The sequence below is a fragment of the Bifidobacterium sp. ESL0775 genome (genome assembly GCF_029395475.1).
GTDB lineage: Bacteria > Actinomycetota > Actinomycetes > Actinomycetales > Bifidobacteriaceae > Bifidobacterium.
In genome coordinates, this window is sequence record NZ_CP113917.1 from 1383262 (window position 1) to 1440932 (window position 57671).

The 57671-nt window shown below is 56.4% G+C and carries 53 protein-coding genes (2 of these 53 only partly in view); 16 read left to right on the top strand and 37 right to left on the bottom strand.

The window, feature by feature from the left end; genetic code table 11:
• The 3 genes in view from trpX to OZX73_RS05125 are tightly spaced (each overlapping or abutting the next) and all read left to right on the top strand, a layout consistent with a single transcriptional unit that may run on beyond the window.
• Positions 1–1082, top strand: partial view of a tryptophan ABC transporter substrate-binding protein gene (trpX, locus tag OZX73_RS05115; RefSeq protein WP_277148166.1) — the 3' portion only. It extends 7 nt beyond the left edge of the window; only the last 1082 of its 1089 coding nucleotides appear in the window; its start codon lies off the left edge, out of view; the stop codon is at positions 1080–1082.
• Positions 1079–2002 (top strand): ABC transporter permease, encoded by a 924-nt coding sequence (locus OZX73_RS05120; RefSeq protein ID WP_277148168.1) that lies wholly within the window; start codon positions 1079–1081, stop codon positions 2000–2002. Before trpX ends, OZX73_RS05120 begins: the two co-directional genes overlap by 4 nt.
• Positions 1999–2853, top strand: a complete 855-nt coding sequence (locus tag OZX73_RS05125) for an ATP-binding cassette domain-containing protein (RefSeq protein WP_277148170.1) — start codon at positions 1999–2001, stop codon at positions 2851–2853. Before OZX73_RS05120 ends, OZX73_RS05125 begins: the two co-directional genes overlap by 4 nt.
• A 125-nt stretch (positions 2854–2978) precedes the next feature.
• Here the strand turns inward: OZX73_RS05125 and rpsD are convergent, their stop codons facing one another.
• Positions 2979–3605, bottom strand: coding sequence for a 30S ribosomal protein S4 (gene rpsD / locus OZX73_RS05130; RefSeq protein WP_277144570.1), 627 nt, complete (start codon positions 3603–3605; stop codon positions 2979–2981).
• 264 nt (positions 3606–3869) lie between these two features.
• Positions 3870–6599, bottom strand: a complete 2730-nt coding sequence (locus OZX73_RS05135) for a UvrD-helicase domain-containing protein (protein ID WP_277148172.1) — start codon at positions 6597–6599, stop codon at positions 3870–3872.
• A 355-nt stretch (positions 6600–6954) separates the two neighbouring features.
• On the opposite strand from OZX73_RS05135, the gene OZX73_RS05140 reads away from it, so the two are divergent.
• Entirely contained in the window at positions 6955–7533 is a 579-nt protein-coding gene (locus tag OZX73_RS05140; RefSeq protein ID WP_277148174.1) for a xanthine phosphoribosyltransferase, read from the top strand.
• A 16-nt stretch (positions 7534–7549) separates the two neighbouring features.
• On the opposite strand, the gene OZX73_RS05145 is transcribed toward OZX73_RS05140, so the two are convergent.
• Positions 7550–7834, bottom strand: a complete 285-nt coding sequence (locus OZX73_RS05145) for a hypothetical protein (protein WP_277148176.1) — start codon at positions 7832–7834, stop codon at positions 7550–7552.
• A gap of 216 nt (positions 7835–8050) precedes the next feature.
• Between OZX73_RS05145 and OZX73_RS05150 the strand changes: the two genes are divergently transcribed.
• Positions 8051–9388, top strand: a complete 1338-nt coding sequence (locus OZX73_RS05150) for a nucleobase:cation symporter-2 family protein (RefSeq protein ID WP_277150935.1) — start codon at positions 8051–8053, stop codon at positions 9386–9388.
• 136 nt (positions 9389–9524) lie between these two features.
• Here OZX73_RS05150 and OZX73_RS05155 read toward each other — a convergent pair whose 3' ends face one another.
• Complete coding sequence (locus OZX73_RS05155; RefSeq protein ID WP_277148178.1) at positions 9525–10697, bottom strand: ArgE/DapE family deacylase; 1173 nt, start codon at positions 10695–10697, stop codon at positions 9525–9527.
• Between the two features lie 190 nt (positions 10698–10887).
• On the opposite strand from OZX73_RS05155, the gene OZX73_RS05160 reads away from it, so the two are divergent.
• Positions 10888–11232 carry a hypothetical protein gene (locus tag OZX73_RS05160; RefSeq protein ID WP_277148180.1) on the top strand — a complete coding sequence of 115 codons (345 nt, stop codon included), beginning with the start codon at positions 10888–10890 and terminating at the stop codon, positions 11230–11232.
• A gap of 136 nt (positions 11233–11368) precedes the next feature.
• Here the strand turns inward: OZX73_RS05160 and OZX73_RS05165 are convergent, their stop codons facing one another.
• From OZX73_RS05165 to OZX73_RS05185, 5 genes are all read right to left on the bottom strand, one after another.
• Positions 11369–12217 (bottom strand): aldo/keto reductase, encoded by an 849-nt coding sequence (locus tag OZX73_RS05165; protein WP_277148183.1) that lies wholly within the window; start codon positions 12215–12217, stop codon positions 11369–11371.
• A 38-nt stretch (positions 12218–12255) separates the two neighbouring features.
• Positions 12256–13455 carry an MFS transporter gene (locus tag OZX73_RS05170; RefSeq protein WP_277148184.1) on the bottom strand — a complete coding sequence of 400 codons (1200 nt, stop codon included), beginning with the start codon at positions 13453–13455 and terminating at the stop codon, positions 12256–12258.
• 129 nt (positions 13456–13584) lie between these two features.
• The gene (guaA, locus tag OZX73_RS05175; protein ID WP_277148186.1) at positions 13585–15147 is read right to left on the bottom strand and encodes a glutamine-hydrolyzing GMP synthase; all 1563 of its coding nucleotides are present in this window, start codon (positions 15145–15147) and stop codon (positions 13585–13587) included.
• A 63-nt stretch (positions 15148–15210) separates the two neighbouring features.
• Positions 15211–16308 (bottom strand): hypothetical protein, encoded by a 1098-nt coding sequence (locus tag OZX73_RS05180; RefSeq protein WP_277148188.1) that lies wholly within the window; start codon positions 16306–16308, stop codon positions 15211–15213.
• Positions 16305–17891: a DNA methyltransferase gene (locus OZX73_RS05185; RefSeq protein WP_277148190.1), complete on the bottom strand. Its 1587-nt coding sequence runs from the start codon at positions 17889–17891 to the stop codon at positions 16305–16307. The genes OZX73_RS05180 and OZX73_RS05185 overlap by 4 nt, the downstream gene beginning before the upstream one ends.
• Before the next feature lie 448 nt (positions 17892–18339).
• Here OZX73_RS05185 and OZX73_RS05190 point away from each other — a divergent pair, with 448 nt between their 5' ends.
• The 3 genes from OZX73_RS05190 (at position 18340) to OZX73_RS05200 (ending at position 24214) form a co-directional block, all read left to right on the top strand.
• The gene (locus OZX73_RS05190) at positions 18340–20820 is read left to right on the top strand and encodes a phosphoketolase (RefSeq protein WP_277148192.1); all 2481 of its coding nucleotides are present in this window, start codon (positions 18340–18342) and stop codon (positions 20818–20820) included.
• A 201-nt stretch (positions 20821–21021) separates the two neighbouring features.
• Positions 21022–22704 (top strand): phosphate acetyltransferase, encoded by a 1683-nt coding sequence (gene pta / locus OZX73_RS05195; protein ID WP_277148194.1) that lies wholly within the window; start codon positions 21022–21024, stop codon positions 22702–22704.
• A gap of 280 nt (positions 22705–22984) precedes the next feature.
• On the top strand, positions 22985–24214 hold the full coding sequence (locus OZX73_RS05200) for an acetate kinase (RefSeq protein ID WP_277148196.1): 1230 nt from the start codon (positions 22985–22987) through the stop codon (positions 24212–24214).
• Positions 24215–24436: 222 nt separating this feature from the next.
• On the opposite strand, the gene OZX73_RS05205 is transcribed toward OZX73_RS05200, so the two are convergent.
• Positions 24437–25798, bottom strand: coding sequence for a hypothetical protein (locus OZX73_RS05205; protein WP_277148198.1), 1362 nt, complete (start codon positions 25796–25798; stop codon positions 24437–24439).
• Positions 25799–26072: 274 nt separating this feature from the next.
• Complete coding sequence (locus OZX73_RS05210) at positions 26073–27614, bottom strand: 3-phosphoshikimate 1-carboxyvinyltransferase (protein ID WP_277148200.1); 1542 nt, start codon at positions 27612–27614, stop codon at positions 26073–26075.
• Positions 27615–27768: 154 nt separating this feature from the next.
• On the opposite strand from OZX73_RS05210, the gene OZX73_RS05215 reads away from it, so the two are divergent.
• Complete coding sequence (locus OZX73_RS05215) at positions 27769–28569, top strand: TipAS antibiotic-recognition domain-containing protein (RefSeq protein ID WP_277148202.1); 801 nt, start codon at positions 27769–27771, stop codon at positions 28567–28569.
• Positions 28570–28626: 57 nt separating this feature from the next.
• On the opposite strand, the gene yaaA is transcribed toward OZX73_RS05215, so the two are convergent.
• Positions 28627–29352: a peroxide stress protein YaaA gene (gene yaaA / locus OZX73_RS05220; protein WP_277148204.1), complete on the bottom strand. Its 726-nt coding sequence runs from the start codon at positions 29350–29352 to the stop codon at positions 28627–28629.
• A gap of 236 nt (positions 29353–29588) precedes the next feature.
• Here yaaA and OZX73_RS05225 point away from each other — a divergent pair, with 236 nt between their 5' ends.
• From OZX73_RS05225 to OZX73_RS05235, 3 genes are all read left to right on the top strand, one after another.
• Positions 29589–31043 carry a catalase gene (locus OZX73_RS05225; protein ID WP_277148206.1) on the top strand — a complete coding sequence of 485 codons (1455 nt, stop codon included), beginning with the start codon at positions 29589–29591 and terminating at the stop codon, positions 31041–31043.
• Between the two features lie 179 nt (positions 31044–31222).
• On the top strand, positions 31223–31765 hold the full coding sequence (locus OZX73_RS05230) for a TetR/AcrR family transcriptional regulator (protein WP_277148208.1): 543 nt from the start codon (positions 31223–31225) through the stop codon (positions 31763–31765).
• Between the two features lie 57 nt (positions 31766–31822).
• Positions 31823–32245: a hypothetical protein gene (locus tag OZX73_RS05235; protein WP_277148210.1), complete on the top strand. Its 423-nt coding sequence runs from the start codon at positions 31823–31825 to the stop codon at positions 32243–32245.
• Between the two features lie 32 nt (positions 32246–32277).
• Here OZX73_RS05235 and OZX73_RS05240 read toward each other — a convergent pair whose 3' ends face one another.
• The 4 genes from OZX73_RS05240 to OZX73_RS05255 form a co-directional block, all read right to left on the bottom strand.
• Positions 32278–32688, bottom strand: a complete 411-nt coding sequence (locus tag OZX73_RS05240; RefSeq protein WP_277148212.1) for a cupin domain-containing protein — start codon at positions 32686–32688, stop codon at positions 32278–32280.
• A gap of 126 nt (positions 32689–32814) precedes the next feature.
• Positions 32815–33678 carry an aldo/keto reductase gene (locus OZX73_RS05245; RefSeq protein ID WP_277148214.1) on the bottom strand — a complete coding sequence of 288 codons (864 nt, stop codon included), beginning with the start codon at positions 33676–33678 and terminating at the stop codon, positions 32815–32817.
• Positions 33679–33915: 237 nt separating this feature from the next.
• Positions 33916–34839, bottom strand: coding sequence for an alpha/beta hydrolase-fold protein (locus OZX73_RS05250; protein ID WP_277148216.1), 924 nt, complete (start codon positions 34837–34839; stop codon positions 33916–33918).
• Positions 34840–35044: 205 nt separating this feature from the next.
• A complete protein-coding gene (locus tag OZX73_RS05255; RefSeq protein ID WP_277148218.1) occupies positions 35045–35506 on the bottom strand; it encodes a YbhB/YbcL family Raf kinase inhibitor-like protein in 462 nt (153 codons plus the stop codon).
• 94 nt (positions 35507–35600) lie between these two features.
• Between OZX73_RS05255 and OZX73_RS05260 the strand changes: the two genes are divergently transcribed.
• Entirely contained in the window at positions 35601–36518 is a 918-nt protein-coding gene (locus OZX73_RS05260; RefSeq protein ID WP_277148220.1) for a type II CAAX endopeptidase family protein, read from the top strand.
• 391 nt (positions 36519–36909) lie between these two features.
• Here OZX73_RS05260 and OZX73_RS05265 read toward each other — a convergent pair whose 3' ends face one another.
• Positions 36910–38322 carry a hypothetical protein gene (locus tag OZX73_RS05265; protein ID WP_277148222.1) on the bottom strand — a complete coding sequence of 471 codons (1413 nt, stop codon included), beginning with the start codon at positions 38320–38322 and terminating at the stop codon, positions 36910–36912.
• Between the two features lie 1200 nt (positions 38323–39522).
• Between OZX73_RS05265 and OZX73_RS05270 the strand changes: the two genes are divergently transcribed.
• Complete coding sequence (locus tag OZX73_RS05270; protein ID WP_277148224.1) at positions 39523–40068, top strand: hypothetical protein; 546 nt, start codon at positions 39523–39525, stop codon at positions 40066–40068.
• A gap of 105 nt (positions 40069–40173) precedes the next feature.
• Here the strand turns inward: OZX73_RS05270 and OZX73_RS05275 are convergent, their stop codons facing one another.
• The 5 genes from OZX73_RS05275 to OZX73_RS05295 form a co-directional block, all read right to left on the bottom strand.
• Positions 40174–40659 (bottom strand): hypothetical protein, encoded by a 486-nt coding sequence (locus tag OZX73_RS05275; protein WP_277148226.1) that lies wholly within the window; start codon positions 40657–40659, stop codon positions 40174–40176.
• 504 nt (positions 40660–41163) lie between these two features.
• The gene (locus OZX73_RS05280; protein WP_277148228.1) at positions 41164–41544 is read right to left on the bottom strand and encodes a hypothetical protein; all 381 of its coding nucleotides are present in this window, start codon (positions 41542–41544) and stop codon (positions 41164–41166) included.
• Positions 41545–41844: 300 nt separating this feature from the next.
• Positions 41845–42207, bottom strand: a complete 363-nt coding sequence (locus OZX73_RS05285) for a phage holin (protein ID WP_277148230.1) — start codon at positions 42205–42207, stop codon at positions 41845–41847.
• A 13-nt stretch (positions 42208–42220) separates the two neighbouring features.
• Positions 42221–43513: a GH25 family lysozyme gene (locus OZX73_RS05290; protein WP_277148232.1), complete on the bottom strand. Its 1293-nt coding sequence runs from the start codon at positions 43511–43513 to the stop codon at positions 42221–42223.
• Positions 43514–43589: 76 nt separating this feature from the next.
• A complete protein-coding gene (locus tag OZX73_RS05295) occupies positions 43590–43889 on the bottom strand; it encodes a hypothetical protein (RefSeq protein ID WP_277148234.1) in 300 nt (99 codons plus the stop codon).
• Between the two features lie 164 nt (positions 43890–44053).
• Between OZX73_RS05295 and OZX73_RS05300 the strand changes: the two genes are divergently transcribed.
• Entirely contained in the window at positions 44054–44446 is a 393-nt protein-coding gene (locus tag OZX73_RS05300; protein WP_277148236.1) for a hypothetical protein, read from the top strand.
• A gap of 56 nt (positions 44447–44502) precedes the next feature.
• On the opposite strand, the gene OZX73_RS05305 is transcribed toward OZX73_RS05300, so the two are convergent.
• The 15 genes from OZX73_RS05305 to OZX73_RS05375 form a co-directional block, all read right to left on the bottom strand.
• On the bottom strand, positions 44503–46536 hold the full coding sequence (locus tag OZX73_RS05305) for an SGNH/GDSL hydrolase family protein (RefSeq protein WP_277148239.1): 2034 nt from the start codon (positions 46534–46536) through the stop codon (positions 44503–44505).
• 60 nt (positions 46537–46596) lie between these two features.
• On the bottom strand, positions 46597–46959 hold the full coding sequence (locus OZX73_RS05310) for a hypothetical protein (RefSeq protein ID WP_277148241.1): 363 nt from the start codon (positions 46957–46959) through the stop codon (positions 46597–46599).
• 51 nt (positions 46960–47010) lie between these two features.
• On the bottom strand, positions 47011–47583 hold the full coding sequence (locus OZX73_RS05315) for a hypothetical protein (protein WP_277148243.1): 573 nt from the start codon (positions 47581–47583) through the stop codon (positions 47011–47013).
• A gap of 3 nt (positions 47584–47586) precedes the next feature.
• Positions 47587–48735, bottom strand: coding sequence for a hypothetical protein (locus tag OZX73_RS05320; RefSeq protein WP_277148245.1), 1149 nt, complete (start codon positions 48733–48735; stop codon positions 47587–47589).
• A 3-nt stretch (positions 48736–48738) separates the two neighbouring features.
• On the bottom strand, positions 48739–49467 hold the full coding sequence (locus OZX73_RS05325) for a hypothetical protein (protein ID WP_277148247.1): 729 nt from the start codon (positions 49465–49467) through the stop codon (positions 48739–48741).
• A gap of 3 nt (positions 49468–49470) precedes the next feature.
• Positions 49471–51033, bottom strand: coding sequence for a hypothetical protein (locus OZX73_RS05330; RefSeq protein ID WP_277148249.1), 1563 nt, complete (start codon positions 51031–51033; stop codon positions 49471–49473).
• Positions 50937–53276, bottom strand: a complete 2340-nt coding sequence (locus OZX73_RS05335; RefSeq protein ID WP_277148251.1) for a hypothetical protein — start codon at positions 53274–53276, stop codon at positions 50937–50939. The genes OZX73_RS05330 and OZX73_RS05335 overlap by 97 nt, the downstream gene beginning before the upstream one ends.
• A gap of 12 nt (positions 53277–53288) precedes the next feature.
• On the bottom strand, positions 53289–53558 hold the full coding sequence (locus OZX73_RS05340) for a hypothetical protein (RefSeq protein WP_277148253.1): 270 nt from the start codon (positions 53556–53558) through the stop codon (positions 53289–53291).
• 41 nt (positions 53559–53599) lie between these two features.
• On the bottom strand, positions 53600–54007 hold the full coding sequence (locus OZX73_RS05345) for a hypothetical protein (RefSeq protein WP_277148255.1): 408 nt from the start codon (positions 54005–54007) through the stop codon (positions 53600–53602).
• Positions 54008–54103: 96 nt separating this feature from the next.
• Complete coding sequence (locus OZX73_RS05350) at positions 54104–54940, bottom strand: Ig-like domain-containing protein (RefSeq protein ID WP_277148257.1); 837 nt, start codon at positions 54938–54940, stop codon at positions 54104–54106.
• A gap of 10 nt (positions 54941–54950) precedes the next feature.
• Complete coding sequence (locus tag OZX73_RS05355; protein WP_277148259.1) at positions 54951–55388, bottom strand: hypothetical protein; 438 nt, start codon at positions 55386–55388, stop codon at positions 54951–54953.
• Positions 55385–55720 (bottom strand): HK97 gp10 family phage protein, encoded by a 336-nt coding sequence (locus OZX73_RS05360; protein ID WP_277148261.1) that lies wholly within the window; start codon positions 55718–55720, stop codon positions 55385–55387. Before OZX73_RS05360 ends, OZX73_RS05355 begins: the two co-directional genes overlap by 4 nt.
• A complete protein-coding gene (locus tag OZX73_RS05365) occupies positions 55720–56112 on the bottom strand; it encodes a hypothetical protein (RefSeq protein ID WP_277148263.1) in 393 nt (130 codons plus the stop codon). Before OZX73_RS05365 ends, OZX73_RS05360 begins: the two co-directional genes overlap by 1 nt.
• Positions 56109–56642: a hypothetical protein gene (locus tag OZX73_RS05370; RefSeq protein ID WP_277148265.1), complete on the bottom strand. Its 534-nt coding sequence runs from the start codon at positions 56640–56642 to the stop codon at positions 56109–56111. Before OZX73_RS05370 ends, OZX73_RS05365 begins: the two co-directional genes overlap by 4 nt.
• A 14-nt stretch (positions 56643–56656) precedes the next feature.
• Positions 56657–57671 carry the 3' portion of a phage major capsid protein gene (locus tag OZX73_RS05375; RefSeq protein ID WP_277148267.1) on the bottom strand. The gene runs 224 nt beyond the window's last position, so only the last 1015 of its 1239 coding nucleotides appear in the window; its start codon lies beyond the right edge, outside the window; the stop codon is at positions 56657–56659.

Sequence of the window (57671 nt, forward strand, 5' to 3'; positions counted from 1 at the left end):
ACGACAAACCACAGGCGGCACACGGCAAAGCGCTGACCGCGACCATCATCGTCATCGCCCTCATCCTCGTGGGTGGATTCACCTACGAACTGGGCAGACGCGCCGGCATCAAGGAAGCGACCGGCGGCAAGGCCACCAGCCAGACGGTGCAATCGTCGGCCGCCAAAGGCGGCATGAAACGCGTCGGCATCCTCCAATATGTCAGCCATCCGGCGCTCGACCAGATCCACAAAGGCGTGGTCGACGAGCTCAAAAAGGAAGGCTTCGTTGACGGCAAGAACATACAGATCCTCGACCAGAACGGACAGGCCGACCAAAGCAAGCTCGCCACGATGAGCGAGCAACTGGTCAACAAGAAATCCGATGTGTTGGTCGGCATCGCCACCCCCGCCGCACAGGCACTGGCCAACGCCACAAGCACCACCCCGATCGTGCTCGGCGCGGTCACCGATCCCGTCGCCGCAGGGTTGGTGAAGGACATGAAGGCCCCTGGAAAGAACATCACCGGCGTTTCCGACCAGCCGCCGGTCGCCGCGGAAATCAAGCTCGGCAAGCAGCTGATGCCACAGGCCAAGACGGTCGGCATGCTTTACTCCTCCACCGAGGACAATTCCAAGTCGCAGGTCGAGACCGCCACCAAGGCGGCCACGGAACTCGGGCTGCAGGTCAAGAAGTTCGCGGTGCCGTCCAGCAACGAGATCGCCCAGACCGTGCAGGTGATGAGCGACCAGTGCGACTTCATCTACACCCCGCTTGACAACACCATCGCCAACGCCATGCCCACCGTGACGCAGGAAGCCAACAAGAAGAAGCGGCCGGTGATCAATTCCGTAGACACGATGGTCAAGCAGGGCGGACTGGCCACCATCGGCGTCAACCAATACCAGCTGGGGATCCAGACCGGCAAGATGGCGGCGAACATCCTCAAAGGCAAGAGCAAGCCGGCCACCACCCCCGTCTACACCTTCACCACCGGCGACACGATCATCAACAAGGAGCAGGCGCAGCTGCTCGGCATCACCATCCCCGACGACCTGATGAAGAACGCGAAACTCGTCAGCACGGAGGTCGGCAAGCAATGATTATCTCATCGATCGGCCAGGGCATGCTCTGGAGCATGCTCGGCCTCGGCATCTTCATGACCTACCGTATTTTGGGCTTCCCCGATATGACGACGGAAGGCTCGTTCCCGCTGGGAGGTGCGGTGTGCGTCGCGGCGATCACCGCTGGCGTCAACCCGTTCCTCGCCACCCTGCTCGGCGTTCTGGCCGGCATGTGCGCGGGTCTGGTGACCGGTCTGCTCTATACGAAAGGCAAGATTCCCGTCGTGCTCGCCGGCATTCTGGTGATGTCCGCACTGAATTCCGTGATGCTCTTCGTCATGAAATCGCCGAACCTTTCGCTGCTGAACCTTCCGAAAATCCAGGACGTCTTTATTCCGCTGAACCTGCCGGAAAACTACGACACCGTTTTCATCGGGCTCCTGGCCGTGGCCATCGTCATCGGGCTGATGTCGCTGTTCTTCAACACCGAGTTCGGGCAGGCCTACATCGCCACCGGCGACAACGAATCGATGGCCAAATCGCTTGGCATTCACACCGAGCGTATGACAAACGTAGGCCTCATGCTTTCCAACGGGCTGATCGCGCTTTCCGGAGCGCTCATCTCACAGCATGACGGCTACGCCGACGTGAGCAAGGGCGTGGGCACCATCGTCATCGGCCTCTCCTCCATCATCATCGGCGAGGTCCTGTTCGGCGAGCTCTCCTTCTTCCAGCGCATGCTCGCCACCGTGGTCGGCAGCATCATCTACCAGCTGCTGATTCTGCTGGTCATTCGGCTCGGCTTCGACACCACGTATCTCAAGTTCTTCTCGGCCGTCGTGCTCTCGCTGTGCATGCTTATCCCGCAGTTCAAACGAGCGCTGCACCTGACCACAGGATTCGAAAAGTACTTCAAGAAGAACGACGTTGTGCAGGCCAGCGGAAAGGTGAAGGCATGAAGGACGAAACCATGAAAAAGCCAGATGAAACTGCATCCGCACCGACGGCCAGCACTGTCGAAATGAAGGAAGCGGGCAATCCGAAGGACATCCGCCTGGCGGTCGAGCACTGCTCTGTGGTCGTCGACAATGGAATGGATGACACTAAGGAGATTCTGAGCGACGCCAACCTCGCAGTGAAACCCGGCGATTTCATCACCGTGCTCGGCGGCAACGGCGCAGGCAAAAGCACCCTGTTCAATGTCATCGCCGGCGGCATCCATCCCACGAAAGGGCGCGTGCTGCTCAATGGTGAGGACGTCACCTCGACCACTCAGGAGACACGCGCGAAATACATTGCCCGCGTCTTCCAGGATCCGAAAATGGGAACGGCCCCACGTATGACGGTAGCGGAGAACCTGCTGCTGGCCACCCGACGTGGACAGCCTCGTCGCTTCAAAATGCGCGAGATGGCCGCCAACCACGACCGGTTTTACGAGTTGTGCAAGGGCATCGGAAACGGGCTTGAGGAGCATCTGAACACTCCCGCCGGCAACCTTTCCGGTGGCCAGCGTCAGGCGCTGAGTCTCATCATGGCGACCATCACCAAACCCGATCTGCTGCTGCTTGACGAGCACACGGCAGCCCTTGACCCGAAGACATCCAAACAGCTCATGGCCATCACTGCGAGCACCATCACCGAACAGCACCTGACCTGTCTGATGATCACGCACCGTCTCGATGATGCCCTCAAATACGGCAACCGGCTTATCGTGCTGCAAAAAGGCCAGATCGTCCGCGATCTGAACGCCGCGCAAAAGAAGAAACTGACGATGAGCGATTTGCTTGAGTTCTTCGAGGATGGGTTCTAAATACACGAAGCGTTTTCCGACAGGAATCAAACCGAAGAAAACATCCTCGACAACGCCAAGGGCCCTGTGAGCTTGAAACTCACAGGGCCCTTGCGGTATGTCCTAAAAGGAATGGGATTCAGAAATCAGCGAGCGTAGAACTCGACGACGTACTGAATGTTGACCTCGACCGGAATCTCTTTGGTTTCCGGCTTGCGGGTGAGAGTCGCCTTGAGCGAGGCGAGGTTGACGTCCAGGTATCCGGGGACGGCGGGCAGCACATCGCGGTGCACGCCCTCAGCGGCGATCTGGAAGGGAACCATGGTCTGGCTCTTCGGCTTGACCTGGATGGTCTGGCCGGGCTTGACGCGGTAGGACGGACGGTCCACCACGTTGCCGTCGACCATGATGTGACGGTGCACGACATACTGGCGTGCCTGGGCGGTCGTGCGGGCGAAGCCTGCGCGAAGCACCAGAGCGTCGAGACGGGTCTCGAGATCGACGAGCATTGCATCGCCGGTCTGGCCCTTGGTGTGGGTACCCTTTTCATAAGCTGCACGAAGCTGCTTCTCGGAGACGCCGTACTGGGCGCGCAGACGCTGCTTCTCGCGCAGACGAACCGCATAATCGGATTCGGTGCGGCGACGCGTGCGGCCATGCTCACCAGGAGCGTACGGACGCTTCTCGAAGATGCGCTGAGCCTTGGGGGTCAGTGCGATGCCGAGGGCACGCGAAAGGCGCACCTGACGGCGAGAACGCTGAATGTTGGTCATTGCATTGTTCCTTTGTATTCTGTCGTTATCTGAACGGAACGCGGAATCGCGAGAAACCGCGCTGAGCCGGGCCTCTCCAGTGCTTCATGGCGCCAAGTGCCAACGACCTTCATCACTTGCATGAGAAAGCCGCCGACCCACTGATGGGCTAAGACTCCAGATAATGCCCGCCTTATGGCAGACACAAAGTTTTATTGTACTCGCAGACCGTGGACGAAGCCAAGTGTTCCAGCCTATCGTTCACAACCATGGAAACTGGTTCATTCACAACTTTTCGATCGGGGCGACGCGGAGCATCAGGCGCTTGACGCCGTCAGAGCCGAAGTCGACGGTGATGATCGAGTTGCGGCCTTTGTCCTGGGTGTCGATGACCGTGCCCAGACCGTACTGGTCGTGGGTGATCTTGTCACCGATGCTGAAATCGGAGATATCGAGCTTGTTGTCCTTCTTGAGAGATGAGGCCGGAACCGAACGTGACGCGGATTTAGCAGTGGAGCGACGGGTAGTCACCTTGCCCCCGCGAGTATGGGAGCCGGAAGAGTACGAGGACGAACCATAGCCGGAGTGCGAGCCAAATGATGAGCCGCTGGAAGAACGCGAACCGTACCCTGAACGCGATGAAGAGCCGCGGTAGCTGGAACCCGCGCCGTATAAGGAATGGGAGCCTGAGCGCGAACCTTGCGACGAACCCGAGCGTGAGCCATACGATGAGCCATAACCGGAACGCGAACCATACGATGAGCCATAGCTGGAACGACCGGAACCGCGCGAACCACCGTATGAAGACGACCCCGAAGCTCCGAACGCTGAACCGGATGAGAAATCATCATCATCGTCCCAACCACCAAATTCGTCATCGAAGTCATTGTCTCCACCTGAGCTCCAGCCGGAATGCATGCGCTCGACACCAGCCTCGCGGCGCTTCCAGTCGATGAGCTCGTCGGGAATCTCGTCAAGGAACTGGCTAGGCATCATGTCGGCGGTCTGCCCCCACTGCGAGCGAACTGCCGCACGGGTGACGTAGAGCCGTTGCTTGGCGCGGGTAATGCCCACGTAGGCCAAACGCCGTTCCTCGCTCAACTCCTGCTCGTCCTCAAGCGAGCGCGAGTGCGGGAACGTGCCCTGCTCCATGCCGGTGAGGAACACGACCGGATACTCAAGGCCCTTGGCCGTATGCAAAGTCATCAGCGTGACCTTGCCTGTGTCCTCCCCCTCGCTGGGCAGCTGGTCGGAATCCGCGACCAACGCCGTGGTCTCGAGGAATCCGGCAAGAGTGGCGTCCGGTGTCTTCTGCTCGAACTCGGCGGCGACGGACTGCAACTGAGAAAGGTTCTCGACGCGCGACTCATCCTGCGGGTCGGTGGAACGCTGCAGTTCCTCAAGCAATCCGGATTTGCCAAGCACTTCCGCCACGATCTCGGAGGGTTTGGAGTCATGGTCGGCGGCGAACTGCATCAGCCCGCGCATCAGGTCGCGGAACTCTTCGAGCATCTTGCGGGTGCGTGTGGGCAAATCGGGGATTTCGTCCATGTGCTCGATGCCGCCCCAGAACGGTACGTTATGGGCCTCGGCATAACCGGCGACCATGGATTCGGCACGCGCTCCGAGCCCACGCTTGGGCGTGTTCATGATGCGGCGCATGTTGACGCTGTCGGCAGGGTTGGTGATGGCCTGCAGATAGGCGATGGCGTCCTTGACCTCTCGGCGCTCATAGAATTTCGTGCCGCCGACGAGCTGGTACGGGATGCCTGCGTTGATCAGCGCCTCCTCAAGCGCCCTTGACTGCGCGTTGGCGCGGTACATGATGGCCATGTCGGAATAGCGGTACCCGTTCTCGCTCCTGAGGTTGGCGATCTCATTGGCGATCCACGCGCCCTCTTGCTGGGCGTTATCGGCCGCATACCCCACAATCGGCTCCCCTTTGCCGAGCGAGGTCCAGAGCTTCTTGGGCTTGCGGCCGGTGTTCTTGGAGATGACGGCGTTGGCGGCGTCGAGGATGGTCTGCGTGGAGCGGTAGTTCTGCTCCAGCATGATGGTCAGGGCACCCGGGAAGTCCTTTTCGAAGTCCTGGATATTGCTGATATCGGCGCCACGGAAAGCATAGATGGACTGGTCGGAATCGCCCACGACGGTGACCCACGCCGGCCCCTCGCGGCCTGCGGTGGGCTGGTTCGGCACCTCGCCGCCACCCTGCTTGTCGTCGATGCCGGACAGCTCGCGCACCAGCTGGTACTGGGCGTGGTTGGTGTCCTGGTATTCGTCGACCAGGATGTAGCGGAACTTGTGGTGGTAATAATCCGCCACCTCGGGATGATCATGCAGCAATTCGACGGTGCGCACGATCAGATCGTCGAAATCGACCGCATTGGCCGCTGCGAGCCGGTATTGGTATTCAGCATAGACCACGGCGTAAAGCGCCTCTGCGTTGTCATAGCGTCCCAGCTGGTAGCCCTGCTGGCCCGGCGTGTAATCAGGTGCGTAGGTCTTGAGCAGTTCCTTCCAGCCAACGAGCTTGTTCTTGTAATCGGAAATCTGGCCGAGGATGGCCCGCGGCGTATAGCGTTTCAGATCGATGTTGAGGCTGGTGCCGATGAGCTTGATGAGCCTTTGGCTGTCGGCGGTGTCGTAGATGGAGAAGCCGGAATTGAGGCCGATGGCCTGGCCATCACGACGAAGGATACGCACGCAGGCGGAATGGAAGGTCGAGATCCACATACGTTCCGCCACTGGGCCAATCAAGGTCTCCAGGCGCTCCCGCATCTCGGCGGCCGCTTTGTTGGTGAAGGTGATGGCCAGGATCTGGCTTGGCCAGGCCCCGAATTGCGAAAGGATCCAGGCGACGCGCCTGGTGAGCACACGCGTCTTGCCCGACCCTGCACCCGCGCCGATGAGCAGCGCCGGCCCACGATACCGCACCGCCTTCGCCTGCTGCTCGTTGAGATCGCCGACCAGTTCCTCGGCGCTTCGTGCAATCAAATCCGGATCCTGTGCCACACCTGTTCCCTTCAAAAAGCCATCGTGCGGGCGCCCTCGTACAGGTCCACGCCCGTGCCATAGGTCTTTATTTCTATCACATCCAGTTGTCATCAAAACGATAATCGGACACTCCATTACTCGCCATTATTGCCGGACCGTTCATGGAAAATCTTGAAACCGCCGAGTCAATGGAAGAGCGATAACGTCATCGTGCGTGTCGTTTTTTCATAAAAATAATGAATATAAATCAAATTGATTGCTTTTTCTAGACATTCCTTATGAACGTCACCGCCCGAGATTATGCTCTTAGACCATATATACGCGTTGCAGGGGCATCGACGTAACGACCTACCGACGGAAACGAGAGGATGACATGAAGGAACTTGAAGACAGGATTCGTCGGGACGGAACCGTGAAGCCGGGCGACGTGCTCAAGGTCGATGCCTTTTTGAACCACCAGTGCGACGTCACGCTCTTCGATCACATGGGAGCGGAATGGGCTCGCATCTTCGCCGGCAAAAAAATCGACAAGATCCTCACCATCGAGGCCAGCGGCATCGGCATCGCCTGCATCGCGGCCCAGCACTTCAACAACGTCCCGGTCGTCTTCGCCAAGAAATCGCAATCCATCAACCTCGACGGCGACCAGTACTCCGCACGCGTCTATTCCTACACCAAGCAGAAGGAATTCCCGGTCATCGTCTCCAAGCGCTTCCTTACCCCCGGCGAACATGTTCTCCTGATCGACGACTTTCTCGCCAACGGCAAGGCCATGCACGGATTGATCGACATCTGCAACGAGGCGGGGGTCATTATCGAAGGTATCGGCATCGCCATCGAAAAGGGCTTCCAGCGCGGCGGCAAGGAACTGCGAGAGGCTGGCTACGATGTCGCCTCGCTCGCCGTCGTGAAGGCGATGGACGGCGAAAAAGGCACCATCGAATTCGCTTGAGTTCTTATATTCATTATTAATAATCGTTCAAACCAGAAGCGGCCAATCCGAAAATCTCTTCGGCGGCCGCTTTTGTTATCCGTCCGGATAGTTTTCCCGTTTCACATTCTCCATGACACTGTGCGAGTTCCAGAGCCGCAAACAATCGCAATATCCCCAGGCTGTTCATACCGTAACAAACCGGATCATCCCCGAGAAACACCCACAAAACCAAACTGCCCACTGCCGGGCGTACACTTTTGGCTGTCAGCACTATCTCAATTTCATCAGGAAAAGAGACCCTTTGAGCACTGATCAGCACGGCACCCAGAATGGGGCCGAACCATCGAACACCTTCCAATCGGATAATGAGGACAACGCCAAAAGCGAAACGGCGGCGACTTCACCCACCCAGCAGACTTCATCTGGCAAAAAGCCCGCTTCAGGCCTGGCCTCCCACCTGCCATGGCGAAAACGCGACGGCCATGACACCGCTGCAGATGAGGCAAAACAGCCAAAACCCAGCACCGAAGAGGCGCTGACCAGCCTCGATGGACAGATCTCGTTCTGGCGCGGCATCCCCTTCGGCCTGCAGCACGTCATGGCGATGTTCGTCGCCAACCTCGCCCCGATTTTCCTGGTGACCGCCGCCGCGCATCTGACGCCGGCGCAATCGGCGATGATCATCCAGAACGGCCTTTTGGTGGCCGGCCTCGGCACCTGCCTGCAGCTCTACCCGCTGTGGCGCGTCGGCAGCCGCCTGCCCATGGTCACCGGCATTTCCTTCACCTACGTCGCCGCAGCCACCGCCATCGTCGGCAAACAAGGCTACGGGGCGCTTGTCGGAGCCGTCATCGTCGGCGGCCTGCTTGAGCTGATTCTTGGTCTCACGGCGCAATTCTGGAAGAAATACGTGCCGCCGATCGTTTCGGCAATTGTGGTGACCTCAATCGGCTTCTCCCTGCTTTCCACCGGCGCTTCCTCGTTTGGCGGCGGCGCTGGAGCCAAGGACTTCGGCAGCTGGCAGAACCTGACGCTGGGCCTGATCTCGCTGGTCGCCTGCCTCGCCTTCCAGCTCCTGATGAAAGGCACCGTCAAACAGCTTTCCATCCTCTTCGGCCTGGTCGTCGGCTACATCGTCGCGATTTTCTTCGGCAAGGTTGATTTCTCCGGATTCCAGCACCTGCAGGTCGTGAGCATCCCGCATTTCATGCCGTTCGCCCCGACTTTCGACATCGGTTCCATTATTTCCTTCGCTCTGCTGTATGTCGTCTCGTCCGTTGAGGTCCTGGGCGACACCGCCGCGCTCTCGCAAGTCGGATTGAACCGTCTGCCCACCGACAAGGAGACTTCCGGAGCCATCGCCGGAGACGGCCTCATCTCCACCATTTCCGGTCTCTTTGGTTGCCTACCATTGACCTCCTTCGCACAGAACATCGGCCTGGTCGCGGTGACCAAGGTCGTCAACCGCAAGGTCATCCTCTCCGGCGGGCTGATTCTCATCCTCGCCAGCTTTGTGCCGGGCGTGGCACAGCTCTTCAACTCCATGCCTCAGGCCGTTCTCGGCGGTTGCACCATCATGATGTTCGGCAACATCATCCTCTCCGGCTTCCAGATGATCGCCGAGGCGGGCTTCAGCCAACGCAACACCACCATCGCGGCGCTATCCCTGACCATCGGCATCGGCTTCACACAAGTCGGCGGCATCTTCGCCCACTTCCCACAGCTCTTCCAGTCGATCTTCGCTACCAACTGCATCGCCGTCTCGTTCGTGGTCGCGGTGATTTTGAACGCCGTGCTCCCCAGCGAGGAACACTTCCTGGTCAACACGCGCACGAAGGCTGCTGACGCCGACACGAAAGATAGCAAAAACTAAAAAGAAACTACCGATAATAAACACCAATAAATGGCTTGGTCCCACCGAAATTCGTTAATTCGGTGGGACCAAGCCATTATGCGATTTCGATTTGTTCTAAAGACAACAAGCCAAACCGAGCATCATGCCCAATAAATCACTTGTCGATGCCCATGTACTCGTTGATGATGTCGTCGTAGATGCCGATGAAGTCGAAATACATCGCCTTCGGCAGGCTCTCGTTGACGCAATGCATCGTGTCGTTGCCCGGCCCGAACATCACGTAAGCCGTGTCCTTGGGGCTGTCGAGCAGCAGGACGCTGCCGTCGGTGCCGCCGGAGACGCCGAACATCGGGATCTCGGCGGGCTTGTCCTGCTCCTTCAGGTGACGCTCGCCCACGGACTTGGCGATGTCGGCGAGCTTGGCGTCCTTCGGGCCGATGACGGGGATGATATCCATGCCCACGGTGTAGGAGACGGTCGCCTTGTGGCTCTTGTTGAACTTGTCGATTTCCTCGTCGAGGATGCCCAGGATCTCCTTGTTGTCGAACTCGGGGATGATGCGGATGTTGATCTCGGCGCTGGCGGATTCGGGAATGGCGTTGACCTGCTGGCCGCCGCGGATGACGTCGATGTTGTAGACGGTGTCGCCGAGCACGGGGTTGCTCTTGCCTTCTGCCGCGCCCTTGATGCGCTTGGAGACGGTGTCGAGGAACTCGAGCAGGTTCTCGACGGCGTTGATGCCGCGCTCGGGGGTCGAGCTGTGGGCGGCCTTGCCCTTCACGTCGATGTTGATGTTGAGCTCACCCTTGGTGGCATAGACGATGTTATAGCCGGAAGGCTCGCCGACCAGCAACGCCTCAACGCCTTCCATATAGCCTTGGGCCTGCATGGCGGTGGCGCCCGGCATGCCGACCTCTTCGCCGGCGGTGACCAGGAAGCGCACGGTGCCGTGCATCTGATCCTCATGCTTCTTCAAGTCGAGCATGGCGAAGACCATGGCAGCCAATCCCGCCTTCATGTCGGTCACGCCGCGGCCGTAGATCAGATCGCCGTCTTCGGTGACCTTGAACGGGTCCGTCTTCCAGCCTTCCTGCTGGGCCGAGACGGTGTCCATGTGTCCGGTGATGCCGAGGATCGGCTCTCCATGGCCAAGTTCGGCGACCAGGTTGGCGCGGGTCGGGTCCTCCTCAAGCGGGATCACCTTGCAAGGCACACCGGCCTTATCGAAAATCGCCTTGATCTCATCGGCGACGACCTTCTCGTTGCCGTTCTCGGTGTGGAGTCCGACGAACTTGCGCAGCAGGTCCATGGCTTCGTTTTCATTCATATTGTTTCCTTTCACACAGCATGGTTGTTCCAACTCCATTAAATCACGCTTTCGTCATTGCCACGTTGCCAAATGGGAAATATCGTTCCATATCCGGACAAACGCGAGTTCCGTTTCCGCCCACTGTTGCGTCTCCATAGGTGTACACTTCATGAGTTGTTGTGTATTTCAAGGAAAAGCTGGTGAAGTCATGGAAATCGGATCGGTTGCCGAATGGGCCACAGCCGTCGCGGAGACCGCCGCGGTACTGGTCGCCTTGTTCCTCCCCTATTTCGAACGCCGCAGGGCGGACCGCAAAAGCACAAGGAACCTCAAGATCATGTTGCGGGGAATCGTGAGACGCGCGATAACGGACAACGATCCGAAATCCTTGGAGACGTTCCTCAATATCTCGACGTTCACGGACGCAGGCGAACGCGACAAGGAAACGTTGAATGTCGCCCAGCAGATCCTCGAGCTGTTTACGACGGAGAACACCGATGTCGAACGGCGCAATCGCGAGATCGAAGCCCTGCTCGACACCATACAGCCGTGATGCTTTCACCTCTGAATTTCAGGGCGATTAATTAGAAGACACATACAAGGCAGTCCAAACGGGCCGCGGCTTCATCAATGGACATTGAAGCCGCGGCCGTTCTGTTTCTCGGCCATGAATCATGACCGGAATAAGCTCAGCGCTGGCTAGGATTATGGCCATCTGGATTCGGGTCGTCGAAGCCATTCAGCTTGGTCATGTCCGCGTCGCTGATGGTGAAGTCGACTTGGGCGTTGGCTTCGATATGGGCCCGGCTTGTGGCCTTGGGCAGTGGCAAAATGCCGTTCTGCAGGCAGTAGCGAATCGCCAGCTGGGCGGTGGAGACGCCGTATTCCTCGGCCATCGTCTTGAGCTCGGGAGAGCCAAGCAGCCCGCCGGTGGCCAGCGGAGAATAAGCCTCGATCAAAAGGCCGTGGGATTGCGCGAACGTCCTGTTTCTGGGTTCGGTGGCGCCGATGTAATACTGAATCTGGTTGACGGCGGGCACGGTTTGCGAGTGGTCGAGGATGTTCTTCAAATCGTGGTCATCGAAATTCGACACACCGATCGCACGGACACGCCCGGTTGCGTATATCTTCTCCATCTCGCCCCATACGGCGAGATTCTCCTCATCCATGCGCATGTGTCCCGCATGGCTCCACGGCCAAGGCGCGTGAATCAGATAGAGGTCGAGCGTGTCAAGCCCGAGGTTTTCCATGGTCTGCTCGAAATGCGGCAACACCCAGTCGCTCTGCTTGACTTCAGCTGGAAGTTTCGAGGTCACGAAAATCTCATCGCGTGCGATCCCCGACTCGCGGATGGCGCGCCCGACGCTGCGCTCGTTGCCGTAGACGTAGGCGGTGTCGATGTGGCGGTAGCCCGCGTCCAGCGCCATCCGCACGGAATCGTAAGCCACCTCGCCGTCGGGAATCTGCCAAGTGCCGAATCCGATCTTGGGAATCTTCACGCCGTTGTTGAGCTTATAGGTATCGGTGAGAATCGTCATTGCTTCTGCCTTTCAGTTCGTCGTGAAACCGATGCTGTTCAGTCTAGCCCCTCGTAGATATCTCGATGACGGATGATGACGAGACCGGCGGCGAACATCGTGACGATGACGACGAGGACGAGCAGGATGATTGGGGTCCACGTATGAAGCAGACCGTTCAAAGCGCCCAGCGCGACCGGGCCGATGGCGGCGAAGAGGTAGCCGCCGGACTGTGCCATGCCCGACAGCCGGGCGGTGTCGGCTGCCGACGTGGTGCGCTTCTGGAAGAACACGATGCAGATGCTGAACGAGGCCGCTGTCGCCAGTCCCATCGAAATCGCGGATATGACATTGAGTGGCAGATTCGCGCCAGGAACGAGAACGCCCAGTATCCCCAATGCGAAGCCTCCCCCGGCGATGCCGTTGACGATTGCCAGCCCGTGCTTGCGCTCGGCGATCATCGGCACCGTCATCGTCAGCGGCATGCCACTGAGCTGGAAAAGCGTGGCGAGGTTGCCGGCGACCACGGCGCTGAAGCCGGCCGCCTGCCATATCGACGGCAGCCAGGTGAGCAACGAGTAATACAACATCGATTGCATGCCGAAATAGGCCAGGATTACCCATGCCAACGGCGAGCGCCACGGTGTCCTGTCGACAAGCGGACGAGCATCGGCTTTCGCCTCGATTTTGCTGTCGCCGGAAGACCTGGAGACCCAGATGAGCAGCCATGCAATCAGCGCGACTGGGCCCATGGTGGCGAACAATCCCATGCTGCCTTTGATGCCGATATGTGAGGCGATGACGCCTGAGGTGGCGGTGCCCAACGAGGCGACCAGCACCTGCGCGGTGGTGTAGAGCGTGGTCTTGCCGGCGATGCTTTTGGGGAATCGCTCTTTGATGACCGCGGGCAGGAGGACATTGCCACCGGCGATGCCAATGCCAAGCGCGGCCGTTCCGATCAGCAGCGCCCAGACCGACGGGATGATGCGGATATAGCTGCCGACGCTCAACACGGCAAGCGCCATCACCAGCACTTTCACGCTGCCATGCCGCGCCCCGAACCTGCCCATCAGAGGCGAGGCAAGCGCAAAAGCCAGAAGAGGAATGGTGGTCAGGATTCCCGCCAACGAGGTCGGCAGACCGATTTCGGCTTTGAGGTCCGGCAGGAGCGGCGGCATCATGGTGATCGGCATGCGGAGGTTCGCCCCGGCCAATACCAGCCCAAGAATAACCAACCATGTGCGTTTGCGCTTGCTCACGCTATTCCTTTCGATATCTTGCCGATACTTATTTTTATTCCTTACAAAACAAAAACAATAGTGCCCTTACGCCGAAACGCAGGGCACTGCTGTCAATGCTCATTGATTACGCGATGAGCGCGGCCAATGTCACTCCCACTCGATGGTGGCCGGCGGCTTGGAGGTGCAGTCGAGCACCACACGGTTGATGCCGCGGCATTCGTTGGTGATGCGCGTGGAGATCGTGGCGAGCACGTCGTAGGGCAGACGGTACCAATCGGCGGTCATCGCGTCATCGGAGGAGATCGGACGCAGCACGATCGGCGAGCCGTAGGTGCGTTCGTCGCCCTGCACGCCCACGGAATGGACGTTGGCCAGAAGCACCACCGGGCACTGCCAGATGTCGCGGTCGAGGCCAGCCTTGGTCATTTCCTCGCGGGCGATGGCGTCGGCCTCGCGCAGCAGGTCGAGACGTTCCTTGGTGACTTCTCCGATGATGCGGATGCCAAGACCCGGACCTGGGAACGGCTGACGCCAGACAATATTATCCGGCAGGCCGAGCTTGGTGCCGATGGCACGCACCTCGTCCTTGAAGAGGCTTCGCAACGGCTCGATGAGCTTGAACTTGACGTCCTTAGGCAGGCCGCCGACGTTATGGTGCGACTTGATGTTGGCCGCGCCGTCGCCGCCTCCGGATTCGACGACGTCCGGATAAAGCGTGCCCTGCACGAGGAACTTGACTTCCTTGCCGCGTGCGCCGGCCTCCTCAAGCACCTGCTTTTGGGCCTTTTCGAAGGTGCGGATAAACTTCTCTCCGATGATCTTACGCTTGCGTTCCGGCTCGGTGACGCCCTTCAGGGCCGTGAGGAACTCCTCGGAAGCATCGACTTCGATGAGGCGGATGCCAGTGGCCTTGACGAAATCATGGCGGACCTGTTCGGCCTCGCCCTTGCGCAGCATGCCGTGGTCGACGAAGACGCAGGTGAGCTGGTCGCCGATGGCCTTGTGCACCAAGGTCGCCGCGACGGCGGAATCCACACCACCCGAAAGCCCACAGATGACCTCGGCGTCGCCGACCTCCTCACGAATTTTCTTGACCTGCGTGTCGATGATGTTGTCGGCGTCCCAATCGCTGGGCAGACCAGCGCACTGGTGCAAGAACGTGGAGAACAATTCATTGCCGAGCGGGGTGTGCTTGACCTCTGGATGCCACTGCACGCCGTAAAGCTTGCGGGACTCATCCTCCATAGCCGCGACCGGCGCGCCTTCGGTGTGCGCGAGCACCTTGAAGCCTTTCGGCGCCTCCTCGACGGCGACACCATGGCTCATCCAAGTGGTCTGCTCCGCGGGAGAATCGGCAAGCACGCCCTCGGCGTCGTCGATCACCACTTCGGTCTTGCCGTATTCGCCGAGCGCGGCCTTGTCGACCTTGCCACCCAGTTCGTTGGCCATGACCTGGAAGCCGTAGCAGATGCCGAGCACCGGCACCCCGGCCTCAAAAATCTTCTTATCGATGTCGGGAGCGCCAGGCTCGTAAACGGAAGCAGGGCCACCGGAAAGGATGATGGCCTTCGGGTCCTTGGCCAGCATCTCGTCCACCGGCATGGAATGCGGCACCAATTCGGAATAGACATGCGCCTCGCGCACGCGCCGCGCGATCAGCTGGGCGTATTGCGCGCCGAAGTCAACGACAAGCACTGGACCTTTTGCCATGGATTCTCCCTACGAAATTTATGAAATTGATATTTTTACGATTATAACGAGATACTAAACCAATCAAACTGTAATGAAAAGTATCTCACACCTTGCAGTATATTGCTGATTTTGCCAATTGAAGTGAATAAGGTCCGGTCCATTCTCAATGCATTCTTCCAGCTTTTCATTTATACTTGTCTTCAACAAGTCCAAATTACGCTTAAGCTTCCATGATTCAAACATATTATTTGTATTGACGAGTATCAAATAAAATCGATTAGCAGCATCAAAACGTCTTTCTCCTTGATGTTCATATAACCACCGTTCTAGAGAAACTGAATCTTGCATTGCATCTTCGACAAAATGCCTCTTTTTAATATCAAGATTTTGAATGAAGTCCTGCGCATCTTCTGATCGCGTTCTTTCCCGTAAACAATTCTGCAGATATTCATTCAATCCCCTCTGAGGAATTCCATCGGGATTCACAGAAATGTGTTCTCTTCTACACTGCCTCTTTACTTGCGCTATCTCACTGCCTTCATGCAGCTTTCTGAAACAATCTTCTAGATATTGCTTTGGAAAATATGTGACTTTTAAGTCAAAAGGCACATCATTAATGAAGAAATCAATTTTTTGAATTCTGCCTACAGTAGGAGTGATATGTTCACTTTGTTTAAATATATCCTCAATAAGAATAGAACTCCAATGATTATACCAAGATGTCATGGTATAACCCCTCATACTTTCAAAAACCCTTCCTTCAACAGCTTCACAAATATCTCTATATCTTGGCAACTTGTCAACATAATTATGAACTATGTTTTTTTCCAAGCTATCAGCCTGTGAGCCTCCCCAATCTAAACTATGCAATTGTGAAAGTTCCGTTACCAATTCATCCTGAGTTAATTCCCTGTTCTCAAGTTCAAGAACATATTGTTGATTGATAAACTCTTTGATGTCATTCACGGTTATATCATCACTGTCAAAAACTTCATTAACTATTTCAGCCGTATGAAGAGTTGCGTCTAACCCAAAATTCTCTGCAAGAGGCCTTATTTGTTGTTGTTTTGAAACACTTCTGACATAATAAAATCGCTTAGCTTGTTCCGGATTTTGATTTATCACGTCAAAATCATTATTGTCAAATCTTTCACTTAACTGTTCATAAGTAGTGTTCATACCAATCTCCATTCGTTGACTTCGCTGTCATAATCAGCAATTTCTGATAATAACTTATCAAAAGACAATTCATCTACAGTTACTTCAGCTTTGAAAATTGTTTGAATGACAATTTGGATTATTCGGTTAGTCGATAATGAAGAAACGGATAAAGCTTCAGTAATAATTTTTCGGACAAAATTCTGTGTCTCTGTTTTAGATAGGGCTTTTACGTTTGGAACGACATCTCTCTTAACCAAGACGAATAACATATCTCCTTGAATAACCTTTTTCCTATTTAGTTGCCTGGGAGAAAAAGTTTTCTGCACGATAACATCAAGAGACTTTAACTGGAAACCGCAAGATATTACCGCGTTAACGATAGCCTCCCATTCAAAACCCGATAAAGAATTGAAAGTAAAAGCGAAGAAATGATCTGTTTTAAGCACACGATAAATTTCTTTACAAGCAGCAAAAATATCGTTCTTAAACCTTTCACAGTCATGTTCACGAGAGATTGCATTTGAAATAACAATCTCATCGTCATAATCCACCGGCATTTTTAGCCAAGAATTCCAAATGATACTTTGCTCGAAATATGGAACGGTATCCCCATAAGGAAAATCAGTAAATATAAAATCAACAGATCTGGAAGGAAAATTGATTAAATTTTTAGAATTCAGATTTGTTATTTTATATCTACCACGGTTATCTTTATCCGGGATTAACTGTAAAAACTGCTTTTTACCGTCCTTGATACGCTTTACACGGTTGAGGAAATAATGCCATACATTATTTTCTATATATGTTTTTCCCGTATAAAAACCTGTCATCCATGCCCCAGATGAAAGCTGGCCTCTACTTTTAATTGGAGGTACCAATCTCGAGGCATTAGCCAGATTCGCAGTGAAAGCAAAAAGTAACAAATCTTTTTCTGTGGAATCAGGCAAATTCAAAATCAACGCATGAAGTTTGGCATGGAAAAACAAAGAGCGTTTCGGAAATAAATCCTTAATCCTCATATTCTTTTTTGCCGAAATACGTGGATTTTCAAATAAATGATCATCGGGAAACCAATCTTTAATAACCATTGCTTGTTCCGCTTCGATTAAATCATTTTTTTCTTGTTCATTTAATGAAATAACTTGAGCCTTGCCTGAAGATGGTTTGACTTTAATCGATAAAGGAACATCATTATTATCTCGTAGAATCGAGATAATCTCTTTTACCTCACCATTCTTAATATATGTGTAATATTTTTTTATGTAAGGGTGTATTTGTTGACTGATTCTCTGTAGCATCAAATCAAAACGAGAAAAATCGACATCTTCGGAAAGAACATTCCTATTTATAAAGTTTGCCGCTGGATTCAAATCATTACTGATAACGTTTCTACCGGTGAGAACAGACTCTATTGCAACTCCACCATATCCTGCAAACGGATCAAAAACAAGATCCCCGGGATTGGTATATTTCAACAGAATTTCGCGAATATCACTTCCTGGCTTCTTCCCCCAATACTTATGCATTGCATATACTCGGCGGTCATCAAACAAATGATCAGCATCTAATATATCTGATGAAGCCTTGTTGTTTAGTAACACGACAATCCCTTATATTTAAAACTCAAAAATTTATAGTATATAAAATTATATTAAACTCTTGTCATTTAAATAATGACCCGATTTTATGCTTAAAGTGTGCAAAGCAACATCACAAAAAACAACACCACAAAAAACAACACGCCGCGTGAATTTTCTGTGAATCGAACATCGATAAGCGTTGGCAGCTCATGATTTTCGGCTCAATTCCAACGTTTATAAGTTGTTTTTTTACGTGCGGAAATCTCACATATTTTTTGTAGAATACACCATTACCTAACAAAAATATCCCAATTGTGCACATAGGTGCAAAAAAACGTCCAAAAGTCTGAGTCGGCACGTAAAGTGAACATCGATTGGGCACGAACCCTGAACATCAATAGTAGCAAGGGTTTGGGCCTGAAGAAAATAATCAATTGCACACAATGTGTACAGGAGTACAGGAGCATAAATGACTAGTCCTGTTATTGGCACCCCGTGGAAGAAGCTCGGCAAGCCGGTTTCTGATGAGGCTCTCGAAGGAGTCGACAAGTATTGGCGCACCGCCAACTATCTTTCCATCGGCCAGATTTATCTGCGTAGCAACCCTCTGATGAAGGAGCCCTTCACCCGCAAGGACGTCAAGTACCGTCTCGTGGGCCACTGGGGCACCACCCCGGGCCTGAACTTCCTGTTCGGCCACATCAACCGTCTCATCGCCGACCACCAGCAGAACACCGTGTTCATCATGGGTCCCGGCCACGGCGGCCCTGCAGGCACCTCGCAGTCCTATCTCGACGGCACCTACACCGAGTATTATCCGAACATCACCAAGGATGAGAACGGACTGCAGAAGTTCTTCCGCCAGTTCTCCTATCCGGGTGGCATCCCCTCCCACTACGCTCCGGAGACCCCGGGCTCCATTCATGAGGGCGGCGAGCTCGGCTACGCGCTGAGCCACGCTTATGGCGCCATCATGAACAACCCGAGCCTCTTCGTGCCCGCGGTGGTCGGTGATGGCGAGGCCGAGACCGGCCCGCTCGCGACCAGCTGGCAGTCCAACAAGCTCGTCAACCCGCGCACCGATGGCATCGTGCTGCCGATCCTGCACCTGAACGGCTACAAGATCGCCAACCCGTCCATTCTTTCCCGTATCCCCGATGAGGAGCTCCACGAGTTCTTCGAGGGCATGGGCTATGAGCCTTACGAGTTCGTCGCTGGCTTCGACGATGAGGACCACATGTCCATCCACCGCCGCTTCGCCGACATGCTCGAAGAGGTCTTCGACAAGATCTGCGACATCAAGGCCAAGGCTCAGACCGACGACATGGATCGCCCGACCTACCCGATGATCATCTTCCGCACGCCGAAGGGCTGGACCTGCCCGAAGTACATCGACGGCAAGAAGACCGAAGGCTCCTGGCGCGCCCACCAGGTGCCGCTGGCCAGCGCCCGCGACACCGAGGCCCACTTCCAGGTCCTCAAGGGCTGGATGGAATCCTACAAGCCGGAAGAGCTCTTCGACGAGAAGGGCGCCATCCGTCCCGAAGTCACCGCGTTCATGCCGCAAGGCGAACTGCGTCTGGGCCAGAACCCGAACGCCAACGGCGGCCGCATCCGCGAGGATCTGAAGCTCCCCGATCTCGACGCTTACGAAGTCAAGGGCGTCAAGGAGTTCGGCCACGGCTGGGGCCAGCTTGAGGCCACCCGCCAGCTGGGCAACTACACCCGCGACATCATCAAGATGAACCCGGATTCGTTCCGCATCTTCGGACCTGACGAGACCGCTTCCAACCGTCTGCAGGCCGCTTATGAGGTCACCAACAAGCAGTGGGACAACGGCTATCTCTCCGAGCAGACCGATGAGCACATGGCTGTCACCGGCCAGGTCATCGAGCAACTCTCCGAGCACCAGATGGAAGGCTTCCTCGAGGGCTATGTCTTGACCGGCCGCCATGGCATCTGGAGCACCTACGAGTCCTTCGCCCATGTGATCGACTCCATGCTGAACCAGCACGCCAAGTGGCTCGAGGCCACGGTTCGTCACATCCCGTGGCGCAAGCCCGTCGCTTCGATCAACATGCTGATCTCCTCGCACGTGTGGCGTCAGGATCACAACGGCTTCTCCCATCAGGACCCGGGCGTGAGCTCCGTCCTGCTGAACAAGACGTTCAACAACGACCATGTCGTGGCCGAGTACTTCCCCGCCGACGCCAACATGCTGCTGGCCGTCGCCGAGAAGTCCTTCAAGTCCACCAACAAGATCAACGCCATCTTCGCCGGCAAGCAGCCTGCCGCCACCTGGCAGACCCTCGACGAGGCTCGTGAAGAGCTCGAGAAGGGCGCAGCCGAGTGGAAGTGGGCCTCCACCGCCAAGAACAACGACGAAGCGCAGATCGTGCTCGCCTGCGTCGGCGACGTCCCCACCTTGGAGACGATGGCCGCCAGCGAGAAGCTCAAGGAGTTCGGCATCAAGTTCAAGGTCGTCAACGTCGTTGACATCCTGAAGCTGCAGAGCCCCAAGGACAACGACGAGGCCCTGACCGACGACGAGTTCACAGAACTCTTCACCGCCGACAAGCCGGTCCTCTTCGCGTACCACTCCTATGCCCACGACATCCAGTCCATCATCTTCAACCGCCCGAACCACGATAACTTCAACGTTCACGGTTACAAGGAAGAGGGCTCCACCACCACGCCGTACGACATGGTGCGCGTCAACGACATGGATCGCTACGAGCTGACCGCCGAGGTGCTGCGCACCCTCGACGCCGACAAGTACGGCCACGAGATCGACAAGCTGGAGCAGTTCCGCAAGGACGCCTTCCAGTTCGCGGTCGACGAGGGCTACGATCATCCGGATTACACCGGCTTCGTGTACTCCGACGTGAAGAACCAGGACGCCAAGGCGACCGCCAAGGCCGCCATGAGCACTGGCAGCGACAACGAGTGAGCTAATTCTTACCCGGTTGCGCTTCACGTAGCCACGTAATGAAAGGGACATCAGGTTTCGGCCTGATGTCCCTTTTGTTGTCGGTTATGTTCTTTGCGATGCGGAAACATTCCCTACGTCACACCTTCGCATAAAATGGAAGGGATCGATATCGTTGTTGATCGAAACAATCGTGCGCATAATGCACAAAGGAGTTACATCGTGGCAAACGAAGTCATTTATATCGCCAGTCCTGAAGGCAAGAACGGCCGCAATGTTGTGGCCTACGGCGTGGTGAAAGCCCTGGCGGCCCAAGGCAAGACGGCGGTGTTCCGTCCGGTGGCCTGCAAGAAGGAGACCTTCACCGACGAGCTGCTCAAGGCGGCCAACGCCGGCCAGTCCATCGACCAGGTTCGCGCCGTGTGCCCCAAGTGCGCGCGAAAAGACAAGAGCGCGGCCCGCGGTGACATCGTCGCGGCCTACAGTGCCGAGCTCGAGCGCACCAACCCCGATTCCATGGTCATCGTCGGAAGCGACGGATCCGCGATCTTCGATCCGGAAGCGTTCACCTTCAATGCCGAAATCGCCTCCGACCTCAAGGCCAAGACATTCCTCGCCATCTGCACCATTCCCCGCAACGGCGAACAGGTTAAGGCCACAGTGGACACCTGCACGGCTGAGGTGGAAAAGGCCGGCGGAAAAGTCGCCGGGATCTTCGTCACTGGTTGCACCGACGAGAAGGCCGCCGACGCCAAGGAAGCCCTGAAGGACTCCCCTGTACCCGTCTGGACCATCCCTGCCGTTGACTTCTCCTCCGACTCTGATCCTGATGCCGCCAACAAGGCCGCCAAGGCTTTTGCCGACAACGCCCCGGCCGATGAGGTCGTGGCCGCCGCCCGCACACCGTTCGACGCCCCCACCACCCCATACGCCTTCCAGAACGAGCTGCTGGCCAAGGCCAAGGCCGGCAAGAAGACCATCGTGCTGCCTGAAGGCTCTGAGGACCGCATCATCAAGGCCGCGGACTATCTGCTGCAGCGCGACATCGTCAAGCTCATCATCGTCGGCGACAAGGAAGCCATCCTCGCGCGCGGCAAGGAACTCGGCCTCAATTCGCTTTCCAAGGCGGCCTATCAGCCGATGGACGACGAAGAGGTCCTGAAGCCCATGGTCGCCAAGCTGTGCGAGCTGCGCGCCAAGAAGGGCATGACCGAGGAGCAGGCCCGCAAGCAGCTGACCGACCCGAGCTACTTCGGCACCATGCTGGTCGTACTTGGTAAGGCCGACGGTTTGGTCTCTGGTTCCATCAACTCCACCGCCAACACCGTTCGCCCGGCACTGCAGGTCATCAAGACCAAGCCCGGCGCTTCATTGGTCTCCGGCGCGTTCCTGATGTGCTTCAAGGACCATGTCGCGGTCTTCGCCGATTGCGCCATCAACCTGAACCCGAACGCCGAACAGCTGGCCGACATCGCCATCCAGTCCGCCGACACCGCCCGCGCCTTCGGCGTGGACCCGAAGGTGGGCATGCTCTGCTATTCCACCCTCGGCAGCGGCAAGGGCCCGGATGTCGACCTGGTCGAAGAGGCCACGAAGCTCGTCCACGAGAAGGCCCCGGATCTGCCGGCCGTTGGCTCCATCCAGTTCGACGCCGCCTGGTCGCCCACCGTGGCCGCCACGAAAGCCAAGGGCAACGACGTGGCAGGCCATGTCAACGTCTTTGTCTTCCCGAGCCTGGCCGCCGGCAACATCGCCTACAAGGCCGTGCAGCGCACTTCCGGTGCCACCGCCATCGGCCCGGTGCTGCAAGGCCTCAACAAGCCCGTCAACGACCTCTCACGTGGTGCCCTGGTAGAGGACATCATCAACACGGTCGCCCTCACCGCCGTAGAAGCTCAGCAATGATAATTAACCTCAAAATAATCAACATAATTTAAGATACGAAACATGAGTGTGGGGTTGGAATAAACTTTCTGTGGCGTAGGCTTGGCCGAACGGCCTTGAGTGTCCACAGAAAGTTTATTCCAACCCCACACGACCAACTACGAAACTGAAACTATATCCAAAAACTAAGTCAATCTTAAATTAATTGCAATCCTCTTTGTAACAGCTCGTGAGTAAGCTGAGAACTTGGTAGCCGTGGTAACATCCACGGGTCAATTAATCTATTTGGAGGATGCACACAATGGCGAAAACCGTCCTTGTCATCAATTCCGGTTCCAGCTCGATCAAGTACCAGCTGGTGGATCTCGAAACCGGCGGCGCTCTCGCGAGCGGCCTCGTGGAGAAGATCGGCGAACCCATCGATGGCCATTACAAGCACGAATACAACGGCGAGAAGCACGAGCTCGAAGAGCCCATCAAGACCCACGCCGACGGTTTGAAGCGCGTCCTCGGCTTCTTCAAGGAGTATGGCCCCGATCTTCAGGAATCCGGCATCGTGGCTGTCGGTCACCGCGTGGTGCAGGGTGGTTCCGTCTTCCCGCAGCCGGCGCTCGTCAATGCCAAGACCATTCAGCAGGTCAAGGACCTCGCCGTGCTCGCCCCGCTGCACAACGGCCCTGAGGCCACCGGCGCCGAGGTCATGGAACAACTTCTGCCTGACGTGCCGCAGATCTTCGTCTTCGACTCCTCCTTCTTCTTCCAACTTCCGAAGGAAGCCAGCACGTACGCCTTGAACAAGGAAGTCGCCGAGAAGTACAAGATCCGTCGCTACGGCGCCCATGGCACCAGCCACGAATACATCGGCTCCGTCGTTCCTGGCGTGGTTGGCAAGCCCGCCGAAGGCCTGAAGCAGATCGTGCTGCACATCGGCAACGGCGCTTCCGCCTCCGCGCAGATTTCCGGTCGTCCGATCGACACCTCCATGGGCCTCACACCACTGGAAGGCCTGGTGATGGGCGGACGCACCGGTGACATCGACCCTGCCGCCGTCTTCCATCTCATCCGCAACGCCCACATGAACGTCGACGAGATCGATGAGCTCTTCAACAAGAAGTCCGGCATGACCGGCATGACCGGCTACGGCGACATGCGCGAGGTCGATCGCCTCATCAGCGAAGGCAACGAGGACGCCATTCTCGCCATGGACATCTACATTCATCGCATCGTCGGCTACATCGGCAACTACACCGCTCAGATGGGCGGCGTGGACGTGATCACCTTCACCGCCGGCGTCGGCGAGAACGACAACAACGTGCGCGCCCGCGTCTGCGAGCGTCTCGCGCCGTTCGGCGTGAAGCTCGACAAGGCGAAGAACGACGCCCGTTCCAAGGAACCGCGCATCATCTCCACCCCCGACAGCTCCGTGATCATCGCCGTCATCCCCACCAACGAGGAACTTGCCATCGCCCACAAGGCCGACAAGATCGCGACCGAGGGCAAGGATTCCTACGGCAACGTCTTCAAGAAATGAGTCTGCCTGTTTCGTTAGATTCTGAAATCTGACAATAAACAAAATTTGGGCTGTGCAACACCATTTACGTGTTGCACAGCCCAAATCGTACTAGGCACCTCTTGGTGCAGTAAGCCTCGTCAAGAGCGATTAAGCGACTCCTGGCAAACGCCGTAATCCGCAGCCGCGTCAGCAAAACCGCCGACAAACCACGAACCACACATTGTCAGTGTGGCCTATCCGTCACTCGGTTTTGATCAGATCCGTGACGACCCGGTCAAGATCCTGCAGAGAGCTCTCGATGTCGACTGTTTTCTCGGCGTCATAGAAACTCAGGCTGTAGGAGTCCGGGACAAGATCGCGCAACTGATCGGTGAGTTTATCGTGCTGGTCGTTCAACGAGGGGCTCTCGAAGATGTTGGTCTCAGAGCCCATGGCCTGGATCTGCTGGGTCAACGTGGCGATCTGGGTCATCTTCTGGTTGGTGTCGTCCGCGTATTTCTTGATGGGGGCGTTCTTGGAGGTCGACAGAGGCTTCAGGTCATTCTGACAGGTCTGGATATACGGCTTGTAGACATCGGCGTAATTGTTCTGCTCAAAGTCGACCGTCGGCTTCGCGGCGCAATCCTGATTCGCCTTCTGGAAATCGGCCGCGGAATCCGCGAACGAATTCATGTATTGGATGTACTTCTTCGATTGCTTGGCGTAGACGTCATAGCTTTTCTTGAGTTTGTCGCTGCTCTTATAGGCGGGGCTTGCCGCGAAATCGGCGTTCGCCTTGCCGAGCTTCTTCACATCCGACTTCAGGGATTTGACGTTCTCTTCCGGAACGGGGATGCTTTTGGTCGCGTCCTGGGCGAGGTTGAGATAATCCGTGCTGATGGCCGTTTGCGCATCGGTGAGCTTTCGCGTGTTCTTGTTCGCATTGTCATACAGAGCGGAACCCGTGAGTTTCTGGTCTTCGGCGTTGTTCTTGGACTTCGCGCCCATCGAGCCCACGATAATCAGCGCGATGATGACCACGACGGCGATGACCGCGATGACGATATAAAGAATCTTCTGGTTCTTCGACGTCGGCTTCTTCGGGGCGCCTGGCTGTCCGGGAGTGTTGTTGCCCATGGGCTGGGCGTACTGGCCATTGGGATAGACCTGCTGACTGGGCATTCCTTGATTCGGCATCCTCCCCTGCTGTTGGGGATAGCCAACCTGCGGTTGGTTCCGCTGTTGCGGGTAGCCTTGCGGCGCACCTTGGGGAGGATATGGGGAACCTTGCTGGCCCTGCTGCGGCGCTCCCGACTGCGCCACGTTGTTATTGAGCGATTGGAACTGGGGAACATCGGGCTGTTGCCCGATGCCCTGTGGCATACCTTGCTGAGCGGCTTGTTGCGTACCATTGGCATCCAACGATCCGAACTGGGGAACGACAGGCTGTTGCATGTCGGCCGACGGCACGCCCTGCGGGGTTGCCGCTGGAGCTTCCTGACCACCAGCTTGTGGGCTGCCTTCCTGTGGTGTGGTTGCCGCGGTATTGCCCACGTCGTCACCGCGGTTCAACGCGTCATCCGAATCGAATTGCTTTTGGGGAGAATCATCCTGTCGAGCCATAATCAAACTTTCTGTCAATGTTGTTATATCAGTATTTAATAATAATCATCATATTGGATATAACGATTTGAAAGTGAATCCGCTCAGAAACGTATACGGCTGGGCTGAGCCACGACTAATTCAAAACACACAGCGATTCAGCAGCTCATCGCCGACAACGGCTTGTCAATATGATGGCCTGGCTGAACGGCTAATTGGTGTTGAGCTTCATCGCAGTGTTGGAACCGCTTGACATCCATTACCAACCCTTGGAAAGCCAATCGGAAATACCTTGCTATTGCTGCGAAAGCATCCCGGACCACATCCCCGGAAAATCGGGGATGGTCTTGCGGGTGGTCGCGATGTCGCGGATGCGGGTGTTGGCAACCGCAAGGCCAATCATCGCCGCGAACGTGGCCATGCGATGATCGGCGTAGGTCTCCATGACTTCGCCATGCAACTCGTCATTTGGCACTGGGGTGATGGCCAATCCGTCCGGCAATTCCTCGGCTTTGGCGCCGATACGGGTGATTTCCGTGACCAGAGCGGCCAGACGGTTCGTCTCGTGGCCTCGGAGATGGCCGATGCCAACGAGTTCGCTGGGACCATCGGCCAACGTCGCCAAAGCGGCGATGCTGGGAGCAATCTCCCCCGCCGCCGACATGTCGAAATTCTTGCCCAGCCCTCGAATAGGACCGTCCATCGAAACCTTCAATGTCCCATTTCTGGGTACTGGGACTGCCCTTTGATGTCCACGTACGTCGGCCATGACATCATCAAACGGCCTTCCTTCCAACGTGACCGTGGCACCCATCTTTTGCAGAATACCCGGAAGCAACCCACCTGGCTGAGTGGTCGAGGTCGGCCAATTTGGCACGCTCACCGAACCTCCGGCGATCATCGCGGCGCCCAGGAATGGAGCGGCGTTCGACAGATCCGGCTCCACCACTACCCCTTCAGGCAGTTGCAGTTCACGATGGGCGACCTGCCAATGGCCGATTTCTGGCATCTCAGCCTTTCCTCCAGCCCCATCAACATCAGCCATTGTCATACAAATGTGCGGCATGCTGGGAAGCTTGCTACCGGTATGTTTCAGATCGAGTCCGTCCGGTAGGCGTGAGCCAATCAGCAGCAAGCTGGAAATGAACTGCGAGGATGAGGATGAATCGATCTCGACCTTAGCTGGCTGGAAAATGGCGGGATCACCGGATTCATTCATGGCGTCCGGATCCTCACCATTCCTTTGCGCTTCAAATCGTCGTGATTGCGGCGGTGTGATGGTGAATGGCAGAAAACCGGGCTCGCCGTGGTATTCGATATGAGCGCCCAACTGCCCAAGCCCGTCGAGTAACGGATGCATTGGCCGCGCGTAAGCCTGCTTGTCGCCATCAAAACGCACAGGACCATCGGCGAACAACGCCAAGCCCGGAACGAAACGCATCACCGTGCCCGCAAGTCCGCAAAAAACCGTGACATTCCCCTTGAACCGGCCATTGACCGGAGGCGTCACCGTCACGCGCGTCTCATCGGTCTCATCGAACTTGACGCCGACCCCGAGCGCTCTCAACGCGCCCGCCATCAGATCCGTGTCGCGTGAGCGCAACAAACCCGAAATCGTGGCCGGCTTTTGCCCAAGCGCGGCCAAAATGAGATACCGGTTCGACAACGACTTGCTTCCCGGAACCACCACCGTCGCGTTCAACGGACCCTGCGCCAGCGGAGCAGGCCAGGGATCAGGTAATTCAGCTTTCTGGCTTGCCGCATCTTGGGATTCTGTGCGATATGACCTTCCGCGATCGACAATGGCTTTGGCGGCATGGGTTTCGGAGCTCTTCATAGTCGGAATTTTAGAGGAACTCCCCTACAGCATATTTCCAGACTCATTACCCCGCGACACGCCGATGGTTGTTGACCCTGACATATTGTCAGGGCATAGCTTTTCTCTTGCGACCGCAAAGCGGCCGCAGACGAGCTAACGAAGGAGGAACGGATTGCACGGAACAAGCGCAAGCGATGGCTCGTGGACGCCGGCCGAACGATTCGGCCTGACCATCGGAGAAATGTCAACCATGTTCCACGTCAGCGTGCGCATGCTTCGGCACTGGGAAGACCTTGGTCTGCTCACCCCGGCGCGCGATGCCAGCGGCTACCGGGTCTACGGACCCGGCGATCTGAACCGCCTCCGCCGTCTGCTCATCTACAAAGAGCTGGGCGTACCGGCCACACGCATCGGGCGGTTGCTCGACGCGCCCGCGCCAGTTGTCATTAAGGAACTCAAAGTCGGACGCAGCAACCTCAAAAAGAAGCTGCGGCATCTTCAGCGAACCCTTGATGACACCGACCGACTCATCGACATGGCAGAGAAAGGAACGACCATGGCCAATACAGAAACCACCGACTCAAGACAAAATGAGGCCAAAGACCGCTGGGGCGATACGAAACAATGGATGGAATTTGCCGAGCGGGAGACCGGCACGGACGGGAACACCAAAATGAAGGATGAACAACATATGCGCGACGTTGAGGCGAAACTGGCCGACGCCAAGCGCCGCGGCGTCAAGCCCGGTAGCGACGAAGCCAATGAACTCGCCGAGGAACACCGTGCGTCGCTCTACTACTACGAAGTGAGCCTGCCAATGCAGGTGAGCCTCGGCCGGATGTACGTCGCCGACAAGCGTTTCAAGAAGCACTACGACGACATCGAACCCGGCCTGGCCCAATGGCTCCACGACATCATCGATGCCAACGCCGCCGCCCAGGGCATCGATCTTGACAACGTTCAATGGGAATAAAAGTTGAATCAAAAACTGTGGCTGTGCATCTCATCAAAGTTGTACAGTCACAAATGTTTAGAGACCTGACGGAACTAATGTCAGATGGTTGATGCCATCCTCTGCCTTCATACTTACTTTGCCAAGGGTGCGTGCGACGTCGACTACGGGTTGGGCGGGAGCGTCGAGTATGGCTCTCGTCAACAAGCCTCGATAATGCTTGGCCATGTGGGAGATGGTTTTGTTTTGGGAATTGGCGATACGGATGTCCCACCATTGAGTATTTTCATCTGACGCATTCGGCTTGGTCACTCGATAGAGTTCAGAACGTAAGTCGACCGTGACGCCAGCGTTACCAGCAAAACCGGTATCCGGATTCCAGCTTGCAAGCCGATTGCGCCAGAACGATTTCAACGCGCCGACGCCGGGAAGCGAGACATTCATCGAAAGACGATAAGTCGGTATCGAATCCTCGCCCCTAGTCACACCGAACAAGCCCGAGAAGATCAACACGTCATCGTCCCGATGCAATTGAGCGGCTTTGTATAGCACTCCTGTATACACCTCACGAGCCGGCGCACAGGGCGCCGAAAGAATGTCGCGTTGGGCGAGGATCTCCTGCGTCCCTTTGGCTCCTACTTTCAGAATCTTCGCCGCATCATCACGCTTCGACACTTCAATCAACGCCGACAACACCGTTTTTCTGGCGTCGTTGAGTTCCGGAAATGAAAGCCTGTCCAAATCAAACGCCGGCCCTGCGGTCGGCGCGGCCTTGCCTTCGGACGGCGGTAGAAGAATATGCATAATCGCAAGTCTATCGAACCGCCAATCCGAAACGGGACCAACCATTCCGGCACGTTCGCTTGTCGCTAATTTAATTTGGTCGAACAATGGTCGCAAGGACTGAAAATATGGGAATTTCACAATGTCAAGGATTTCGAGACAAAATGTCGCAAAGCCCACAAAACGATGCCAAACCCTTGTTTCAAACCGGCGGAATTGTTATCTTCTTCCTACATCGTTACGACAGGAGGATTTCATTGACCGATAATCTCAACACTGCTTCCGGCCAGCCCTGGGCCGACAACACCCATTCCCAGACCGCCGGCGTGCGCGGCCCGGTGCTGCTGCAGGACTACCAGCTGGTCGAGAAGCTCGCACACTTCAACCGCGAGCGCATCCCGGAACGCGTGGTGCATGCCAAGGGCGCCGGCGCATACGGCACGTTCAAGCTCACGAAGGATATGAGCGAGTACACCAAGGCTGACGTGTTCAACGGCGAGGGCAAGGAGACCCCGATCTTCCTGCGTTTCTCACAGGTAGCCGGCGAGCTCGGTTACCCCGACACCCTGCGTGACGTCCGCGGCTTCGCCCTGCGCTTCTACACCCAAGAGGGCAACTACGACATCGTCGGCAACAATACGCCGACCTTCTTCATCCAGGACCCGCTGAAGTTCCCCGACTTCATCCACTCCCAGAAGCGCGACCCGCGCACCCACCTGCGCAACCAAACCCGCCAGTGGGACTTCTGGGCGCACTCCCCCGAAACCGTGCATCAGGTCACCTACCTGATGGGCGACCGCGGCAACCCGGCCAGCTACCGCACCATGAACGGCTACGGCAGCCACACCTTCAAGTGGGTCACCGCCGACGGCACCGCCTTCTGGGTCAAGTACCACTTCATGAGCGAGCAAGGCGTGGTCAACATGAGCGAAGAGACCGCCGCCAAGGCAGCCAGCAAGGACACCGACTACCTGCTGCACGAGCTCTTCGACGCCATCGAGTCCAAGAACTATCCGTCCTGGAAGGTCTGCGTGCAGATCCTCCCCTACGAAGAGGGCCTCAACTACAAGCACGACATCTTCGACATCACCAAGGTCGTCTCCCACAAGGACTACCCGCTGATCGAGATCGGCGAGTTCACGCTGAACCGCAACCCCGACAACTACTTCGAGGACGTCGAGGAGTCCGCGTTCGCACCCGCCAACTTCGTGCCGGGCATCGAACCAACACCAGACAAGATGCTGCAGGGGCGCCTCTTCGCCTACAAGGACGCCGCGCGTTACCGCCTCGGCGCCAACTACGAGCAGCTCAAGGTCAACCGCCCCTTGGGCGAGGTGCACAACTACGAGCGTGACGGCTTTATGTCGAATAACGCGCAGGACGGCTCCGTCGACTACGAGCCGAACAGCTTCGACGGCCCGAGAGAGGACAACTCCGCCCGCAACCATGGCGATCAGTTGGAAGGCAAGACCGGCAACTACGCCGCCTACGAGCCCGACAACTTCTCCGCCGCCGGCGCGCTCTACAACGTGCTGAGCGAAGAGGAGAAGCAGCGCCTGGTCACGACCATCGCCTCCAACCTGGGTCAGGTCGAGGGCGAGCACGCCGAGGAAATCAAGGTTCTCGAGACCAAGCAGTTCTATCAGGCCGATCCTGACTACGGCACCCGCGTCGCCAAGGCGCTCGGCTTGAATTTCGACGACATCAAGTGATTATTAGTCTGGAAATCAAGCAAGACCGTTCTTTACATTGGAAAAGAACGGTCTTCTTTTTATTCAATACGTTCCGGCGAAGCAGCTGAGTACGAATTTAAATCGAGACTGCATAATCGATTGATACTCACGACTTGTAGTTTTTGACTATTCATTCAAAAACTGCTATAGTGCCAATTATGGCAAGACCAAGAAGTTTTGATGAGCATCAAGTGCTCGAACAATGTCGTAAGGTTTTCTGCACGCACGGCTACGACGCCACCTCGATTGATGACCTCGTAGCCGCGACCGGGCTCAAACGCGGCAGCCTCTACCAAGCGTTCGGTAGCAAACGTGGCGTATTCCTGAAAGTATTGCAAGCTGCGTTTAACCGTAAGACCGAACGCAAAGCTGAAGATGAATCTGAATCTGACGAGGACAAGAGTGTTCCTGCGCAAACCACTTCACCGTCGGATCAATCCGTTCCTGGCCGAAAGACGATTCGACCCGAACCACAATCCTCAGCAAACAGCCTCTTCTCAAATGATGTTCTGACACTAGTGGCCATCGCCTGTCTGGAACTGGCACCTCACGACGCAAAGGTCCGTGACATCATCGTCAAGTGGCGCTCTCAAATTCCTCCGGAACAACAAGCGCTATTATCGCAATCCCTCGGAGACAATCTTTTTAATCGGGCCGGAATCAACAAAAGGCAAACGACCGACTCAATCAATGTAGCCTGAACCAATTCAAGTCAATCAAACCCATTCAAACCAATAATCACCAAAGGAAGTATCACCATGTCCGAAATCGGAAACAATCAGAAGAACGGCAACAAGATGAATCGCAATGATTCCGGGAATACGGGAAGCAACACCGTAACCATCGAAGGAACGACCATGAAAGTCATTCCGAAGGGCCTTAATAAACTCTGGTCACTCAAAAGCAATCTGAAAATTCCGCTGGCTCACGTGGCGGGCGCAACCGTCGACCCCGGATTCAACATGTCCGGACGCCGCGCATTCCGAGATCCTGGTCTCGCTACTTCAGACAAAAAGGCCGGCACATTCAAATTCCCCGATGGTGACATCGAGTTCTGGAACATCACCCAACCAGAACAGCCCCTGGTCATCCAGCTTCGCGACGAAAAGTTCGACCGCTTGGTACTGGGCGTTGCCGACCCACGCCAAGTCGCAGACGCTATCAACGCGGCAATTGAATGATCAACCAGAATTAAAAATCTACACTGGTGCGATCAGTTCAGCTTGCCATATTCCTTAGGATCGACCGGTTCGAGCCACTCGTTCGAGGCACCCTCTTCGGGCACCATGACGGCCACGTGCGCGAACGGCTCATTCGGGCTGGCGCCGTGCCAGTGCTTGGTTTCCGGCGGCACGACCACCACGTCGCCAGGACGCATCTCGCGTACCGGCTCGCCCTCGAACTGGCAGTAACCGCGCCCGCCCACGGCGATGAGAATCTGCGTGGCCTTGTGGTGGATATGCCAATGGTTCCTGCAGCCGGCCTCGAAAGTCACGTTGGCGACCTTGGCCTGGTCCGTGCCACCCAGTGGAGCATTGTAGCTTTGGCCGTCAAAATACTGGGCGTAAGCATCGTTCGGATGGCCCATTGGGAATGGGCTTGGATTCGTGAATGTTGTTGCCATTTTCTTTATCTCTTTTCTGGTGGAATTATTGGTTTGTGATGCACGCACTGGCTTATCAGTTTTCCGACAAACCAGGTTGCATATCAATCGATGTATCGGCGATCGTCGATAAAATTGATGAAGTGATCAGCGTCCGCTGAACACAGGGAAATCGCTGGCCTCGCCATAATCCTTGACCTTCGGCATATTGCGAAGCGTCTGCATGTCTTCCGTGCTGATACTGAAATCGACCTCGGCATTGGCCTTGATATGGGCTTCGGAAGAAGCCTTGGGCAACGGCAACGTGCCGAGTTCCAGACAGTAACGAATCATCAGCTGAGGCACGGAGACACCATAACGTTCCGCCATCTTGGCCAGCTTCGGATTACCTGCCATCTCGCCATGGGCGATTGGCGAATATGCCTCGACCAGAATGCTGTTCTTCTTGGCGGTGTCGAGCAGATCGAAACGCGTGTTGCCCACATGTGTAAGCAGCTGGTTGACCACCGGCTTGATTTCGCAGTGCTGCAAAATGTTGTCAAGATCGACATTCTCGAAGTTCGAGACGCCAATGGCACGGACGTTACCGGCCTTCACGGCTTCTTCCATCGCCCGCCACGCCTCAAGGTTGCCTTCGAAGCAATGGTCGCCCTCGTGGAAATGGGACCAAGGTTCCGGTGCGTGGATGAGAAGCAGATCGATGTAATCGATATCGAGTGCCTTGAGCGAGGCTTCGATGGAGTTTTTGGCGGACTGGTAGTCCTTGTATTCGGCCCTCACCTTCGTACTGACGAACACATCCTCGCGCTTGAGACCCGAGGCGCGCACGCCTTCACCCACACCACGCTCGTTCCCGTAGGCCTGGGCGGTGTCGACATAGCGGTATCCGCACGCGAGCGCCGTCTGCACCGCCGCCCCGGCCTTGTCGTCGTCAATCAGCCACGTACCGAAACCCAATTTGGGAATTTGCACCCCGTTGTTCAATGCATAGTCTTCGTCAAGTATTGACATTTTGTTCCTTTTTCGATAGTCGGTAAGGTCTGTGCCTTGCGCTCCACGATTGCCGTCATATCATCACAGTAATGAACAAACTTGTTTATTGTTGGATTACAAATACGTTGGGCGTATCCTCATTCCGAAATCCAATGTAAAGACCTCAAGCGCTCGAAGTCAAAACCGTTCGAATCACCCTCAGCCATCAGCATATATCTGCATCTCTGAACGCTGTTGGGCCCGCGTCCGCATGAACTACTGTGCGAAGAGATACGGCACTCCGTGGCTGACCTCGGCCTTCAACGAGGCAAGGCCATGTTTACCTCCAGGATTCTCCCAGTACATGAGGTTCTGCTGGGTCATGATGTCTCCCTGCGTTTTTCGCAACGCGTCAATCTGAGGAAACATACCTGTCTTACTGTTGTCCTTCTCCCCCGTCATGGCAACGACCGTCACATCTTTGGACCCGTATCCTCTGGCCTTCAAACCCGCCACCAGACTTGCGGCGGTATCTGCGTCCGTGGTGCCGCCAGTGGTTTTATTGATCCAACTGGACTCGGCCATTGGCATGAAATCGTGGAAATACTGGGGTTTGGCCGCGAGCATCTCCCATGCGGTGATGCCTCCCATGGAATAGCCGCTGAAAGCCCTGTGTGCCCTGCTGGCGACGAAATCAGCCTCCGAAACACCCGAAGAATATGTCGTGAAACGACTTTCGACGGCCCGCATAAGGGGCTCAATCTCATCGGTGGCGAAGAATCGGTTCAGCGCATAATCCTTGTGGTAATCACGGACCACGAATGTGTCGTCGGGATAATACGTCGGGAAAACCACGAGCATCGGTTTGCCGGAAAGACACTCATCCAGTGTGCCCTGCATCTGCCCGGCCAGTTTCGGACCATTCGTCCACGAGCCATGCACCAAATACAGGATATTCATCGGTGTGCCTTTATGATATGCGGCGGGAACATAGACGCTCGCTGTTTTCGCGTAATGTTTTCCCTGGTAGGTGATGTCATAGCTTACCGTCTGAAGCTGGCTAACGACATTAGCTGGTTTTGCGGAAGCGCTATTTTGCTGTTTTCGGAGCGAACCACCCAACGCCCAGCAGACACCTCCCACAACCGCCACGACGACGAGTATTGCGCATGCCACAATCGCCACTTTGCGCCGCTTCATAACCACTCTTTCCTGCCAACAGGTCATTGCCGGTCAACGTTGCGCACGGCTTTACTGCTCCTGCACAGCTTCGCGCAGAGCAACCCAATTTGCATGCAACCAGCATGACCGATATATTTGTCTGGACAACTCGCTTATACCAGACTACCGCTGTTGCTTGGCAGGTTCAATTAACGACCGTCCTAGAGAGCATGACATTCGAAATCTATTCAAACGTTGCTTCAACACTGCCCATGCCAAGCACTTCGCCGTCCAACTCGGCTTTGAGTCTGCGGTAAGACGTCATTGGCCCAAGTCCAAGTTTCCGGTCCACGGCATAGACGGTGAACTCGTAACGGTGGCTGGTTCCTTTCGGCGGCTTCGGCCCGCGATAACGATGCCAGCCATACGCCATTCCCTGAACTGCATCACCGATTCCAGGCCGCGCTCCCTTGGCGATGCCCGCCGGCAAAGTATTTATAACCGGCAAATCCCAGATAAGCCAATGCGTCATTTCTCCGAACAATGGATGACTCATATCTCGCAGAACGACGGCCAATGTCTTGGCGTTGCTCGGAATGCCCGAAAACGTAAATTCCGGCGAAACGTCGCGCCCTCTCCCCGTAAATTCCGTTTTAAACTTACCGTTCTCATCGATAGCATTGCAAGCAACTTCAATCCGCTCCATCGCGATTTCTCCCTTTGCCTTTAATCGACCGTCGATTTTACAGGTAATAGATTATCATTATTTATTCAGAAGGAGTATTTCTGTTGAGAGGAGCATGATGCTGACACCAGACCACGAGAACGTGAAAGCCGGAAAGAAACAGGCTGCCGTCCGGACGCTGGTGCATCTTCTCGCTTTTATCCTGATATTCCTTGTGCTCTATGTTCCTGCCTTCATGCTGGTCAAACATGTTCTGCACATCCAGCGCTATGCCAGCGGCGAGAACCGATGGATGCTGTCCATGTCAGTATCGGCTCCGCTGGAAGTCGCAGCGGTCGTCATCGCCTACCTGATAGTGGTGATGTTGCTCGAAAAACGCAGAAACCCTTACGAACTACGACTCTCCCGGCTCCCAGGACTACCGGTTGGAATGTTCGCGGGCTTCGGCGTCATCGCCCTGTGCATCGGTATTCTCTTCCTTACCGGCAGCTATCGCGTCATCGACTTCAACCCGGACTACTCGCCGTGGATGGATATTTTCGTCATGGGCTTCTGCGGCGGCATCGGCGAGGAAATCGCGTGCCGCGGCATCATCTTCAGACTGCTCGAGGAATGGATCGGAACGTGGGGCGGCGTTCTGATTTCCGCCCTGTTGTTCGGGCTCATGCACCTGAACAACCCCAGAGCGACGCTGTGGGGAGCACTCGCCCTCGCAATAGAGTCCGGCGCGCTGTTCGCGGCCATCTACGCGTGGACCAGATCACTGTGGTGGGTCATCGGCTTCCACGCCATGTGGAACGTCGCCGAAGGCCCGATATTCGGTTCCGTCGTCTCCGGCCTCGGCAAGCAATCGTCATGGTTCACCGCAAGTTGGCAAGGCCCCGCAATCCTGACCGGCGGCTCCTTCGGCTTCGAAGCCAGCATCGTTCCGGTCGTGGTGTGCGGTTTGCTTGCGGTATTTCTATTGGTTTCTCTGCAGAAGCGAGGAAAAGTTATTAAGCCATTATGGAAACGAAATCCGAACAGACTATAGACCAACAACAGCTACTATTAACAGCTAGCTTTTGCCAACCAAATTAACAAAAACATAAATAGATAAACGCAATGATGAAGCAAAAGTTGTGACACTCTAAAATGAGTAAAATCATTGAACTCTGTTTATTCTATCAGAATCCCGCCCAGAAAGCAGAATAACAAAACTCTCAATCCTTTGAATATCCTGAGGATTCCAAACGATATAACAAAATTTTACTTTGCATTATTTGTCAGTTCACCGAGGAAATCATTGGCACCAAACAGTTCCCCGAAACACTTCACACTGTTCGATTTCCACTAAAACCAAGAAATTTTAAGAAACAGTAAAAAGGCTTGAAACCATGAATAACTGAAATCATCGTCCCTTTATGGTTAAAGACTTGATTTAGTCAATCATCATTTTCCACACAAGGCAAGAGCTCTCTACTCTGAAGTTTTAACAAATCGCATACATATTGAAGTTCTTCTTTATTTGATGAGCCCATGGTTATTATCTCTTCAAGTAACGAAATCGAATTCTCAAGCTCATCTACATCTTCATATAGTCCATTCCAGATCTTTCCCGCTATTCTCAAAGCTTCATCTCGACTCGATTCGCTAGGAAATTGATCTAATAAAGATCTTTCGAAATAAGGTTGTGTATTCACGAGTTTCATGTCCCATTCTCTAAGAGTCTTTGCATCAGCTGGTATTTCAGGATCACTTTCACAAGCAAGCCAATCCCAAATCCTCGCGTATTTATCTAGCTCCCCTAGAGCCCATAAATCAGTATCTGGCAACAACCCTTTTGCTATTCCAGTTGCCATTTTGGCTTCTTGATTTGTTTTAGGCCCATCAAAGCCAATATTTAAAAGTAGCTGTTCAAAGAATTCTCCTACGACAAAAGGCGGCCAGGAATCCAACTTTCTTCCCGCCCACCCCCGTCTCAAATTGGAGGCATAAATCTGAGCATCTTGAACTGTATCGAATTTATTAAAAATAGTTCTTGCATGTCTGATGTAGAGAACTTGTCCATTTTTACTTTTTAAATCAAACTCTAACCCAAGTAAGAAAAACACGGACTCTGAGGCACTACCATCTTTTTTAGAGCCTTCAAGCAACTTGTCCAGAATATAATCAGCTATTGCGACTTCCCCTTGGGGGTGTATTCTCCAATCGAGTTTTTCATACTTTTTCAGATAAGGAAGCAGCCCACTCAAGATTGTCTCATAAGTAGAAGTTGGGAGGCTTCTAAATTTGTCATTAAGCAATCTCAGCACCGGCACAGTCCCATATTTTGCGACATTAATGAGATGCTTTACGATATCAGATGGCTCAGTAAACGGATCTTTACTTAACGAATCTAGAATTCTTGACCATATTTCATAAGCAGAACCAAAATTACTGCTAATCATATCCAGATAAGCGAACCTAGCCTGATTCCGGAATTGTTGCTGATTACCAGATTGAGAACCAACCAACCATCGATATGCTCCATATACCATAATCGAATAAAGTACACTGCCACACACAAGCAGCATCACCATGATTAAATAAATATGCTCATGCCATAGCATACATGGCATAACCATACATATAAATCCAAAGACGAAACGAACCGGCCGAATCACATATTTAATGATAACGGCATTGTCAAAGCCCTTATCATGAATATCAAAAAGCAGCAAAGCCAGGGGAATAAGTAACGCAAACCAACATGCAACATAAGATTGTATACCGCTTTCATCAACCCAATCGCCGATAACTTTATCGATTTGCTCGTATGCAAACAGAAAGAAGTTCCAACCTTGTTCCAAAGCCACTTGCATTTACACTAGCTCTCCCCGCTATAACCTGAATCTGATAAAGATTAGAGTACTCGAAGGTATCGTTTATACAAATATCAGAAAATTATCAGTTAATTTCTTGCTATATTGCTCGTAGAAACAAAATTAATATTGATAGTACTTTATGAAATTTTTAGAATTGTTGGTTTTATCCAGAAAGGAAAAGAGAGGACATGAAAATCAACTTCTTAAATAAGTTACGATATATCATACAGAAAACATAATTTCGGTAGAATCGACAGACATAAATCGGAATACTGCGCTTATGCAGGAGGTTCAGGATTAGGGAATCACCCAACTGTCCGGCACTACGACAATCTGCAAAGAATCTGTCCTCCATCTGGCACAGCGGCATGGTATCGAGACCGGCGGGTATCTCGAATGTGTCGGCAGTCTCAGACGCGAACCTGAAAATCAGTATTCAGCCAAAGCAGTGGCTGTTTATGTCGAAGGGGAACGGATCGGTTATTTGCCAGGCACCTTGGCACCTCGAGTTGAAGTCAGCTCCAACAAACACAATCCTACTCCGGTTCCGATACGCCTGTTCACAGCCATCGCGCCAAAGGGTTCAGAGGCGAAGCATGGTACTGGATAGGCCAAGCATCACCGCAATGGCTATACTCTGAAACCAACCGGCCGCCACTGTCACCGCAGGAAAAAGCTCGTTCAAACAAAGAATATGCCGAAAAACTAGTCCATGAGGCCCATAAGGAGGGAGGAGAACGGGCGAAGCAGTTCGAACAAGGAACCGCACAGGGAATTGACTATCTTAAAACAGTGGAACCCATCAAGCAACTCAAGCGAGAGGGATGTCTGGACGAGGCGTTATGACTATGCTCCATCGCCATATAAGGTTCCGAGAAGGAAGCAAAAGCCACGGGACGCGAACCTGCACCATGGTATACAGAACAGGCAGCGATCATCCTGCACAAACTCAAAACCCGATGAAGAAGCCGTGTTGCGTCGTTGAATCGAACACTGCCCGCCACATTACGTCGAGCAGAATCCAAATGACACCGTAATCATACGACTCAAGAAATTGCAAACCAAAAAGAAAATCACATAAAAAAGGTAACTATAGCTCAGTTAATCGTTGCAGCATCTTAATTGTCTTTTAATACTTTGTTATACTTATAGTTATTATAAAATATTCACAGCTGAATAAAGGAACAGGAAATGCCGGTTACAGATCTCTTCACAGAGGTGATGTCTGAATATTCACAGGACAAGCGTCAGAATTTATCAAATTCACATGAAGAACATATGCAAGTTGATGAATTTTATCGCGAAGTTGGTGTCAAAAAACTAGAAGAAGCAGTAACTTTCTGGACTCACTATCTTGTAAACATGAAAGAAATTGGCAAAGATTCAAAAAACGGAACTTTAGAAAAAGGGCTTAGGAAAAACGAAGAACTAATTATTGTTTATGGGTCCGCCCGTACAATTCACGATTATGCCGCTTTCCAACAATACAGTTATGCATGCAATAGCTCAACTGAATCAAATCCACAAAATCCGTATGAAATAATGATTTTTTACACTCAGGTAATAGTTGATTTAAAATACGATTTCACTGGTATTAAAACTAATCCACTTGACTTGTTAAGGCTTCAGATAAATGATATCTCTGAAGCTGAGAATGAAAAACTAGCTATCAAAGCATATAGAGACGTAATGGATAAACTTGGCGTTCCTAAATCCGAGAGCAAAAAGAATAAATGACCTTCTTTATTTTGCTTTCCGAGATGCCGACGCAATATGTGTCCGACTAGTTACTAGCATTCTCTGATTTTCCGCACCCGCACCCCCTGTTTCATGTTGCGGGTTTTATTTCCCTGCTTCCGGCACCTTGATGATTGGTTTGCGGTTGCCTTTGACCGCGAACGGGAAGCTGTTGGCCTGCTCGGATATGTTTCGGACGAGCTTCTTGATTTCATCCGCATGACCGGTCAAGGATAGAAACTGCGAGATGGCTTTATCGTAGTGGTTTTTGTTCTCGGTATTCAGTTGCTTCCAATTGATGTTTTTGAAATGCTTCAACAGCGGTTGGGAATCCGGCGGGAGACTGATCTTCCCTTGCTCGATGAGCACCGCGATGATGGGATATCCGGCATAATGCTGCCAGTACGTCGCGTTGTCGTTGGAGGTATACAGTCGCTCGGAGATCATCACCGTATAACGTTTCGTGCGAGCCGATGAAGTCACGATAGCCTTAGATTCCGGACTACACAATTCCACACGACCATCTGCCACCGCGCTTAAAGCCTCGTATATCTTTGCGATTGGAGTTGGTTTTCTAAGAATATCGGCCATTAAGCGGTCTCCTTTCCATACTTCATCCGTAAGGGCTAAGTTTCCTGAACCAGCCGTAGCTGGATTACGGTTTCGGTCAGAGTTCACGTAGACATTTCTGAGCCTGTAGCCATCATCCCACTGGCAATGACAATGTAAAGGTTAACGCAAAGGAACATACAGAAATATCCACGATTCTATAAGAAACAGAAATACTGAAAAATTGTAAGCCATCGTGTCGCAATCGTGTCTAGACACCAAAACAGCTAAAATCACAAGACCAAGAAACGTTGGAATTTCAACGTTTTCGGTCGGGATGACAGGATTTGAACCTGCGACATCCTGTTACTACCGACCGTTAAACGAAGAAACCTGTCAAAGACGATAACGACGATAAACGTTGGAATAAAGCCATTTCTCAAATCATACCATAAAACGATAGAGACGGTAGAATCGCTGTTTCACGGTTCCAATGTTGACTGAATGTTGACTGGACCCAAAAATTCATAGACTTCCAAATTCGTACTATTGAAATAATCCCAAACAGGAAGAAGCCACGGTAGCAATCAATGCGATTGGTTTGAGAATTAATAACCACACCTGTTCAGAATCCATTTTATATGTTTCCCTTAAGCCCTTCTCAGACTGTTCATTTGCAATGCATTTTTTTATTTCTATCTCCTTTGCCGAATAATCATATTCCATAAAACCTGCGATAAAAATAAGAATAATAACGAAAATTTTATAAATATTGCTCCACAAATTTCCTAAATTGAAAATTAGAATCAGAGCATAAAAAACAATAAGCGCTAAAACCACTAACAAATAAACTATCCACCCTATTGGGTTTATCTCTTTAGCCATAGCCTTATCAAGGATTATTTTATTATTTTTCTTACTGTCCATTATTGTCTTCCTTCGAAAATACTGAATGACTACGCAAGTATAAGGCTTATTAATTAACACACAAGAAAGCATCGATTTTCAACGTTTAAAATGACGAATCATGTATTGTTATGTACGATTCTGGTCATAATCGACTGGTTTGTTTCCAACGTTTCTGAGGCGAAATGGCTAAACGGGTTTTGTGGCAGCAATTAGTCCGAAAACGACGAAAGCGCCCCGCCCGGCTTTGAATGCCGGTGCAGGGCGCTTGGGTTAAGGATTCGGCATCAATCTCAATAATTGATGCCGTTTTATGGATGGTCAGCCTGCCTTGATCTTGGCGTGGAGCTTGCTGATGCCCATGCATCCGCCGAGGAAGGTGTCGACCGCTGTGATGATGAGTACCGCTAGGCCGGTCTGTTGCCAGCCGACGCCGTAGCCGATGCCGGCCACGAGGGTCGCGAGTGCCGGCAGCACGGTGATGACGATCCAGAAGAGGATGTCGTAGACCTTGTTGGGCAGGAGCCATGCCGGCATCGAGCCGTCAGGCTGGGTCGGATTGACATCCTGTGCGGGCACTGAGGGCTGTACTGTCTCGTCGTCCTGTGTGGCCATGTCGGTGGTTTCGACGAGCTTCTGCAGGCCGGGCGAGCCGATGGCGTGCCGTGGTTTTTCTTCTTCCATGTTTCGCCTCCTTTCAGTAGTTGAGGATCTCACCCGGATAGATGAGGTTGGGGTTGCCGCTGCGGTAGCCGTGCAGTTGGCCGGCACTGATGCCGAGCCGGCCAGCGATGCCACTAAGAGTGTCCCCCGGATTGACCCTGACGGTGCGACCGGCGGAACCTGTGTCGCCGGTGGTGCGGAGCCGCTCGCCAGGGTAGATCGTGTAGGGCCACGAGAGCCCGTTGAGGTTGGCGATGATGCGCCAGTCTTGCGGCCAGATCTTCGACAAATAGTCGTTCGGCTTGACCACGTAGACAGCGGTGCCGCTCGGGTCGGTGCCGCCGTAGCCGAGACGCTGGTTGACGATGGCCATGACGTCCTGGTAGTGGCCTCCCAGCGCGACCCGGCGGTAGGGGTTGTTGCCGTAGTCGCCGCGGATGACCTTGTCGGCCATCTGCTCGTCCGTGAGCGCCGGGGCCCGAGGCTGCTGCACCGGGTTCGGCGTGGAAGGCGTCGGGTTCGGGTCGGTGCGCGGGTGTTTCTTCGGGTTGGCGTAGGCGTCCCAATCGGTAGGAGACCCCCAGAACTTGTCGAGGTCGAGGCGGCCGGCCCAGCCGGGCAGATAGCCGGAGCTGGAGTACTGGCGCATCATCTCGCCGCGCGAATGGCTGCGCCACGGCTCATCCTGGTAGCCGGTCGGGTCCATGGTGGCGTACTGCGCGATCCACACGCCCACGTCCATCTGTGTCTCGATGCCCTGAATCTGCCAGTATGCGGAGTCCTGCAGGTAGACCACGGGGTTCACGCCGGTCAGGTCCTTGACCCGCTGGCACCACTGACGCACCCAGCCGCCGTTGCCGAAGTTCGCATTGTCCTGCGACTCCCAGTCCAGAATCAGCATGGATTTGTACAGGTAGCCCATGCTCTTCACGGTGTTGACGAAGAAGTCGGCCTGCTGCGTGGCATCGCCCGTCTGCGCGTACGCGTAGACGCCGGTCTTCTTGCCCGCCGAGGTCGCCTGGTCGAGCTGGCGCTGCGCGTCCGCGTTGACCCCGTTGACCAGGCCGTTGGGGGTGGTGCCGGAATTCGGCCATGTGGTGCCGACGATGACGAAATCCCCTGGCGTCTGCGCGGTGTTGATGCCGGTCTGCCAGTTCGATATGTCGTAGCCGTTCATGTCGGCGTACGCGGGTGTGGCCATCAGGCCCAGCACCGCCACCACCGCCACGAGCAGGCACTTAAGGTCGCGCTGCACCTTGGCCATAGAATGGCGCGCGTAGTACACCCCGACCTTGTGGCGCGGGCGGGCCTTGTTGCGGATAGTCATGTTCCTTCTCTCCTTTGGATTTGGATACGGTATAGCCCGCACCGGGATGGTGCGGGCGAGGATTGTTGCCGGTCGTTTATTTCGTGTCGGGACCTACATGGGCTTCGACGATCTCCTTGTGCAGTTGGGTGCCGACGCCGTTGCCTCCCATCTGGTGGTAGGCGTCGTAGACCTCGTCGGCTTCGGTCTTGACGTCGACGGGGACGGGTTTGCCGACCTTCACGGTCTGGGCATGGATGTCGATGAGTTCAGCCCGCAGCAGACAGCGCATGCCCTTGATGAGCGCGTGCCCGTACTTCCATGCCAGACCCAATGCGGTGACCAGGCTCCCTCCCACGAAGGGCACGAGCCAATCGATGATCTCCTGAAACGGCATGATTCCGGCTTTCCTGAAGGCCGACACCCTGAAGGCGCGGCAAAAGTAAGTTTGCTGAAGAAGCGGAGGATTGTACCACCGGACCGATTCAGGGGGTGCGGACGCGCGGTGCCCAGAACCTTGCCCCTATCCTTCTGCATTGAGTACGAAAGGTAGAAAAAAACATGTATCAGTCCAGGCATAAGAAAAATGGCAGGCGCAACATGAAACACGCCGTTAAAAAAGCGAATTCCTTTAAGGAAAGGCATCAGACGACAAGCCGAAAGAAATGTTCTCCAGGGTTTTGGGATGCCTTTGGGCGTCTCCCACTGCGGTTTATTGTTGCTATTCTGTTGATCCACCTGGTCACCCTCGAACTGACAGGCGGTTACGAGAAGGCCTGGATGAGCGAGGCCTATTCACTCTTCGGCATCGGTAGCCTGTGGCTGCAGTCGTCCAATCTGATCGGATTCCTCAAGACCTTCGCCGAGAAATACTCACAGAAGGGGGCCGCGGCCATCGAACGGATCGCCTCGGTACTCGGAATCATGGGAATCTTCCTGATGATGATCGCGTAAGGGAATGGCGCCTACCCGGCGGCACTTGCCCATCCCCGCAAGGACGCCGTCCATGATCATTCCCGTGTGGTGGTTTTGGCGATGGGTCCGAGTGTCTGCCAGATGCGGTCGACGATGGCCTGCATGCCCTTGTCTCCGGGGTGTCGGGCCAGGCTGGGGTCGTCGATGGTGTGGGTGGTGCGGTCGGGCCAGGTCACGGTCGCGCCCATGGAGGCCTGGTTGTCCTTGGTGTTGAGGTCGCCGATGGTCAGGTGCCAGCCGCCCACGCCTGCCATGGCGTCGTCGATGGCGGGGTTGAGCGAGGGCTGGTCGAACCAGCCGCTGACGAACATGACGACCGCGCCGCGGGCCTTGGCGCGGATGGCGCGGGCCAGCGGGCCTACCTGCGAGCGGAACGCCGCGCGGCGCTGGTCGTTGTTGACGTTGTCGCCGAGCTGGATGAGCACGAGGTCCTCGTCGCCGTGCAGGGTGGCGGCGAACGCGTCGGCCCGCGCCTGTGTGGCGTCGACCTCGAAGCCGTACCCGCTGGATGTGGTGACCGTGTCGCCGGTCTTGTCCCCGTCGTCCCAGCAATGGTAGGTGACGCCGGGGTTGATGCCGTGCAGTTTCCCGGCGAGCAGGCTCACCCAGTCGTGTTCGGGGTCGCTGGCTGCCATGCCCGTGGTCAGGCTGTTGCCGAGCACGCGCACCCGTGTGATCGTCTTGGAGAGCGCCTGAATGGCGGGCGTGCCGTCGTTGCCGATCGTGATCCTCCATTTCGCCCCGTCGGGCGAGGTCAGGAGCTGTTCGGGTACGGGCTTGGTCGCGAGCGCCTCGAGGCGTTGGAGGGTGCCGCGCAGGTCGCCGTCGTCGGCCCATTGGTCCTGGATGTCGATGGTGGCGGTGAGGTGGTAGTCGCCGTCCTCGGTTCCGGTGATCCAGATCCTGTCGAGGGGCGCGCCGGCGTGGGCGGATATCTCGTCGAGGTCGAGCCTGGTGTCGTGCCGGCCTGCCGGCACGTTGACGCCCATGGGCGGTTCGTGGAGTTTCCCGGAGGTGTCGAGGACGATGGGGCTGATGTTCAGGGGCTTGTCGCAGTCGGTCTGGATGGTGAGCCGGCCCATGTCCGAACCGACCATCGCGGTGATGCCGCCGAATGTCGATACGCCGTTGCGTTTGCCGCCCGTGACCGTCCATGTGGCGGTGGTGCCGTCGATGGAGGCGAGGGTCCCGGTGGTGACCGGCCCGAACAGGCCGACGGCCCGGGGCAGGCATGCGGGTTTGACCATGTCGATCTGGATGCCGTGGCTGTTCTCCCCGCCGAGCCACCGGTCGGCCACGGCGGCGAGTGTGACTCGGAACGCCGTGCCCTGTTCCGACGGGTCGGTCGGCCATTGCACGACGAGCCAGCGGTTGCCTGCGGGGTTCGACCCGGAGCACACCACGCTGGCCGAGAGATCGTCGTAGGAGGCCATCCGGCAGTCGAGCGCCCGGTCGGTGATGCCCTTGCCCGTGTTGGCGTCCCACACGCTCACCCTGACACGCGTGTCCATGCGTCCCGTCCCCCGGAGCAGCAGTTTCGGCCTGGGGCTGATGGTCACGCGCGCGTTGACCAGCGCTGGGGCGCGCAGGATCGGGACCATCACCACCACGCCCGTGTCGCCCGCGCCAGGCGTGGCGGCGGCGGTGTCCGAAGAGACGCCCGCCACCGTGTTATGCCTCGAGAAATCGTTGTCGGTGAACCCGATGGCGCGCCTCACGTCGAGGATCGTGTCGCTGCGGGCCACGAGCCCCTCGCCGATGCCGGCCGTGGCGTTGAGCCTCGCGCCGGTGAGCTCGCGGCCGGGCACCTTGTCGTCGGTGACCGCGCCCTGCTGTATCGCGCCGGCGTACACCGACGAGTCGCCCACCACGGCCACGTTCCCGCCGCTCATCGCCAGGCGCGCGTCCTGCGCGAGGTTCCTCAGGCTCACCTGCCCGGTGCCGTCCAGGTCGACCTTGCCGTCCACCAGGCCGCGCAGCTCGGCCGAGGCCCTGACCCCGGCCTCCCGGCCCGCCGCGCCGCCCGCGCCCGCGGCCACCGCGCGCACATCCGAGGAGCACGGGTCCACCGCCTCCACCACGTCCACGATCTCTTCGCTCATCATCCACTCTCCTTATCGATTGCCTGTTCAGTCGTTCAACGCCCAGTAGCCCCAAGCCAGCGTGCGCACCGTACCGCCGTCCGGGCTCTCGACCACGCACTTCCACCGGCCCGACCGCCGCTGCGACCACACGGGGCCCGTGAAGGCCGACGGCGGGATATCGGCCACCGCGTACCCGTCCGAGGTCATCTCCCCGCACGGCTGCGAATACCACGGCTCCGACCCGACTGGCGGGTACAGCTGTACCCGCCCGGACCAGGCGGACAGGTCGACCGTCCTGATTGAGCCGTCCTTCAGGCTCCGCTGCCTCCACCGGCCGCCCAGACAGTTGCCGTCGCCCCGCACCAGGCGCACGTCCTTCCGGCCGACCGGCCTCCCATAGACACCCATCACATGCCTCCTATCGGTTTTTTAAAAAACGCTGCTCGTATCCATGAACTCTCAGGCGATGCTCATGACCGTCACCGTCATGTCCACGCCGCCGATCGGCGACGGCGCCTCCACGGTGGAACGCCCGTAGAGGGTGATGACCTGATCGGCATTGACTATCAGGGAAGTGGTGCCGCCGAAGCTGTCGCCGTTGGCGGTCACGCCGGGGAACGAGCCGATGCGGGTACCACCGATCATCGCCTCAAGCAGCGGAATGCCCTCGCCGCTCTTGACGGCAGTGACCCCGACGAGCAGCAGGGCTCTGGTCTTGCCATGGCCGGTGTCACGTCGCACCGGCATCGACTCCAATGCGACCCACCCGCCACCGAGGCTCACCCCGCCGATGGACTGTTTGTAGGTGGCCACGGTCGGCATGGCCCGAAGGATCTGCTCCTGCTGCTCCTGCAGCTTGCGCTTGATCTGCTGTATCTCGGTGCCCGTGGGACGGTTCGCCTCGTGCTTCTCACGTTCCCGCTTTTCCGCGGCGCGTTGGGAAACGAGGAAGGGGTCGGCGGTGCCAGGCATGTAGTAGCGTTGCGGGGTCCACGCCTCCGAGGCGCGGACGGACGGGGATGCGGTTCCCATAATCTATCCCCTTTCACGCGCCTGCACGGTCAGCCAGTCCGAATCGGACGAGCCGGAAACGTCGGTGACCTTCAGACGCAGCTTGCGGTCGCTCAGGTAGTCGTCCTCGACGCGCAGATCGAGGTGGTCGCCCACGTGCGGGTCGTATTCCGCGCCGATTCTGACCGAATAGGTCTCGTCGGGCCACGCGCCGGTCGATGCCTGGCTGCGCGCGTACGTGCGCAGAGTACTGATATCACTGACGGTGGTGTGCTCGGTGTTCGTCGACTGCAAAAAAGGCATGCCCGGGTCGCGGTACTGCGGGGGTATGGTGGCGCGGGCCATGACGGTCTTGTCATCATCCTTGCCACCCGAAGCCCACACCTCCGAGGTCAACGGCGTGCCGTCCTCGGCCACCGAATCAAGCTTCACATGCTGTCCGGGCACCGCCGCGTTGAGGTTGAGCTCGTGGTCGACCAGCTCGTGCGCGGCCTCGAGACTGTAGGAAAGCCGGCCACCGGCATCGAGCGTGGGGGTGAAACGGTATTCCATCGCCGCGTCCAGCTCGGAGAGGTCGCGGAGCCGGTCGCCCGTGGTGGCCAGATCGTACCCGCCGTACGTGCGCGTGTACGAGCCGCCCTCCAAAGGCGGGAGGCTGAACGGCAGTTCGCCCCATTTCAGCGTCTCGGCAATCAGGCCTCGCGCGAGGTCGCGGTAGGAGCCAGTGAGCGTCAACCCCCAGTCGCCGATCGGATGATCCTCGTCCACCAGCACATCACCATCCGCAAACGACGAGTCGAGCCCGTGGTTGAGGACGAGCCGTTTGCCCAGAAGCGTCCAGCCGCCCCCGCAGGTGAACGTCAGTTTGCGGCTTTCGGCGTCCCAGGCGCGCGAGGTCGCCACACCCGCATGAATCACATGCTGGCCGCGCTGCACCGCCAGGATCACACGCCACGGACGCAAAGCCGCGTGCATGTCCTCGTCATCGATCCTGAGATCCCTGGCCGTCGCATTGAACCCAATTTCCACAGACAGCTGGCCCGGCTCATTGATCGAATCCGACCACGAGCAAGACGTAAACGGCAGACGCGTCAGATGCCCACCGGTCACCGCACTATAGGCGTGCACCATCAACGGCTTCAAATTTTCCAGCGGCTTCGAATATTCGACCATGATTCACCTCCAGGCAGGGCGTACCAGCATGCGCAGCCCCGACCCCGAATACGACGCGTTCACCGTACTATCCCCCGGCGGGATACGGAACGCGTCATCCACACCCACCACGCCCTGCGAGGGCATCATGTCCGCGAAATCAAGCCTCAACCACGACGGCGAGCCGCTCCACACCACCCGCTGGCCGTTCAAATCCAGTGTGAACGAGGAAACAGAATCGGCCTCCACAATCGGCCATGTCGCCACATTGCCCGCGTTCGACACCCTGATCGAACCTCCCGATGCGGGGAACGACGCCCAGTCGCCGTACTTGTGCGGATCTGGGCAATACAGCACGAGGCCGAAACCGAAACCCTGCTCCCGCCTGTGCATCGTCGGCGAAGGATCGTCGGCGAGCGCCCCGGTGAGCTGGTACCGTCCGTTGGCGTCCTCGACGGTGATGGTGAGCCTGCGGCCGAACAGGTCGCACACGCGCCGTACGGCCTGCGCGGCCTCGACGGAACTGAGCCGGTTGGCCTCGCAGTCGAGGGTTATCGTTCGGCCTTTCTGGGTGAGCCTGCTGGGCCAGTAGTCGCCGTCCTGCTGCGGGATGCTCTCGAACGACTCCTTGTACTGCGGGGTGCCGAGCAGCCCCTGGATGCCGTCCTTTTTAATGCCCCAGACGTCATGGCGCCAGACGAAGGAGTCCGAAAGGACGATGGTGTCGACGTCACTGGTCAGCGTAATACGCATCGTTTACCACCTTTCCACGGCCGCCTTCGAACGTTGCCCCCATACCGCCAGCAGCGTGTCCGGATCCATTCCGCGCGCGTCGATGCTGGCCGGAGCGTAGATGTTTTTGGTGGAACTTATGGTTTTCTGGTTTGTTTCGATTTTTCCGGTCCGGTTCATTCGGTCAAGATTGCCGATGCCTATTTTTCTTGCCGATGCGGCTTTGATGACGTATTCCTGGTCGCTGAGCAGTGTGAGATTGCTGTCGCTGGTCGTTGTGCCGGCGCCTCGGAACCAGCCTGAAAGCCCTCCAGACGCGAATGCCTGTATTGGTCCTCCCCCGGCTCGTCCGATCTGTCCGCCATTGGCTTTTCCGGTGAAGAACATTTCGATGTTGCTTGGGATTTTCTTGATCCAGTCGATGATGTTACTGATGACGCCGCTGGCCCTGTCTTCCGCAGTGACGGTTGCGTCGACGTTTCGGCCGTTGTAGCTGTCAAGGGCGCTGTTGGCGTTGCCGGCTCCCTGGATGGCGTTCGACGGGTCGGAGTTCAGTGTGGAGTTCGCCGACTTGCCATTGAACGCGTCGAGGGTTCCACGCGCGTATTGGGTTCCGCCGATGACGCTGCTGTTGTCAGCCAGGAGCTTGGAGCCGGCCGTCTTGCCGTTGAACGAGTTCAGTGTTCCGGAGGCGCCGTTGGTCTTGTTCACGACATCGCTGTTGTCGGCGGTGAGTTTCCCTGTCGCTTTCTTGGTGCTGAACGTGCGCATGCTGGTGACGGCGCCTTCGGTCTTTGCTTTCACGTCGGTGTCATCTGCGGTGAGTATCGACTGCACCTTTTTGGGCAGCTTGTCCATGTTCTCGTGGAGTTTCGCGACGTCGCCGCCGGCTTCCGCCGTCAGCGCCTTCATGACGGTGGTCTTCTGGCTTGGCGTGAGCCCCAAAGTGTCGAGATACGCCTGGATCTGGCCTTTCGACAGGGTGGTATCGGCCTTGAAGGTCGTGTTGACGTTCTTGGGTATCAGTCCGAGGCTGTCGGCGTATTGGTTGGCGGCCTGCTCGCTCATGCCCTGCTGCTCTAGAGTCTGCACGAGCTGGTCGCGCATCTGCTGGACACTGTTCTTCGCGTTCTGCACCGCCGTGGACATGTCGCCGGAGGCCTTGCCGTACTGCAGCTGGGCCTGTACGTTCTGCCAGAGCGCATCCGTGGCACGGTTGATCGCCTGCTGGGACTCGTTCGTGAGCTGCCCGTTGCTGGCGAGGCTGTCGCCGTTGGCCTTGAGGGTCGTGGCAAGCTGGCTGAAAGCGGATTGCACGCCGCTGGTGCCGTTGGCGATGCCCTGCTGGGTCTGCGAATAGGTGACCATTTCGGCGATAGTCGCCTTGTACTGGTCGCGCAGCTTGCTGACGGCGTCGTTCACCCCGCCCATGCCGGTCATGACTCCCTCGGTCTTGTCCTGCAGCTCCTGATAGGCGCTGCCTGACCCTTCTACGGCTTTCTGGAAGGTCTGGAAGCTGATGCCGTTGTGCTGGAGAGTGTCGGAGAGGTTCTTGTCGCGCCCGAAGGTCGCGATCTTGCGAGCCAACTGTAGTCACCTTTAACGCCGGTCTGGAGCTGGCCCATGAAGGAGGCGTAGGCGTCAGCCCCGCCTTTCATGGATTGGCTGAACTCATCCGAAAGCTGCTTGCTGGTGGTGAGCTTGTTCGCCACCAGCCCGAGAACTGCGGTGATTGCCACGCCGGCCGCAACACCCTTCAGAGAGATGCCGCTGAAGGCGCCTTCCGTCTTCTTGCCAGCCGTTTCGGTCTTGCTGCCGGCGGAAGCGGTCTGGCTGGCGGCGTTCTGCGCGGCAGTTCCGACTCCGCTGAGCTCCCGTTCGGCGTTCATGATCGGTGTGGCGTCGAAAAGTTTCCGGCTGAAGAACTCGCCGATCTTGCCCGAAGCGGTGCCGATGGCTCCAGCCACTCCGGTGACGCCTCTGGTGAGTGTGGCGATTGGTCCGATGACGGATCCGATCTTGCCGCCGAAGATAGCGGTCACACCAATGGCCCCCTGCACGGGAGCAGGCAGCTGGGCGAACGCCTTGGCGACGTTGGAGACGATTTCGATGGCGGGTCTGAGGATGTTGAGGGTTGTGGTGAGTGTCTGCACGCCGCGCGTGGCGATGCCCATGCCGGATACGGTGCCTTTGAGGCTGCCGTTGACGGATGTGATGGATCCGTTGGTGCGCACGAATTCGCCGCGCACCCCTCTCAGGGCGCGCTCGAAGTTGCTGACGGTCTTGGAATCCATGCCCCGCAGAGCCTGGTTGAAGGCCTTGCCGAAAGAGCCGGTCTTGAGGAAATCTACGAGTCCTTTGACGGCGCTCTTGGCGCGTCCGGTGACGTTCTCGATGCTTTTCGCTGTGGAATCGTCGACGTGGAACGCATCTTTGAAAGCCTGATTGACACCGCCTGTACGGAGAAGGTTGACCGACCCGTCCACAGCTTTGGGCAGCCATTGGAAGAACCCTTGCAGCTTGCCGTTGACCTTGTCGATGACGTCGATGCCCATGTCGCCCAAGGCGCCGATGGCGGAGATGAACCCGCTGCCGATGGTCGTCTTGATGCCGGCCAGCTGGTGCTGCAGGATGACGTACTTGCCATAAGGCGTGTCGGCGAGCGCCTTGTTGACGCCGCCGAAGTTCTGTTCGAGTACCTGGGCGGCGACGGCGGCTTTCTGGCTTTCGGTGCCGTTCTGCAGGAGCTTTTTCTGGTTGGCGTCGAGGGTGACGCCGTAGCGGCTGAGCGCACCGACATTGCCGGTCATGACCTTGCCGAGCAGGTTGGCCATCTGGACGCCGTCATCGGCGGTGGCGTTGTAGCCTTTCTGGTTGGCGATCAGGTCGGCGAGCGCCGGTGTGAGTGTTCTGACGCTGTCTCCGGTGAGTTTGAAGGTGCCGAGTTGCGCTTGGGCGGCTTTGAGTGTTCCGGCGCTGATGACGCCTGTTTTGCCGAGGGTCTTGTTGAGGTCGAGCAGGCCGTTGACCTGGTCGCTGCTCCATTTGTTGTTGGAGGCGATCTGCTGGAATTTGGCGGTGGCTTCGCTGGCCTGATTGTAGGTGTCGATGGCGCTGCGGCCGAAGTTGACGACGTTGCGCACGCCGGTGGCGATGAGGCTGCCGATGGCAACGGTGCTGGCCTTGATGCCGCCGGAGACCTTCTGGTAGGCGCCGGCGAACCCGTTGACCTCGCCGGTGGCTCCGTTGAGTTTGGTCTGGTTGAGTCCGTGGACTGAGCTTCGAATTTTGTCGACGGCGGCGGTGAACAGGCTGGTCTTGGGCGGCTGGACGGTTGCTTTGGAGTCGCTGACCGCCTTTTGGGCGTCCTTGAGCCGTTTGTCGGCCTTGGCGAGGGTGTCTGAGGCGGTTTCCTCTTTGCGTCTGGCGCTGGCGAGTCGTTCGCTGGCGGCGACTGCTTTGGCGCTGTCCGCGCCGAATTTCGCGATGGTCTCGTTGAGCTGGGCTTCGGCTACTTTGACCTTGCCGGCGGCGTCCTGCTGCTTGAGGCGGGCGTTGGTCATGGCACGCGCCGCGCTGGCGACTTCGGACTGGAGCTTCTTGAGTCCTGGTGAGGCGAAATCGCCGGCAGTGCCGTTGAACGCGCTTTTCATGTCGCGGCCAAGCTGGCTGCCGGTCTTGCGGCCGACACCCTTGAACGCGTTGCCGAAGATGTTGCCGCCCTCGCGGCCGGAGGCCTGCATCTCCTTGTTGACCAGGGATCGGAAGCCGGTCATGACCGGGAAAATCGATACGTGGCCGCTGCCGACCTCTGCGCCATTCCCGCTCATGATCCGCCTCCCTTAGTTGTTGATGCCGCTGCCGGGTATGGGGCTGAGCAGGCTTTGCGCCTGCTTGAGCTCCTCATCGCTAGGTTCCTCTTCGCCGCCGGTTTGTTTGTACTTGATTGGTGTCGGCGCTCCGACGCCATGCCTTATGAGGTCATCGACAAGATCGCCCCACGTGACGGGGAACAGCAAATCCATGTGCTTGGCGCCGGTGAGCGTGCTCGAATCGTCAAGTATCGCAGCACGAAGCGCGATGGCGTCCCCGTAGCGGAGCCGGTCGCCCACATCGCCGGTGAGCGACCAACCGTAACGGGCGAAGTCGGCGGCTACTTCTGTGCGGTCTGGTTCGACTTGCTGCCAGAAGGTTCGTATTTTCCCAGTGTCGCCATCTGGACGTTCTCGACGACATCCCCGTATTTGCTCGCAATGGCCAGAAGACTTGCGTTGAGTTCCGCCCTGATCGCCTTCTTCTTGCCGGGGTTCTCCTTTTCGAGCATCCGGATGATCTGATCCAGGGGCGAGAGGTCGTCATCGATGTCATCGAAATAGTTTCCTGGAATGGCGAGCGCCATCTTGTAGGTGTTGCCGGAGATGGTGCGGATGTAGAGATTGGGGTATTTGACGATGTACTTGTTCTCCAACTGCCTGCCGGCATCCTTAATGCCCTGTTCGAGTTGTTCTTCGGTGGCGTTGTCGAAGTCGAGGCCGGCGGGGATCGTGTTGTTCTTTTCCATAGGTTGTTCACTCCTTTTTGAATCTCACTTTTGGATGGTTTTGAAAATCCCTCCGCCGTGGAGAGTGAGAAAACCACGGCGGAGGGAAATGCTGAATCAGGCGGTGACGGTGACCTCGCATGAAGCCGTTTTGCCGCCGCTGTTGGTGGTCGCAGTGATAGCCGCTGTTCCTGTGGCCTTGGCGGTCACGGTTCCGGCGGAATCGACAGTCGCCACAGACGTGTCCAAAGATGCCCAGGTAACGGTCTTGTCCGAGGCATCATCGTTGGTCACGGTGGCGGTGAGGCTGCCGGTCTCGCCGACCGTGAGATCGAGCGTCGCCGGGGTGACCGATACGCCAGTGGCAGGAACGGAGTTCTTGGTGTCGATGACCCATTCGTTGAACTTGGTGGTCGCACCGTCGCCGATAAGAGAGTCGGTCTGCCATTTCAGGGTCACGTCCCGGCCTTGGGCGGTGCCGCGTTCGGACTGGTCGACTTCGGTGGTATCGATCTGGATGACACCGTTGCGCCGGCGGATGACGCCGTTCTTGAACACCTCTTCGGTGAACAGCAGCCACTTGGTATCGGGCGTGTAGGTGCTGACCGGGATCATGCCGTTTTCGTCCGGATCCTTGCCGGTGATGAACTTGCGCACTACCTTGTTGAATTCGGCCAGCCCGACCTTCAGGGTCATATCCGGCGAAGCGTTGAGCTGGTAGCCCTGCTGGTAGAACTCGATTGCGTCGCCCTTTTCCTGGCCTTCGCTGAAGCCTCCGTCCTTCTTGATGAGGCCCAGCCACAGGTAGGGGTTCGGCTGCGGCCATGTCACGGTCTTGCCGCCTCCCATCTGAGAGGTGAGCACGTTCGCCGCCGAATACGGGGCGATGGCGATCTGGCCGGTGACCGGTACGTCTACGGCGGTCAGGTCATTGCCTTTGGCATCTGCTGCCATGATTGTTCTCCTAACTGGCCGCCGTTGCGGTGGCCGAATCCATTGGTTTGCCGACCACCGTGTATTCGATGGTCATGTATCGTCGCGCATAATCGTGATCGTCCTGCACCGCGTACGGCCCGTTGCAACCCTCATCGACGACTGCGGCGATCGGCGACCCCTCTGCGATGCAGATGTCGGGATCGGTGAGATGGGCGTAGATGAGACGGGCGAGGTCGTTCGCTGGCTTGTCGTCGGTCTTGGAACCGGCGAGAACGGTGACCCCGATGCTCCGGTCGAACGTGACGGGCGAGCCCTTGGGCCCGGAATCGTCACGGACGATGACCACGGGCTGTTCAAGTGGTGTGGTCAGATTGTTTGGCTCCTTGTTCGCCGCACGGATATCCGGAAGCCGTGAGCGCAGGTAACCGGTGAGATAGAGTTCAAGGTCTGGCGGCAGGACGGTCATTTCGCCGCCTTTAATGCGCGGGCAAGGTTGCCGGTCCTGCTTTCTACAAACATTGTCTTCGCGTCGGTGCCGACCACCATGTACGTGTTGCGGTGGGCATGCGCGACTTTCTTGATTTGCAGTCCCCTGCGGTAATCACCTGGACGACCCGGATGTTTCTCAGGATCCGAATATGCGGGATCGTTGGGATCCCCGACTGGTGCCGTCGCCTGTGCTTGTGCGAGCACCGCTTCGGCTTTCTGTTTGCAGAGGCTGTCGACCTTTGCGCTTTTCATGATTTCGTCAAAGAACTTGTCGTTGAATTCGACTGTTGTCTGTCCTTTTGCGGGCATCAGCCGATCACCTCCTCAAGGCTGGCGACGAGAGTGGGCTGCCAGCCGGTAAACACGTTCTGGTCGCAGGTCGGATAGCCGACCACGTTCCAGATTCGTCCGTCAGAGGTTTGCAGCCGGTCGCCGCGTTGTATGTCGATGGCCGGATCGTCGGAGACGAATTGCGCGGTGGAAATGACTTCGCTGCGCGTGGCGTCGTCCTGCTCGACACTGGATTTCGAAGACAACATCCCGACTATCTTTTCCTGGTCAGCTTTTTCCCATCCACTAAGCGTGGTGTGGTCAGGATCGTACGGGTCTTTGACCTGTGTACGTCTGAGACGGGTGAAAGTCTGCTGCGCCCCGAATGCGAAATTGTTCGGATCAGAAGCGATGAAATCCTGGGCTTTCATGAGACGCCCCAGGTGAGCTTGTATGGGCTGAGGCTGTCTTTCTCTATCTGCAGGAGCGGCACTGATATGGGTGCGCCACCGGCCGTCAAATAGGAGACGGTCGAGCCGTTGGCTGACTGGCTAGCGATGACTCCGGGGCCGTTGGCCGCCCGTTTCGCAACGCGAAGAATAAGGGACACCACGTCGGCGACTTGTTCCACGTCGTAGCCGTGCTTCAGCTTCACTTTGATGGAGCTGAGCCCTTCGGGGAATACGCCGTGCCTGCGCTGGATGATGCCCTTAACACTCCAGTCGATGTCATCGACGATTTCCTTATCTTCGACGAGCACACTGGTGATGCCGGTGACATGAAGCGACGGGAGCAGAAGCGTCCTGGTGCCATCACCATCCAGAGTGATGGTCTGCTCGAGGTTGGGGGCGATGTGCCAGCCGCAGTACGAGCGGACCGACTGTTGCGCAGCATTCAGCCACAGCGACGAATTCACCGTGGTATCAGCTTTTACGATGTCAGGAGTCTGGCACATCGCCATCACCTCATTTCATTTCACTTGCCGGATTTCGGAGCCGAGGCCTGGCCGAGCGTGACCTTGACGAAGGCCTTGGGGTACTTGACCTGCAGGCCGAGGCGCTCCTTGATGCGTACGGTGACCTTGTCGTTGGTGAAATCGTCCTCGTGGCTGTTGGTGGAGTCGATGCGCAGCCCGTTCTTGCGGAAGACTTTGCCGCCTTGGGCGAAGGCGCCGACGAGCGCGGTGCCGATCGGCACGCCTGCAGTGACCACCGTGCGCAACCCCCAGATCGGAGGCTGCTGCAGGATCGCCCCGTTCCCGTACTGGCCTCCGAAGTATCCTCCGCCGTAATACTGGCCATTGGAGTCCTTGCCGAGGCGGAGGGCCTCGTAGTCCTTCGGGTTGATGACGATGCCGTCGGCGTTGAGCTTGGTGGCGTTGGAGATCATGGCGAAGGTCTTGAACAGCCGGTCGGCGTCGGAGTCGTCCGATTGGCCGAGCGTCTGAATCTCACGGGAGAACAGGCCCTTGATGTTGGTATCGACGCCATCACCGTTGAGAAGCTGGTCCTCCTCGACTTCACGGAGGTTGTAGGTGGCGTAGTCGTTGACCTCGGATTGCAGCCATTCGAGATCCTCGAGCATGTTGTCGGAAACCTTGAAGAACGCCGCCACTTCCTTCAGCGCATCGGTCACCCAGGTGGGATCCGCAAGATGGACCTGTGACTTCTGCTTGCCTTCACCGACTGTTTTAGCGGTGCCTTCGAGCGATCCGAACACAGGGTATTCGATCACGTTGCCTGACACGGTGCCGGAGCCGAACAGGTCGGCGATGACCAGCGGACGCTGGTAGGGCATCACCGCTTCGCGGTCAATGTCGGTGATATACGGCCCGTAAGCCCCGTCATGGCCGCCTACGGTCTGGGTGTCGCTGTTGGCCTTGTATTCGACATGCATGTCGGCCTTCAGATGCCCACCGAGGTCGGCGACCTTCTTGGCGAACATGGAACCGGGCGTACGCTGCTTGGGCTCGCTGCCGTCACCTTCCGAT

Coding starts and splice junctions, on each gene's coding strand:
- OZX73_RS05120 (WP_277148168.1), top strand. CDS start 1,079: ATGATTATCTCATCGATCGGCCAGGGCATGCTCTGGAGCATGCTCGGC.
- OZX73_RS05125 (WP_277148170.1), top strand. CDS start 1,999: ATGAAGGACGAAACCATGAAAAAGCCAGATGAAACTGCATCCGCACCG.
- rpsD (WP_277144570.1), bottom strand. CDS start 3,605: ATGACCAACATTCAGCGTTCTCGCCGTCAGGTGCGCCTTTCGCGTGCC.
- OZX73_RS05140 (WP_277148174.1), top strand. CDS start 6,955: ATGAAGGAACTTGAAGACAGGATTCGTCGGGACGGAACCGTGAAGCCG.
- OZX73_RS05155 (WP_277148178.1), bottom strand. CDS start 10,697: ATGAATGAAAACGAAGCCATGGACCTGCTGCGCAAGTTCGTCGGACTC.
- OZX73_RS05160 (WP_277148180.1), top strand. CDS start 10,888: ATGGAAATCGGATCGGTTGCCGAATGGGCCACAGCCGTCGCGGAGACC.
- OZX73_RS05165 (WP_277148183.1), bottom strand. CDS start 12,217: ATGACGATTCTCACCGATACCTATAAGCTCAACAACGGCGTGAAGATT.
- guaA (WP_277148186.1), bottom strand. CDS start 15,147: ATGGCAAAAGGTCCAGTGCTTGTCGTTGACTTCGGCGCGCAATACGCC.
- OZX73_RS05180 (WP_277148188.1), bottom strand. CDS start 16,308: ATGAACACTACTTATGAACAGTTAAGTGAAAGATTTGACAATAATGAT.
- OZX73_RS05190 (WP_277148192.1), top strand. CDS start 18,340: ATGACTAGTCCTGTTATTGGCACCCCGTGGAAGAAGCTCGGCAAGCCG.
- OZX73_RS05200 (WP_277148196.1), top strand. CDS start 22,985: ATGGCGAAAACCGTCCTTGTCATCAATTCCGGTTCCAGCTCGATCAAG.
- OZX73_RS05205 (WP_277148198.1), bottom strand. CDS start 25,798: ATGGCTCGACAGGATGATTCTCCCCAAAAGCAATTCGATTCGGATGAC.
- OZX73_RS05210 (WP_277148200.1), bottom strand. CDS start 27,614: ATGAAGAGCTCCGAAACCCATGCCGCCAAAGCCATTGTCGATCGCGGA.
- yaaA (WP_277148204.1), bottom strand. CDS start 29,352: ATGCATATTCTTCTACCGCCGTCCGAAGGCAAGGCCGCGCCGACCGCA.
- OZX73_RS05230 (WP_277148208.1), top strand. CDS start 31,223: ATGGCAAGACCAAGAAGTTTTGATGAGCATCAAGTGCTCGAACAATGT.
- OZX73_RS05235 (WP_277148210.1), top strand. CDS start 31,823: ATGTCCGAAATCGGAAACAATCAGAAGAACGGCAACAAGATGAATCGC.
- OZX73_RS05240 (WP_277148212.1), bottom strand. CDS start 32,688: ATGGCAACAACATTCACGAATCCAAGCCCATTCCCAATGGGCCATCCG.
- OZX73_RS05245 (WP_277148214.1), bottom strand. CDS start 33,678: ATGTCAATACTTGACGAAGACTATGCATTGAACAACGGGGTGCAAATT.
- OZX73_RS05250 (WP_277148216.1), bottom strand. CDS start 34,839: ATGAAGCGGCGCAAAGTGGCGATTGTGGCATGCGCAATACTCGTCGTC.
- OZX73_RS05255 (WP_277148218.1), bottom strand. CDS start 35,506: ATGGAGCGGATTGAAGTTGCTTGCAATGCTATCGATGAGAACGGTAAG.
- OZX73_RS05260 (WP_277148220.1), top strand. CDS start 35,601: ATGATGCTGACACCAGACCACGAGAACGTGAAAGCCGGAAAGAAACAG.
- OZX73_RS05270 (WP_277148224.1), top strand. CDS start 39,523: ATGCCGGTTACAGATCTCTTCACAGAGGTGATGTCTGAATATTCACAG.
- OZX73_RS05275 (WP_277148226.1), bottom strand. CDS start 40,659: ATGGCCGATATTCTTAGAAAACCAACTCCAATCGCAAAGATATACGAG.
- OZX73_RS05280 (WP_277148228.1), bottom strand. CDS start 41,544: ATGGACAGTAAGAAAAATAATAAAATAATCCTTGATAAGGCTATGGCT.
- OZX73_RS05285 (WP_277148230.1), bottom strand. CDS start 42,207: ATGGAAGAAGAAAAACCACGGCACGCCATCGGCTCGCCCGGCCTGCAG.
- OZX73_RS05290 (WP_277148232.1), bottom strand. CDS start 43,513: ATGACTATCCGCAACAAGGCCCGCCCGCGCCACAAGGTCGGGGTGTAC.
- OZX73_RS05295 (WP_277148234.1), bottom strand. CDS start 43,889: ATGCCGTTTCAGGAGATCATCGATTGGCTCGTGCCCTTCGTGGGAGGG.
- OZX73_RS05300 (WP_277148236.1), top strand. CDS start 44,054: ATGTATCAGTCCAGGCATAAGAAAAATGGCAGGCGCAACATGAAACAC.
- OZX73_RS05310 (WP_277148241.1), bottom strand. CDS start 46,959: ATGGGTGTCTATGGGAGGCCGGTCGGCCGGAAGGACGTGCGCCTGGTG.
- OZX73_RS05315 (WP_277148243.1), bottom strand. CDS start 47,583: ATGGGAACCGCATCCCCGTCCGTCCGCGCCTCGGAGGCGTGGACCCCG.
- OZX73_RS05320 (WP_277148245.1), bottom strand. CDS start 48,735: ATGGTCGAATATTCGAAGCCGCTGGAAAATTTGAAGCCGTTGATGGTG.
- OZX73_RS05325 (WP_277148247.1), bottom strand. CDS start 49,467: ATGCGTATTACGCTGACCAGTGACGTCGACACCATCGTCCTTTCGGAC.
- OZX73_RS05335 (WP_277148251.1), bottom strand. CDS start 53,276: ATGAGCGGGAATGGCGCAGAGGTCGGCAGCGGCCACGTATCGATTTTC.
- OZX73_RS05345 (WP_277148255.1), bottom strand. CDS start 54,007: ATGGAAAAGAACAACACGATCCCCGCCGGCCTCGACTTCGACAACGCC.
- OZX73_RS05350 (WP_277148257.1), bottom strand. CDS start 54,940: ATGGCAGCAGATGCCAAAGGCAATGACCTGACCGCCGTAGACGTACCG.
- OZX73_RS05355 (WP_277148259.1), bottom strand. CDS start 55,388: ATGACCGTCCTGCCGCCAGACCTTGAACTCTATCTCACCGGTTACCTG.
- OZX73_RS05360 (WP_277148261.1), bottom strand. CDS start 55,720: ATGCCCGCAAAAGGACAGACAACAGTCGAATTCAACGACAAGTTCTTT.
- OZX73_RS05365 (WP_277148263.1), bottom strand. CDS start 56,112: ATGAAAGCCCAGGATTTCATCGCTTCTGATCCGAACAATTTCGCATTC.
- OZX73_RS05370 (WP_277148265.1), bottom strand. CDS start 56,642: ATGGCGATGTGCCAGACTCCTGACATCGTAAAAGCTGATACCACGGTG.